This window comes from Plantactinospora solaniradicis, assembly GCF_042658085.1.
Classification (GTDB): Bacteria; Actinomycetota; Actinomycetes; order Mycobacteriales; family Micromonosporaceae; genus Plantactinospora; species Plantactinospora solaniradicis.
This window is the reverse complement of record NZ_JBHSPR010000037.1, coordinates 429,720-486,220: the sequence shown is the minus strand read 5'-3', so window position 1 is coordinate 486,220 and position 56,501 is coordinate 429,720. Positions and strand designations below refer to the sequence as shown.

At 70.7% G+C, this 56,501-nt stretch carries 54 protein-coding genes (1 of these 54 only partly in view); 29 read left to right on the top strand and 25 right to left on the bottom strand.

Annotated features, from left to right (window positions below; genetic code table 11):
• The 4 genes in view from zwf to tkt are tightly spaced (at most 32 nt apart) and all read right to left on the bottom strand, a layout consistent with a single transcriptional unit that may run on beyond the window.
• Window positions 1-161, bottom strand: partial view of a glucose-6-phosphate dehydrogenase gene (gene zwf / locus ACFP2T_RS33555; RefSeq protein ID WP_377428903.1) — the start only. It extends 1,375 nt beyond the left edge of the window; 161 of the gene's 1,536 nt are visible here — the first part of the coding sequence; it begins with the start codon at window positions 159-161; the stop codon falls past the left edge of the window.
• A 32-nt stretch (window positions 162-193) separates the two neighbouring features.
• Window positions 194-1,867 carry a glucose-6-phosphate isomerase gene (locus ACFP2T_RS33550; protein ID WP_377428901.1) on the bottom strand — a complete coding sequence of 558 codons (1,674 nt, stop codon included), beginning with the start codon at window positions 1,865-1,867 and terminating at the stop codon, window positions 194-196.
• Window positions 1,864-3,054 carry a transaldolase gene (gene tal, locus ACFP2T_RS33545; protein ID WP_377428899.1) on the bottom strand — a complete coding sequence of 397 codons (1,191 nt, stop codon included), beginning with the start codon at window positions 3,052-3,054 and terminating at the stop codon, window positions 1,864-1,866. Before tal ends, ACFP2T_RS33550 begins: the two co-directional genes overlap by 4 nt.
• Before the next feature lie 32 nt (window positions 3,055-3,086).
• Window positions 3,087-5,225, bottom strand: a complete 2,139-nt coding sequence (gene tkt / locus ACFP2T_RS33540) for a transketolase (protein ID WP_377428897.1) — start codon at window positions 5,223-5,225, stop codon at window positions 3,087-3,089.
• A 259-nt stretch (window positions 5,226-5,484) separates the two neighbouring features.
• On the opposite strand from tkt, the gene ACFP2T_RS33535 reads away from it, so the two are divergent.
• The 3 genes from ACFP2T_RS33535 to ACFP2T_RS33525 all read left to right on the top strand — a co-directional run bounded on the left by ACFP2T_RS33535 (window position 5,485) and on the right by ACFP2T_RS33525 (window position 7,897).
• Window positions 5,485-6,438, top strand: a complete 954-nt coding sequence (locus tag ACFP2T_RS33535; protein WP_377428895.1) for a heme o synthase — start codon at window positions 5,485-5,487, stop codon at window positions 6,436-6,438.
• Window positions 6,439-6,637: 199 nt separating this feature from the next.
• Entirely contained in the window at window positions 6,638-6,976 is a 339-nt protein-coding gene (locus ACFP2T_RS33530) for a hypothetical protein (RefSeq protein WP_377428893.1), read from the top strand.
• A gap of 6 nt (window positions 6,977-6,982) precedes the next feature.
• Entirely contained in the window at window positions 6,983-7,897 is a 915-nt protein-coding gene (locus ACFP2T_RS33525; RefSeq protein ID WP_377428891.1) for an ATP-grasp domain-containing protein, read from the top strand.
• Window positions 7,898-7,942: 45 nt separating this feature from the next.
• On the opposite strand, the gene ACFP2T_RS33520 is transcribed toward ACFP2T_RS33525, so the two are convergent.
• Window positions 7,943-8,890, bottom strand: coding sequence for a COX15/CtaA family protein (locus tag ACFP2T_RS33520; protein ID WP_377428890.1), 948 nt, complete (start codon window positions 8,888-8,890; stop codon window positions 7,943-7,945).
• A gap of 143 nt (window positions 8,891-9,033) precedes the next feature.
• On the opposite strand from ACFP2T_RS33520, the gene ACFP2T_RS33515 reads away from it, so the two are divergent.
• Genes ACFP2T_RS33515 through ACFP2T_RS33480 form a run of 8 tightly spaced genes read left to right on the top strand, consistent with a single transcriptional unit; the run spans window position 9,034 to window position 15,688 of the window.
• Entirely contained in the window at window positions 9,034-9,759 is a 726-nt protein-coding gene (locus tag ACFP2T_RS33515) for a helix-turn-helix transcriptional regulator (RefSeq protein WP_377428978.1), read from the top strand.
• A 10-nt stretch (window positions 9,760-9,769) separates the two neighbouring features.
• A complete protein-coding gene (gene sufB / locus ACFP2T_RS33510) occupies window positions 9,770-11,200 on the top strand; it encodes a Fe-S cluster assembly protein SufB (RefSeq protein ID WP_377428888.1) in 1,431 nt (476 codons plus the stop codon).
• Between the two features lie 60 nt (window positions 11,201-11,260).
• Window positions 11,261-12,421 (top strand): Fe-S cluster assembly protein SufD, encoded by a 1,161-nt coding sequence (gene sufD / locus ACFP2T_RS33505; RefSeq protein WP_377428886.1) that lies wholly within the window; start codon window positions 11,261-11,263, stop codon window positions 12,419-12,421.
• Window positions 12,421-12,750, top strand: coding sequence for a non-heme iron oxygenase ferredoxin subunit (locus tag ACFP2T_RS33500; RefSeq protein WP_377428884.1), 330 nt, complete (start codon window positions 12,421-12,423; stop codon window positions 12,748-12,750). The genes sufD and ACFP2T_RS33500 overlap by 1 nt, the downstream gene beginning before the upstream one ends.
• On the top strand, window positions 12,747-13,520 hold the full coding sequence (gene sufC / locus ACFP2T_RS33495) for a Fe-S cluster assembly ATPase SufC (protein ID WP_377428882.1): 774 nt from the start codon (window positions 12,747-12,749) through the stop codon (window positions 13,518-13,520). The genes ACFP2T_RS33500 and sufC overlap by 4 nt, the downstream gene beginning before the upstream one ends.
• Before the next feature lie 19 nt (window positions 13,521-13,539).
• Window positions 13,540-14,844 carry a cysteine desulfurase gene (locus tag ACFP2T_RS33490; protein ID WP_377428880.1) on the top strand — a complete coding sequence of 435 codons (1,305 nt, stop codon included), beginning with the start codon at window positions 13,540-13,542 and terminating at the stop codon, window positions 14,842-14,844.
• Window positions 14,844-15,332: a Fe-S cluster assembly sulfur transfer protein SufU gene (gene sufU / locus ACFP2T_RS33485; RefSeq protein ID WP_377428878.1), complete on the top strand. Its 489-nt coding sequence runs from the start codon at window positions 14,844-14,846 to the stop codon at window positions 15,330-15,332. The genes ACFP2T_RS33490 and sufU overlap by 1 nt, the downstream gene beginning before the upstream one ends.
• Window positions 15,329-15,688 (top strand): metal-sulfur cluster assembly factor, encoded by a 360-nt coding sequence (locus ACFP2T_RS33480; RefSeq protein WP_377428876.1) that lies wholly within the window; start codon window positions 15,329-15,331, stop codon window positions 15,686-15,688. Before sufU ends, ACFP2T_RS33480 begins: the two co-directional genes overlap by 4 nt.
• A 67-nt stretch (window positions 15,689-15,755) precedes the next feature.
• Here ACFP2T_RS33480 and ACFP2T_RS33475 read toward each other — a convergent pair whose 3' ends face one another.
• Window positions 15,756-19,028: a penicillin acylase family protein gene (locus ACFP2T_RS33475; RefSeq protein WP_377428874.1), complete on the bottom strand. Its 3,273-nt coding sequence runs from the start codon at window positions 19,026-19,028 to the stop codon at window positions 15,756-15,758.
• Between the two features lie 376 nt (window positions 19,029-19,404).
• Between ACFP2T_RS33475 and ACFP2T_RS33470 the strand changes: the two genes are divergently transcribed.
• On the top strand, window positions 19,405-20,031 hold the full coding sequence (locus ACFP2T_RS33470) for a LysE family transporter (protein ID WP_377428872.1): 627 nt from the start codon (window positions 19,405-19,407) through the stop codon (window positions 20,029-20,031).
• A gap of 30 nt (window positions 20,032-20,061) precedes the next feature.
• Here the strand turns inward: ACFP2T_RS33470 and ACFP2T_RS33465 are convergent, their stop codons facing one another.
• On the bottom strand, window positions 20,062-21,243 hold the full coding sequence (locus ACFP2T_RS33465) for an RNA-guided endonuclease InsQ/TnpB family protein (protein WP_377428870.1): 1,182 nt from the start codon (window positions 21,241-21,243) through the stop codon (window positions 20,062-20,064).
• Here ACFP2T_RS33465 and ACFP2T_RS33460 point away from each other — a divergent pair.
• Window positions 21,161-21,811, top strand: a complete 651-nt coding sequence (locus tag ACFP2T_RS33460) for an acVLRF1 family peptidyl-tRNA hydrolase (protein ID WP_377428868.1) — start codon at window positions 21,161-21,163, stop codon at window positions 21,809-21,811. The two genes, ACFP2T_RS33465 and ACFP2T_RS33460, sit on opposite strands and share 83 nt — an antisense overlap.
• A gap of 69 nt (window positions 21,812-21,880) precedes the next feature.
• Here the strand turns inward: ACFP2T_RS33460 and ypfJ are convergent, their stop codons facing one another.
• Window positions 21,881-22,786: a KPN_02809 family neutral zinc metallopeptidase gene (gene ypfJ, locus ACFP2T_RS33455; RefSeq protein ID WP_377428866.1), complete on the bottom strand. Its 906-nt coding sequence runs from the start codon at window positions 22,784-22,786 to the stop codon at window positions 21,881-21,883.
• A gap of 207 nt (window positions 22,787-22,993) precedes the next feature.
• Between ypfJ and ACFP2T_RS33450 the strand changes: the two genes are divergently transcribed.
• Window positions 22,994-24,601 (top strand): ABC-F family ATP-binding cassette domain-containing protein, encoded by a 1,608-nt coding sequence (locus ACFP2T_RS33450; RefSeq protein WP_377428864.1) that lies wholly within the window; start codon window positions 22,994-22,996, stop codon window positions 24,599-24,601.
• A gap of 50 nt (window positions 24,602-24,651) precedes the next feature.
• Here ACFP2T_RS33450 and ACFP2T_RS33445 read toward each other — a convergent pair whose 3' ends face one another.
• A complete protein-coding gene (locus ACFP2T_RS33445) occupies window positions 24,652-25,254 on the bottom strand; it encodes a cadmium resistance transporter (RefSeq protein ID WP_377428862.1) in 603 nt (200 codons plus the stop codon).
• Window positions 25,255-25,663: 409 nt separating this feature from the next.
• Between ACFP2T_RS33445 and ACFP2T_RS33440 the strand changes: the two genes are divergently transcribed.
• From ACFP2T_RS33440 to ACFP2T_RS33425, 4 genes are all read left to right on the top strand, one after another.
• Window positions 25,664-25,891, top strand: a complete 228-nt coding sequence (locus tag ACFP2T_RS33440) for a helix-turn-helix domain-containing protein (RefSeq protein WP_007462679.1) — start codon at window positions 25,664-25,666, stop codon at window positions 25,889-25,891.
• Between the two features lie 46 nt (window positions 25,892-25,937).
• The gene (locus tag ACFP2T_RS33435; protein ID WP_377428857.1) at window positions 25,938-26,699 is read left to right on the top strand and encodes an enoyl-CoA hydratase/isomerase family protein; all 762 of its coding nucleotides are present in this window, start codon (window positions 25,938-25,940) and stop codon (window positions 26,697-26,699) included.
• Between the two features lie 145 nt (window positions 26,700-26,844).
• Window positions 26,845-28,800, top strand: a complete 1,956-nt coding sequence (locus ACFP2T_RS33430) for an ABC transporter ATP-binding protein (RefSeq protein WP_377428976.1) — start codon at window positions 26,845-26,847, stop codon at window positions 28,798-28,800.
• Window positions 28,801-28,913: 113 nt separating this feature from the next.
• The gene (locus ACFP2T_RS33425) at window positions 28,914-29,300 is read left to right on the top strand and encodes a RidA family protein (RefSeq protein WP_377428855.1); all 387 of its coding nucleotides are present in this window, start codon (window positions 28,914-28,916) and stop codon (window positions 29,298-29,300) included.
• On the opposite strand, the gene mug is transcribed toward ACFP2T_RS33425, so the two are convergent.
• From mug to ACFP2T_RS33390, 7 genes are all read right to left on the bottom strand, one after another.
• On the bottom strand, window positions 29,257-29,913 hold the full coding sequence (gene mug / locus ACFP2T_RS33420; protein WP_377428853.1) for a G/U mismatch-specific DNA glycosylase: 657 nt from the start codon (window positions 29,911-29,913) through the stop codon (window positions 29,257-29,259). The two genes, ACFP2T_RS33425 and mug, sit on opposite strands and share 44 nt — an antisense overlap.
• 148 nt (window positions 29,914-30,061) lie before the next feature.
• Window positions 30,062-30,823, bottom strand: coding sequence for an SDR family oxidoreductase (locus tag ACFP2T_RS33415; protein WP_377428852.1), 762 nt, complete (start codon window positions 30,821-30,823; stop codon window positions 30,062-30,064).
• A gap of 72 nt (window positions 30,824-30,895) precedes the next feature.
• On the bottom strand, window positions 30,896-31,408 hold the full coding sequence (locus ACFP2T_RS33410; protein ID WP_377428850.1) for an SCO6045 C-terminal-like domain-containing protein: 513 nt from the start codon (window positions 31,406-31,408) through the stop codon (window positions 30,896-30,898).
• Window positions 31,405-32,226: an MbnB/TglH/ChrH family RiPP precursor modification enzyme gene (locus ACFP2T_RS33405; RefSeq protein WP_377428848.1), complete on the bottom strand. Its 822-nt coding sequence runs from the start codon at window positions 32,224-32,226 to the stop codon at window positions 31,405-31,407. The genes ACFP2T_RS33410 and ACFP2T_RS33405 overlap by 4 nt, the downstream gene beginning before the upstream one ends.
• Entirely contained in the window at window positions 32,223-33,167 is a 945-nt protein-coding gene (locus ACFP2T_RS33400) for a TIGR04222 domain-containing membrane protein (RefSeq protein ID WP_377428846.1), read from the bottom strand. Before ACFP2T_RS33400 ends, ACFP2T_RS33405 begins: the two co-directional genes overlap by 4 nt.
• A gap of 150 nt (window positions 33,168-33,317) precedes the next feature.
• Window positions 33,318-33,896 carry a TetR/AcrR family transcriptional regulator gene (locus ACFP2T_RS33395; RefSeq protein ID WP_377428844.1) on the bottom strand — a complete coding sequence of 193 codons (579 nt, stop codon included), beginning with the start codon at window positions 33,894-33,896 and terminating at the stop codon, window positions 33,318-33,320.
• Window positions 33,897-33,955: 59 nt separating this feature from the next.
• Window positions 33,956-34,753 (bottom strand): thioesterase family protein, encoded by a 798-nt coding sequence (locus ACFP2T_RS33390; protein WP_377428842.1) that lies wholly within the window; start codon window positions 34,751-34,753, stop codon window positions 33,956-33,958.
• 162 nt (window positions 34,754-34,915) lie between these two features.
• Here ACFP2T_RS33390 and ACFP2T_RS33385 point away from each other — a divergent pair, with 162 nt between their 5' ends.
• The 3 genes from ACFP2T_RS33385 to ACFP2T_RS33375 all read left to right on the top strand — a co-directional run bounded on the left by ACFP2T_RS33385 (window position 34,916) and on the right by ACFP2T_RS33375 (window position 37,665).
• A complete protein-coding gene (locus ACFP2T_RS33385; protein WP_377428840.1) occupies window positions 34,916-35,755 on the top strand; it encodes a carbon-nitrogen hydrolase family protein in 840 nt (279 codons plus the stop codon).
• A gap of 82 nt (window positions 35,756-35,837) precedes the next feature.
• The gene (locus ACFP2T_RS33380; protein ID WP_377428838.1) at window positions 35,838-36,482 is read left to right on the top strand and encodes an HAD family hydrolase; all 645 of its coding nucleotides are present in this window, start codon (window positions 35,838-35,840) and stop codon (window positions 36,480-36,482) included.
• A gap of 226 nt (window positions 36,483-36,708) precedes the next feature.
• The gene (locus tag ACFP2T_RS33375; RefSeq protein ID WP_377428836.1) at window positions 36,709-37,665 is read left to right on the top strand and encodes a serine protein kinase RIO; all 957 of its coding nucleotides are present in this window, start codon (window positions 36,709-36,711) and stop codon (window positions 37,663-37,665) included.
• A gap of 36 nt (window positions 37,666-37,701) precedes the next feature.
• Here the strand turns inward: ACFP2T_RS33375 and ACFP2T_RS33370 are convergent, their stop codons facing one another.
• Window positions 37,702-37,947, bottom strand: coding sequence for a DUF2630 family protein (locus ACFP2T_RS33370; RefSeq protein ID WP_377428834.1), 246 nt, complete (start codon window positions 37,945-37,947; stop codon window positions 37,702-37,704).
• A gap of 289 nt (window positions 37,948-38,236) precedes the next feature.
• On the opposite strand from ACFP2T_RS33370, the gene ACFP2T_RS33365 reads away from it, so the two are divergent.
• The 4 genes from ACFP2T_RS33365 (at window position 38,237) to ACFP2T_RS33350 (ending at window position 42,962) form a co-directional block, all read left to right on the top strand.
• Window positions 38,237-39,943: a pectate lyase family protein gene (locus tag ACFP2T_RS33365; protein WP_377428832.1), complete on the top strand. Its 1,707-nt coding sequence runs from the start codon at window positions 38,237-38,239 to the stop codon at window positions 39,941-39,943.
• A 4-nt stretch (window positions 39,944-39,947) separates the two neighbouring features.
• Complete coding sequence (locus ACFP2T_RS33360; RefSeq protein ID WP_377428831.1) at window positions 39,948-41,033, top strand: pectate lyase family protein; 1,086 nt, start codon at window positions 39,948-39,950, stop codon at window positions 41,031-41,033.
• Between the two features lie 333 nt (window positions 41,034-41,366).
• Entirely contained in the window at window positions 41,367-41,999 is a 633-nt protein-coding gene (locus ACFP2T_RS33355; protein ID WP_377428829.1) for a hypothetical protein, read from the top strand.
• Between the two features lie 6 nt (window positions 42,000-42,005).
• The gene (locus tag ACFP2T_RS33350) at window positions 42,006-42,962 is read left to right on the top strand and encodes a nucleoside-diphosphate kinase (protein WP_377428827.1); all 957 of its coding nucleotides are present in this window, start codon (window positions 42,006-42,008) and stop codon (window positions 42,960-42,962) included.
• A 62-nt stretch (window positions 42,963-43,024) separates the two neighbouring features.
• On the opposite strand, the gene ACFP2T_RS33345 is transcribed toward ACFP2T_RS33350, so the two are convergent.
• The 5 genes from ACFP2T_RS33345 to ACFP2T_RS33325 form a co-directional block, all read right to left on the bottom strand.
• Window positions 43,025-43,936 carry an NADP-dependent oxidoreductase gene (locus ACFP2T_RS33345; RefSeq protein WP_377428825.1) on the bottom strand — a complete coding sequence of 304 codons (912 nt, stop codon included), beginning with the start codon at window positions 43,934-43,936 and terminating at the stop codon, window positions 43,025-43,027.
• 249 nt (window positions 43,937-44,185) lie between these two features.
• A complete protein-coding gene (locus ACFP2T_RS33340; RefSeq protein ID WP_377428974.1) occupies window positions 44,186-46,990 on the bottom strand; it encodes an aconitate hydratase in 2,805 nt (934 codons plus the stop codon).
• A gap of 212 nt (window positions 46,991-47,202) precedes the next feature.
• On the bottom strand, window positions 47,203-48,549 hold the full coding sequence (locus tag ACFP2T_RS33335) for an MFS transporter (RefSeq protein WP_377428823.1): 1,347 nt from the start codon (window positions 48,547-48,549) through the stop codon (window positions 47,203-47,205).
• A 118-nt stretch (window positions 48,550-48,667) separates the two neighbouring features.
• Entirely contained in the window at window positions 48,668-49,261 is a 594-nt protein-coding gene (locus tag ACFP2T_RS33330; protein WP_377428821.1) for a DUF3558 domain-containing protein, read from the bottom strand.
• Between the two features lie 125 nt (window positions 49,262-49,386).
• Complete coding sequence (locus ACFP2T_RS33325) at window positions 49,387-50,376, bottom strand: MBL fold metallo-hydrolase (RefSeq protein WP_377428819.1); 990 nt, start codon at window positions 50,374-50,376, stop codon at window positions 49,387-49,389.
• A gap of 110 nt (window positions 50,377-50,486) precedes the next feature.
• Between ACFP2T_RS33325 and ACFP2T_RS33320 the strand changes: the two genes are divergently transcribed.
• Window positions 50,487-51,455 (top strand): LysR family transcriptional regulator, encoded by a 969-nt coding sequence (locus tag ACFP2T_RS33320; RefSeq protein ID WP_377428817.1) that lies wholly within the window; start codon window positions 50,487-50,489, stop codon window positions 51,453-51,455.
• Here the strand turns inward: ACFP2T_RS33320 and ACFP2T_RS33315 are convergent.
• Together ACFP2T_RS33315 and ACFP2T_RS33310 are read right to left on the bottom strand one after the other, a co-directional pair.
• Window positions 51,441-52,328, bottom strand: coding sequence for a serine hydrolase (locus tag ACFP2T_RS33315; protein WP_377428815.1), 888 nt, complete (start codon window positions 52,326-52,328; stop codon window positions 51,441-51,443). The genes ACFP2T_RS33320 and ACFP2T_RS33315 overlap by 15 nt on opposite strands.
• Window positions 52,329-52,437: 109 nt before the next feature.
• Window positions 52,438-52,605 carry a hypothetical protein gene (locus tag ACFP2T_RS33310; RefSeq protein ID WP_377428813.1) on the bottom strand — a complete coding sequence of 56 codons (168 nt, stop codon included), beginning with the start codon at window positions 52,603-52,605 and terminating at the stop codon, window positions 52,438-52,440.
• Between the two features lie 52 nt (window positions 52,606-52,657).
• Here ACFP2T_RS33310 and ACFP2T_RS33305 point away from each other — a divergent pair, with 52 nt between their 5' ends.
• Both ACFP2T_RS33305 and ACFP2T_RS33300 read left to right on the top strand, forming a co-directional pair.
• Window positions 52,658-53,308 carry a hypothetical protein gene (locus tag ACFP2T_RS33305; protein ID WP_377428811.1) on the top strand — a complete coding sequence of 217 codons (651 nt, stop codon included), beginning with the start codon at window positions 52,658-52,660 and terminating at the stop codon, window positions 53,306-53,308.
• Window positions 53,305-53,988 (top strand): hypothetical protein, encoded by a 684-nt coding sequence (locus tag ACFP2T_RS33300; protein WP_377428809.1) that lies wholly within the window; start codon window positions 53,305-53,307, stop codon window positions 53,986-53,988. Before ACFP2T_RS33305 ends, ACFP2T_RS33300 begins: the two co-directional genes overlap by 4 nt.
• Here ACFP2T_RS33300 and ACFP2T_RS33295 read toward each other — a convergent pair.
• Entirely contained in the window at window positions 53,960-54,436 is a 477-nt protein-coding gene (locus ACFP2T_RS33295; protein WP_377428807.1) for an ankyrin repeat domain-containing protein, read from the bottom strand. The two genes, ACFP2T_RS33300 and ACFP2T_RS33295, sit on opposite strands and share 29 nt — an antisense overlap.
• A 290-nt stretch (window positions 54,437-54,726) precedes the next feature.
• Between ACFP2T_RS33295 and ACFP2T_RS33290 the strand changes: the two genes are divergently transcribed.
• Window positions 54,727-56,501: alpha-amylase family glycosyl hydrolase (locus tag ACFP2T_RS33290; protein ID WP_377428972.1), on the top strand; the 1,775-nt coding region annotated here is incomplete at its 3' end.

The window sequence follows — 56,501 nt, the reverse complement described above, 5'->3', positions numbered from 1 at the left end:
AACCCGCGGTTGGCCAGGTCGTACACCGCAGGCAGCAGCTTCTTACGGGACAGGTCGCCGGTCACGCCGAAGATCACCAGCGCGCACGGCTCCGGGATCCGCGGCAACCGCCGGTCCTGCGGGTCGCGCAGCGGATTCACGGCTTCCCCTCCTTGCTTCATCCGACCTCCACTGTCAGCATGCCGGCTCGCCGTCAACTCCGCAGAGCCCGTACCGCGTCCAGCACGTGCGGCACCCCGGCGGCCCGGTCGGTGAGGTGCAGCCGCAGCACCGGACGACCCCGCTCGGCGAGCGCCTGCCGGTCACCCGCGGCCTGCGCCGCCTGCAACTGCGCGAAGGAGTACGGCTTGCCGGGCACCGGAAGGTCGTCGGTCACGTCACCGGTGATCTGCAGGAACGAGCCGAGCTGCGGACCGCCCTTGTGGTACTGGCCGGTCGAGTGCAGGAAGCGGGGCCCCCAGCCGAAGGTGACCGGCCGACCGGAGGCGGCGGCCAGTCCGGGCCGGACCTGCCCGGCCTTGGCGTCGCCGAACCGGTCCAGGTACGCCATCACGGCCAGGTAGCCGTCGTCGGCCAGCCCGTCGAGCAGCAGTCGCAGCGCGCCGGCCAGATCGCCGGGGAGCGGCGCCTCCCGCTGGCTCTCGCCCGGGAACCAGTACCCCTCGACTCCGGCGTCCACGAACGTCGGCGTCTCCACCGGCAGGCCGGTGCCGAGCAGCCGGTTGGTGTTCTCCTTGGACTCGGTGACGTTCGGCTGGTTGAACGGGTCGATCCCGAGCACCACCCCGGCGACCGCGGTGGCGTACTCCCAGGCCAGGAACTGCGCGCCCAGCGGGCCGTTCACGGCCACCTGTGCGCGGATCCCACCGCCCGGCACCGCCCCGGCCGGCAGCCCGCCGCCGTAGGTCACGGTCAGTACGTCCGGTCCGGTCGCCCCGGGGCTGCTCGGGTCCTCGATCACCACCGGCAGGATCCCGACGCCGTTCTTGCCGGTGGACTCGGCGATCAACTGCTCGGCCCAGTCGCCGAGGCCGTCGATGCCGGTGCCGTCCGAGACCAGCGCGACCTTGTCCCGCCCGTTGGTGGCCGCGGCGCCGAGCGCGGCACCGAGCGCCAGACCCGGGTTGTCCCGGTCGCCGCCGAGCGCGGCGAACAGCTCCTCGGCCTGGTCGAGCAGTTCCGCCACCTCGACCCCGGCCAGGGCCGAGGGCACCAGCCCGAACGCGGTCAGCGCGGAGTACCGCCCGCCCACCTCCGGGTCGGCGAGCACCACGAAGGCACCCATCTCGGCGGCGGTCCCGGCCAGCGGCGAGCCCGGATCGGTGACGACGACGAAGCGCCGCCCGGCCTCCGCCTCGGTCAGTCCGGAGTCGAGGAACGCCTGCCAGTACGCCCGCCGGTGGCTGTCCGTCTCCACCGTCGAACCGGACTTGCTGGCCACGACGACCACGGTCCGGTCCAGCCGGTCGTTCAGCGCCGCCCGGACCTGCCCGGGATCGGTGGTGTCCAGCACGGTCAGCGACTTGCCGAGGGTACGGGTGATCACCTCGGGCGCCAGCGAGGAGCCGCCCATTCCGGCCAGCACCACGTGGTCGAGGTCGGCGAGTTCCGCCTTCAGCTCGGCGAGCTGCGGCAGCAACTCCCGACTGCGCCGGAAGGTGTCCACCCAGCCGAGCCGGACCGCCGCCTCGGCCTGGGCGTCCGGCCCCCACAACGTCGGGTCCTTGCGCGTCAGCCGGGCCGGTACGTCGTCGGCGAGCAGCGCACCCCGGGCCGAGGCCGGAGCCTCCGCGTCGACCGTCTCCGCGCCGTAGACGGCGAGCCCGGCCGCCCCCTCACACCCGCCGTCCAAAAGGTCCTCGCTCATGCATTACCTCCTGCGCGCTGCGCCGCCGCCGCGTTGTCCTGGGCGGCGCGGCCGGGCTTTCCGGCACCCTCGGCCGCCGCCTCGAGCGACTTCCGTACGCCGTCCAGCAGTTCCAGCCAGCTGGCCTCGAACTTCTCCACACCCTCGCGTTCCAGGGTGGCGATCACGTCGTCGAAGTCGATGCCGGCAGCGGTCAGCCCGGTGAACACCTCGCGGGCCTGCGTGTACGCGCCGGTGACGGCGTCCGGGCGTACCTCGCCGTGGTCGGCGTACGCGTCGATCACCGGCTCCGGCATGGTGTTCACGGTGCCCGGCGCGATCAGCTCCTCGACGTAGATCACATCGCGGTACTCGGGGTTCTTGGTGGAGGTCGACGCCCAGAGCGGGCGCTGCGGGTGGGCGCCCGCGTCGGCCAGGGCCTGCCACCGGTCGGAGGAGAACACCTCCGAGTAGCGCTCGTACGCCAGTTGGGCGTTGGCGACCGCCGCCTTGCCCTTCAGCGCGGCGAGGTCCGGCCGGCCGGCACCGCCACCGAGCTTGTCCAGCCGCTTGTCCACCTCCGAGTCGACCCGGGAGACGAAGAAGGACGCCACGGAGGCGATCTTCGTGAGGTCGTGCCCGTTCGCCTTCGCCTGCTCCAGGCCGGCCAGGAAGGCCTCCATCACCTGCGAGTAGCGGTCCAGCCCGAAGATCAGCGTGACGTTCACGCTGATCCCCTCGGCGAGGGTGGCGGTGATGGCCGGCAGCCCGGCCTCGGTCGCCGGGATCTTGATGAACAGGTTCGGCCGGTCGACCAGCCACCACAGGGCCTTCGCCTCGGCCACGGTCTTCTCGGTCTCGTACGCCAGCCTCGGGTCCACCTCGATGGAGACCCGACCGTCGACGCCGGCACTGCTGTCGTACGCCGGGCGCATCACGTCGCAGGCCCAGCGCACGTCGTACGTGGTGAGCATCCGGACCGTCTCCTCGACGGTCACCCCGCGCATGGCGAGGTCACGGAGCTGCCAGTTGTACTCGTCGGCATCACTGAGCGCCTTGGCGAAGATCGTCGGGTTGGTGGTGACCCCGACCAGGTGCTTCTCCCGGCGCAACTGGTCCAGGTTGCCCGAACTCAGCCGTACCCTTGAAAGATCGTCGAGCCAGACCGCCACGCCTGCGGCGGTGAGCTCACCCAACCGGTCCGTCATAGTCGCTACCGCTCCCTTTAGTTGCCGGTGCTTCAGTTGCCGGTGGTCGTACCGGTGATGTCGCCGATCCGGGTCAGCGACGCGTGCGCGGCCGCCATGACCCGGTCCGGGGTGAATCCGAACTGCTCGAAGAGCACGGTGTGCGGCGCGCTCGCGCCGTAGTGCTCCAGGCTCACGGCCTCGCCGGCGTCGCCGATCAGGTCGCGCCAGGACATCGAGATGCCGGCCTCGACGCTGACCCGGGCCTTGACGTCGCGGGGCAGCACCGATTCCTGGTAGGCCGAGTCCTGCTCCCGGAACCACTCCTGGCAGGGCATCGAGACGACCCGGGTCGGGGTGCCCTCGGCCTCCAGCCGGTCCCGGGCGGTGAGGCAGAGCTGCACCTCGGAACCGGTGCCGATGAGGATCACCTGCGGCTGCGCGTTCGACGCCTCGGCCAGCACGTAACCTCCCTTGGCCGTCTGGTCGGCGCTGGCGAGTTCGCTGCGGTCCAGCGTCGGCAGCGGCTGCCGGCTCAGCGCGAGTGCGGCGGGCCGGTCGGTCTGCTCCAGCGCCCGCCGCCAGGCCCAGGCGGTCTCGTTGGCGTCCGCCGGCCGGATCACGTCGAGTCCGGGGATGGCCCGCAGCGCGGTCAGGTGCTCGACCGGCTGGTGGGTCGGACCGTCCTCGCCGAGGCCGATCGAGTCGTGCGTCCAGACGTAGACCACCGGCAGCTTCATCAGCGCGGCGAGCCGTACCGCCGGGCGCATGTAGTCGCTGAACACCAGGAAGGTGCCGCCGTACGGCCGGGTGCCGCCGTGCAGGGCGATACCGTTCAGGATCGCACCCATGGCGTGCTCGCGGATGCCGAAGTGCAGGACCCGGCCGTACTCGTTGCCCGGGAACGCCTTGGTCGCGTACTCGCTGGGGATGAAGGAGGGCTCGCCCTCCATCGTGGTGTTGTTGCTCTCGGCCAGGTCGGCGGAGCCGCCCCAGAGTTCGGGCAGTACCGGGGCGAGGGCCTGGAGCACCTTGCCGGAGGCGGCCCGGGTGGCGATCCCCTTGGCGTCGGCCGGGAACTCCGGCAGCGCGTCGGCCCAGCCGGTCGGCAGCGTACGGCTGGCCAGCCGGTCGTGCAGCGCCTTGCCCTCCGGGTTCGCCCCGGCCCAGGACTGGTACGCGGTCTCCCACTCGGCGTGCGCCGCCTGACCCCGTTCGATCACCTGCCGGGCGTGCGTCAGCACGTCGGAGTCGACCTCGAAGTGCTGCCCGGGGTCGAAGCCGAGCAGCTTCTTGGTCGCGGCCACCTCGTCGGCACCGAGCGCCGAGCCGTGGATCTTGCCGGTGTTCTGCTTCGTCGGTGCCGGCCAGCCGATGATGGTGCGCAGCGCGATGAACGAGGGCCGGCCGGTCTCCGCCTTCGCGGCCAGCAGCGCGGCGTACAACTCCTCGACGTTCTCGTGGTAGTCGCCCTGGTCCGCGTCACCGGTACGCCAGTCCACGGTCTGCACGTGCCAGCCGTACGCGGCGTACCGGGCGGACACGTCCTCGCTCTTGGCGATCCGGGTGTCGTCCTCGATCGAGATCTCGTTGTCGTCGTAGATCAGGATGAGGTTGCCGAGCTGCTGGTGTCCGGCGAGGGCGCTGGCCTCGTGGCTGATCCCCTCCTCGATGTCGCCGTCCGAGGCGATGCACCAGATGTGGTGGTCGAACGGCGAGGTGCCGGCCGGGGCGTCCGGGTCCAGCAGCCCGCGCTCCCGGCGGGCCGCCATCGCCATTCCGACGGCGTTGCCCAGCCCCTGGCCGAGCGGGCCGGTGGTGGTCTCGACTCCCCGGGTGTGACCGTGCTCGGGGTGGCCCGGGGTCAGCGAGCCCCACTGGCGCAACGACTTGAGGTCGGTCAGGCCCAGCCCGTAACCGCTGAGGTAGAGCTGGACGTAGAGGGTGAGGCTGCTATGGCCCGCGGAGAGCACGAACCGGTCCCGGCCGGTCCAGTCGGGATGGGTGGGGTCGTGCCGCATGACCCTGTTGAACAGTAGGTAGGCGGCGGGCGCGAGACTCATCGCCGTACCCGGATGGCCGTTGCCGGATTTCTCCACGGCGTCGATGGCCAGTACGCGGGCGGTGTCGACGGCACGCTGGTCGAGATCGGACCAGCTCAGCGCGTCTTGGGCGGGTCGATTTTCAGCCACGATCGTGTGCGCTCCTCAACAGATGGGCGGAACCCTCACTGATGACCCTAGCGACCCCTTCCGAAACCCAACCCCCGGATGTCGCCACCAGTGCGACGCTTCGTCGGGAGTGTGATCGTTCGCACCGTTGAAGGGTCGCCCGGGCAGCGCAAACGGCGACGCGTAGGCTGTCGGTCGGCGTGCTGGTCCGGCTGGTCGCCCGCCGCCCACGCTGCTACACACCGTTTTCCCCTGTGTCGACGCCGGAAGGTGGCAATCCGTGAGCACGATCACCGAGCGCCCCGCGACCGGCGGTGCCCCGACGGCGGGGACGACGGCCGACCGCGAGGTGTCCCGGCGCGCTGACGTCGCCGCCCGGATCCGGGCGTACGTCGCGCTGACCAAGCCGCGGATCGTGGAGCTGCTGCTCATCACGACCGTGCCGACGATGATGCTGGCCGCCGACGGCCTGCCGTCGCTCTGGCTGGTCGTCGTGGTGCTGCTGGGCGGTTCGCTGGCCGCCGGCGCCGCCAACGCGCTCAACTGCTACATCGACCGGGACATCGACCAGTTGATGCAGCGGACCAAGCGTCGCCCGTTGCCGACGCACACCGTCGCGCCGCGCAGCGCGCTGGTCTTCGGGCTGGTGTTGGCGGTGGTCTCGGTGACCCTGATGGCGGTCTTCACCAACTGGCTGGCCACCGCGCTGACCCTGGCCGCGATCGTCTACTACGACGTGGTCTACACGATGTGGCTCAAGCGGCGGACCTCGCAGAACACCTTCTGGGGCGGCATCTGCGGCTCGGCGCCGGTGCTGATCGGCTGGGCCGCGGTCACCGGGTCGCTGGCGCCGGAGGCGTGGGGCCTGTTCGCGGTGGTCTTCTTCTGGCAGTTGCCGCACTTCTACGCGTTGGCGATCAAGTTCAAGGACGACTACCGCCGGGCCGGGATTCCGATGCTCCCGGTGGTCGCCTCGATCCGCCGGGTCAACCTGGAGATCGTGCTCTACACCTGGCTGACCGTGCTGGTGTCGGTGCTGCTGTGGCCGCTGGGCATGGGCCTCGTCTACGGGGTCACGGCCCTGGCGGTCGGCGGGATGTTCATCGCGGAGTCCCACCGGCTGAGCCAGCGGGCCCGGCGGGGTGAGTCGTTGAAGCCGATGCGGCTGTTCCACTGGTCCATCACGTACCTCACGATCCTCTTCGCCGCGGTCGCGGTGGACGCGCTGCTCTGACCTCCCGTTCTAGGGGGTTATGTCACCGTTCGTCCTGTTTGTCGGCTTCTAACGTGAATTGTGGCTTTAATTTGGTCACTTATAGCCCGAAAAATCGGGCGAAGATGCGCGGGCGGAACGGTAAACCGAGAGTAATTGGCATCACAAAATATCGGTAGCCGCCCCGCACGCCGGTCGAAGTCTGCTTAGGCTTCGCGTTATGGCAGATGGTTCCGATACGACGCCGACGGCCGATCAGACCGCCGTCGCGGGCCAGACCCCCAATGGTCTGGTCTCTGGCATCCAGTCGTTTGCCGCCGGCCACGGCGGCGCGAAGGCGGTCATCGAGTACGTCGGCAAGCGGGGCGCGCGCATTGTCCTCGTGGGGGAGGACGGCGTGTGGGCTGACCAGTTCGCGGACAGCACGGATGTCGCGAGACTGGCCTGCGCCAAGGCGGGGGTCGCCGTTGAGAATGAATGGGAGCGGGAACTGATGGACCAGATGCGTCCGGGTCACGATCTATGGCGGTCGATGGCTCGTCGTACCTTGGCCCGTTGATATCTTTTGTCCGATAGCCACGCGGCCCGGGGGAATCCCCGGGTCGCTCTCATTACCTGCGCCGAACTTCCCGAACTGGATCCGGACGACCGACTCCTGTCGGCTCCACTCGCCGAGCGCGGCATTTCGGTGGAACCGGTGATCTGGGACAGCGCAGAGGTGGACTGGGCCCGGTACCGCCTCGCGGTGCTCCGGTCGCCGTGGGATTACCCGCCGAGGCGGGCCGAGTTCGTCGCCTGGGCCGAGACGGTGCCCGCGCTGGCGAACCCGGCCGATCTGGTGCGCTGGAACACCGACAAGCGGTACCTGCGCGAGCTGGCCGCCGCCGGACTGCCCACCGTGCCGACCACCTGGCTCGACCCGGCCACCGGCTGGGACGCCCCACCGGCCACCGGCGAGTACGTCGTCAAGCCCGCGATCGGGGCCGGCAGCCTCGACACCGGCCGCTACGACCTGGCGGACGTCGAGCACCGGGAACTGGCCCTGGCCCACGTCAAGCGGCTGCACGCGGCCGGGCGGCAGGTCATGGTGCAGCCCTATCTGAGCGCGGTGGACACGGCCGGCGAGACGGCGCTGCTGTTCTTCGCCGGCTCCGGCGGCCTCCGGTTCAGCCACGCGGTCCGGAAGGGGCCGATCCTGGTCGGCCCGGACTACGGCACCGAGGGCCTGTTCCGGGCCGAGCAGATCACCCCGCGTACGCCGGGGGAGGCCGAGCTGGCGGTCGCCGAACGGGTCCTGGCGGCACTGCCCGGCGGACCGGGTCGGCCGCTCTACGCCCGGGTGGACCTGATTCCCGGCCCCGACGGTGCGCCGGTGCTGGTCGAACTCGAACTCACCGAGCCGTCCCTCTTCCTGGCCCACGAGCCGGCTGCGCCGGAACGCCTCGCCGACGCCATCGCCGCCCGGGTGCTGACCGGTTAAGAAGGGGCCCTTCTTCTACAAAAAACGATAAGAAGGGGCCCTTCCTTACACCAAGGAGACGGCGCGCGGCGGGGCGTCGGCGGCGGGGGTGGGGGTGGGCTGGCGTTCCCGGGTTGACCAGAGGACGGCGAGTGCGGCCAGCCAGACCAGGCAGGAGCCGAGCATGTGCGCGCCGACCAGGGCGACCGGCAGGCCGGTGAAGTACTGGACGAAGCCGATCAGGCCCTGGGCGAGGATGGCGAGGAGGAGCAGGTTGGCGGCTCGGAGTGCGCCGGCCGGTGCGTGCACGGCGCGCAGCGCGAACCACAGGGCGATGGCGAGGCCCAGGAGCAGGAACACCAGGTCGGCGTGCACCTGGGAGATCGTCTCCGGGTCCAGGTCGTTGCGGGCCGCGCCCGCGTCGCCGGAATGCGGTCCGCTGCCGGTCACCCAGGTGCCGACGACCAGGACCGCCGCGGTGACCCCGGCCGTGACCCAGGCGAGCGCCCGCAGCGGGGCCGGCACGGTCGGCCGGGCCGGGCCGTCCGGTTCGAGGGTGCGCCGCCAGAAGGCGAAGGCCGCCGCGATGACGGCCATCGAGGCCAGGAAGTGCAGCCCGACCACCCACGGGTTGAGGTTGGTGAGCACCGTCAGGCCGCCGACCACGGCCTGGGCCGGGATGCCGAAGGCGGCGGCGACGGCGAGCAGCCGTAGGGGCCGGCGGCGGGGGCGCTGCCGCCACGCGGCGACCACTCCGGCGATGACCACGGCGGCGAGCGCGAAGGTGAGCAGCCGGTTGCCGAACTCGATCAACCCGTGCACGCCCATCTCGGCGGTCGCCACGTACGACTCGTCCGTGCAGCGGGGCCAGGTCGGGCAGCCGAGACCGGATTTGGTCAGTCGGACCGCACCGCCGGTGCCGACGATCAGGACGTTCCCCACCACGGAGGCGAGGGCCAGCCGCGATAGGGTGGGTTTGCCAGAAAATTCGCCGAATCGGCTCACGCCGGCCATCGTACGTGCAAATGTGATCATGCTGGACGGCAAGCCCGCCGCCCGGTGGTCCGGATCACCGGAGCCCGGGTTTGCGGACCTTGGATGAAATACGTAACGTTGGCGTTGTGAAAAACCTGGCGGCGTACTCCGAGCAGGAGCGGGTGACCGAGCCGGTCGCCGGTCCTGTCGTCGCCGCTGGTATCGCTGGCCCCGGCGGAGTCGCCGGGGCCGACGGGCGGACGACCCGGGACCGGGTGACCCAGCTGCTGCTGGAGCACGGCGCGGCGACCGCCGCCCAGCTCGGCGCGGAACTGGGTCTCGGCTCCGCCGCGATCCGCCGGCACCTCGACGCGATGCTCGCCGACGGCGAGGTCATCGCCCGCGACCAGGTCACCCGTGGCCAGCGCGGTCGCGGGCGGCCAGCCAAGCTGTTCCGGCTCACCGACTCCGGGCGGCGGCGCTGCGGCACGCACACCTACGACGGGATGGCCACCTCCGCGTTGCGGTGGATCTCCCGGCACGGCGGCCCGGACGCGGTCGGCGCGTTCGCCGCCGAGCAGGTTTCGGCGCTGGAGGCCCGCTGCCGGGCGGCCATGGAGGGCGCCGGGGACGATCCGCTGGCCAGGGCCGAGGCACTTGCCGAGGCGCTCACCGCGGAGGGATACGCTGCCAGCGCGTCCACGATCGCCTCCGGCGGCCAGTTGTGCCAGCACCATTGCCCGGTGGCCCACGTGGCCGCGGAGTTTCCCCAGCTGTGCGAGGCCGAGACGGCGGTCATCTCCCGTCTGATCGGCACCCATGTGCAGCGTCTCGCCACCATCGCCCATGGTGACGGAGTGTGCACCACGCACATTCCGGCCCAGTCGATACATCCGTCATCAATGTGAGGACAGATAGATGACCGAGCAGATCGTCCAGCCCCTGACCCAGGAGGAGCAGCTCGCCGCCCTGGGACGCTACGAGTACGGCTGGGCCGACTCCGACGTGGCCGGCACGAGCGCTCAGCGCGGCCTCAGCGAGGCGGTGGTGCGGGACATCTCCGCCAAGAAGAACGAGCCCGCCTGGATGCTCGACCTCCGGCTGAAGGGCCTGCGGCTGTTCGGACGCAAGCCGATGCCGGCCTGGGGTGCCGATCTCGGTGGGATCGACTTCGACAACATCAAGTACTTCGTCCGCTCCACGGAGAAGCAGGCCGCCAGCTGGGAGGACCTGCCCGAGGAGATCAAGAACACCTACGACCGGCTGGGCATCCCGGAGGCCGAGAAGCAGCGGCTGGTCGCCGGTGTCGCGGCCCAGTACGAGTCCGAGGTGGTCTACCACAAGATCCGCGAGGACCTTGAGGAGCAGGGCGTCCTCTTCCTGGACACGGACACCGCGCTCAAGGAGCACGAGGACGTCTTCAAGGAGTACTTCGGCACGGTGATCCCGGTCGGGGACAACAAGTTCGCCGCGCTCAACACCTCCGTGTGGTCCGGTGGATCGTTTATCTACGTGCCGAAGGGCGTGCAGGTGGAGATCCCGCTGCAGGCGTACTTCCGGATCAACACGGAGAACATGGGCCAGTTCGAGCGGACGCTGATCATCGTCGACGAGGGCGCGTACGTGCACTACGTCGAGGGCTGCACCGCGCCGATCTACTCCTCCGACTCGCTGCACAGCGCGGTCGTCGAGATCATCGTGAAGAAGAACGCGCGCTGCCGCTACACGACCATCCAGAACTGGTCGAACAACGTCTACAACCTGGTCACCAAGCGGGCGGTCTGCCACGAGGGCGCGACCATGGAGTGGATCGACGGCAACATCGGCTCCAAGGTGACCATGAAGTACCCGGCGGTCTACATGACCGGCGAGCACGCCAAGGGTGAGGTGCTCTCGGTGGCGATGGCCGGCGAGGGCCAGCACCAGGACGCCGGCGCCAAGATGGTGCACGCCGCCCCGCACACGTCGAGCACGATCGTCTCCAAGTCGATCGCCCGTGGCGGCGGCCGGACCTCCTACCGGGGCCTGGTCCAGGTGCTGGAGGGCTCGCACCACAGCCGGTCGACGGTGAAGTGCGACGCGCTGCTGGTGGACGCGATCTCCCGCTCGGACACCTACCCGTACGTCGACATCCGCGAGGACGACGTGTCGATGGGGCACGAGGCGACCGTCTCCAAGGTCAGCGAGGACCAGCTCTTCTACCTGATGAGCCGGGGCATGACCGAGGACGAGGCGATGGCGATGATCGTGCGCGGCTTCATCGAGCCGATCGCCAAGGAACTCCCGATGGAGTACGCCCTGGAACTCAACCGGCTGATCGAGCTGCAGATGGAGGGCGCGGTCGGCTGACGCCGGTCGCGACGACCCCACCATTCGCCTCGGACCTCGCGCTACAAGACCAAGGAAGAGATGACTACCGAAGCATTCGCGCCCACGGCACCAGGCGGGCCGCAGACCAAGGCGCAGACGCTCCGCTCGTACGACGTCCGCGACTTCCCGGCCCTCACCGGTCTGGAGGAGGAGTGGCGGTTCACGCCGCTCAAGCGGCTGCGTGGGCTGACCGACGACGGGTTCACCCCGGCCGACGGCCGGCTGCGCTACGAGGTGGACGCCCTGCCGGACGGAGTGACGTTCGGCGGCGTGCACGAGGGCGACGCCCGGATCGGCAGCGTGCTGACCCCGTTCGACCGGGTCAGCGCGCTGGCGCACGGTCGGGCGGCCGAGGCGGTGGTCATCGCGGTGGCCCCGGAGACCCGGCCGGCGGAGCCGGTGTCGGTCCGGTTGGTCGGGCAGGGCGCCGACGGCGCCTCGTTCGGGCACACCTTCGTCGACGTCGGCCGGTTCGCCGAGGTGTCCATGGTGCTGGAGCAGACCGGCTCGGTGACCCTGGCCGACAACGTCGAGGTGGCGGTCGCCGAGGGCGCGAGGCTCACCCTGGTCACCGTCGCCGACTGGGCGCCCGACTCGGTCCAGGCCCAGCACCTGAAGGTCAAGCTGGGCCGGGACGCCAAGGTGACGCACGTACAGGTGACCCTCGGCGGGGAGCTGGTCCGGCAGTACACCAGCGTGGAGTACACCGGGCGGGGCGGCGAGGCCGAGCTGTACGGCCTCTACTTCGCGGGCGCCGGGCAGCACCAGGAGCACCGGCAGCTCGTCGACCACAGCGTGCCGGACTGCCGCAGCTACGTCGGCTACCGGGGCGCGTTGCAGGGCGCCAGCGCGCACACCGTCTGGGTCGGCGACGTGCTGATCCGGGCGGCGGCCACCGGCACCGACACCTACGAGATCAACCGCAACCTGGTGCTGACCGAGGGCGCCCGCGCGGACTCGGTACCCAACCTGGAGATCGAGACCGGCGAGGTGGCCGGTGCCGGGCACGCCAGCACCACCGGGCGGTTCGACGACGAGCAGCTGTTCTACCTGATGGCCCGGGGCATCCCGGAGGACGAGGCGCGCAAGCTGGTCGTCCGGGGCTTCTTCGCCGAGCTGCTGAACCGGGTTCCGGTCGAGGCGCTGCGCGACCGGCTCGGCGAGCAGATCGAGGTACGGCTGTCGAAGGCCAGCGCCTGATGATCCGGATCTGTTCGACCGAGGACGTGCCGAAGGGTACCGCCATCCAGGCGGACGTCGAGGGCACCGAGATCGCGATCGTGCACGCCGAGGACGGCAACTTCTACGCCGTACGCGACGAGTGCTCGCACGCCGCCGTCGCGCTCTCCGAGGGCGAGGTCGACGGCTGCACCCTGGAGTGCTGGCTGCACGGCTCCCGCTTCGACCTGCGTACCGGCGAGCCGACCGGGCTGCCCGCGACCGAACCCGTACCCGTGTATCCCGTCGAGGTCCGCGACGGCGACATTTACCTGAATCTCACGCCGAGTAATGGAGTTACCGCACCATGAGCGTTCTGGAGATCCGTGACCTGCAGGTGTCGGTCAAGCTGCCCGAGGGCGAGCTGAAGCCGATCCTGGCCGGGGTAGACCTCACCGTGCGGGCGGGGGAGACCCACGCGATCATGGGCCCTAACGGGTCCGGCAAGTCGACTCTCGCCTACTCGATCGCCGGGCATCCGAAGTACGAGATCACCAGCGGCTCGGTGCTGCTGGACGGTCAGGACGTGCTGGCGATGACCGTCGACGAGCGGGCCCGCGCCGGCCTCTTCCTGGCCATGCAGTACCCGGTCGAGGTGCCCGGCGTGTCGGTGGCGAACTTCCTGCGTACCGCGAAGACCGCGATCGACGGCGAGGCGCCGAAGCTGCGCACCTGGGCCGGCGAGCTGCGCGGCGCGATGGAGAAGTTGCAGATGGACCCGGCGATGGCCCAGCGGAACGTGAACGAGGGCTTCTCCGGCGGCGAGAAGAAGCGGCACGAGATCGTCCAGCTCGAACTGCTCAAGCCGAAGGTGGCGATCCTCGACGAGACCGACTCCGGGCTCGACATCGACGCCCTGCGGGTGGTCAGCGAGGGCGTCAACCGGGTCCGGGACACCGGGCAGACCGGCCTGCTGCTGATCACCCACTACACCCGGATCCTGCGCTACATCAAGCCCGACCACGTGCACGTCTTCGTCGGCGGGCGGATCGTCGAGCAGGGCGGTCCGGAGCTGGCCGAGAAGCTGGAGGCCGAGGGCTACGAGCGGTACATCGCCGGCGCCGGTTCGGCCCGGGCCTGAGCGGAAGGGCACCGTCGAGATGAGCGCGATCGCGATCCCACCGGGGATGCCACAGTACGACGACGTGCCGCGGTTCGACGTGGAAGCGGTACGGGCGGACTTCCCGATCCTGGGTCGCGAGGTCAACGGCCACCCCATGGTCTACCTGGACAGCGCGAACACCTCGCAGAAGCCCCGCCAGGTGCTGGACGCGCTGCGTGAGCACTACGAGCGGCACAACGGCAACGTCTCCCGCTCGGTGCACACGGTCGGCACCGAGGCGACCGAGGCGTACGAGGGAGCCCGGGGCAAGGTCGCGGCGTTCATCAACGCGCCGAGTCCGGACGAGGTGGTGTTCACCAAGAACTCCACCGAGGCGATCAACCTGGTCGCGTACGCCTTCTCGAACGCTTCGGTCGGCACCGGCGGTGACCCCCGGTTCCGGATCGGCCCCGGCGACGAGATCGTGATCTCCGAGATGGAGCACCACTCGAACATCGTGCCGTGGCAGCTCCTCTGCGAGCGGACCGGCGCCACGCTGCGCTGGTTCCCGGTCACCGACGGCGGCCGGCTGGACGAGTCCGGCCTGGAGGAGTTGGTCAACGAGCGGACCAAGCTGGTCTCGTTCGTGCACATGTCCAACATCCTCGGCACGATCAACGCCACCGCGCGGATCACCGAGCGGGTCCGCCAGGTCGGCGCGCTGCTGCTGCTCGACTGCTCGCAGTCGGTGCCGCACCTGCCGATCGACGTGGTCGACCTGGACGCCGACTTCATCGCCTTCACCGGGCACAAGATGTGCGCGCCGAGCGGCATCGGGGTGCTCTGGGGTCGGGGCGAGCTGCTGGCCGCGATGCCGCCGGTGTTCGGCGGTGGTTCGATGATCGAGACGGTCAGCATGGCCGGCTCGACGTACGCGCCGCCGCCGGCCCGGTTCGAGGCGGGCACTCCGCCGATCGCCGAGGCGGTGGCGCTGGGCGCGGCGGTGGACTACCTGTCCGGGATCGGGATGCGGGCGATCCAGTGGCACGAGAAGGAGCTGACCGCGTACGCGCTGGACGCCCTGGACACGGTTCCCGGGCTGCGGATCTTCGGTCCGACGGTGCCGGTCGGCCGGGGCGGCACCATCTCCTTCGCGCTGGACGGCATCCATCCGCACGACGTCGGCCAGGTGCTGGACGCCCAGGGCGTCGAGGTGCGGGTCGGCCATCACTGTGCGCGACCGGTCTGCGTGCGCTTCGGCGTACCGGCGACCACTCGCGCGTCGTTCTACCTGTACACCACGACCAGTGAGGTCGACGCCCTGGTGCGCGGTCTGGAACAGGTACGGAAGGTGTTCGGGTAATGCAGGTCGACCAGCTCTACCAGGAGATCATCCTGGACCACTACAAGCATCCGCACGGGCGTGGGCTGCGGGAGCCGTACGCCGCCGAGGCGCATCACGTCAACCCGACCTGCGGGGACGAGGTGACGGTACGGGTCGCCCTCGACGCGGACACGCTCAGTGACGTCTCGTACGACGGCATGGGCTGCTCGATCAGCCAGGCCTCGGCGAGCGTGCTGCACGAACTGCTGACCGGCCGGGGCGCCGACGAGGCGTTCGCGGTGCACGCGGCGTTCGTCGAGCTGATGTCGGGTCGGGGTCAGGTGACCCCGGACGAGGAACTGCTGGGGGACGCGGTGGCGTTCGCCGGGGTGGCCCGCTATCCGGCCAGGGTGAAGTGCGCGTTGCTGCCGTGGATGGCGTTCAAGGACGCCGCGGCGCGGGCCGGGATCGAATTCGAGGCCGGTAGTGATGACAAGAACGAGCGGAGCGAGGTGAAGACGGCATGACTGATCAGGACATGGCGACCGCGTCGACCGGCAAGGCCGCGGTCGCCGACATCGAAGAGGCGATGAAGGACGTCGTCGACCCCGAGCTGGGCATCAACGTGGTCGACCTCGGTCTGGTGTACGGGGTGCACGTCGACGACGAGAACGTGGCGACCCTGGACATGACGCTCACCTCGGCGGCCTGCCCGCTGACCGACGTGATCGAGGACCAGGCGCGGTCGGCGCTGACCACCGGCCCGGGTGGCGGGCTGGTCTCGGACATCCGGATCAACTGGGTGTGGCTGCCGCCGTGGGGCCCCGACAAGATCACCGACGAGGGCCGCGACCAACTCCGCGCCCTGGGTTTCAACGTATAACTCGTCCGTCGTGGATGTTGACGACCTGTTGTCGTAGTGACGACGACAGGTCGTCGACGTCTCCGGTTCAGTGGGCGTAGACCTGGAACTCCCAGAGGGAGAAGCCCCAGCCGGTGGCTCGGGTCTGGCCGTACATCCGGACGTAGCGGGCCGGGGTGGCGGCGAAGTCGACGTTGTCCGTACCACCGTTGCCGGCGGTGGTCGACCAGACCGGACGCCAGGTGCCGCCGTCGGTGGAGACCTCGATCCGGTACGACCGGGCGTAGGCGGCCTCCCAGCTCAGTACCGCCCGGCCGACGGGCCGGACGGAACCCAGATCCACCGTGATCGACTGGTTGTCCGCCCAGGAACTGGCCCAACGGGTACCGGAGTTTCCGTCCACCGCTCGGGCCGCGTCGTAGCCGAACTGGCTGCTCGACGCGGCCACCGTCCGCCCGGCGGCCAGGTTGGTCAGGTCGTCGCCCCGACGGGCCGGGAACGACACCACCTGCTGGTACGTCGGCCGGTTCTGCCAGGCGATCGTGGCGTGCTTGATCCCGCCCAGCGGTGACTGCACGATGGCGTCGGCGCACCACTGGTCCCCGGCCGCGCAGTGGTCGTCGCCGGGATAGACCTCGGCGGCCGGCTGGGCGGCGGCGGTCCGCAGCGTGTCGAGCAGGATCTGCCGGCAGGCCGGCAGACTTCCGTCGCCGCAGTACGTCCGGCCCAGCCCGCCCGGCACCGGCTCGCCCAGTACGGCCCGCAGGTCGGCGTCGACGTAGCTCCACCAGCCGTACTGGAACGACGAGCCCTTGTGCGTCTGCGCCTCGGCGGCCGAGCCGGGCAGGTCCGAGGTGTCCCCGCGCTGCTGCCCGGACGGCGACTCGTTGATCTGCATGGCGTTGACCATCGCCCGGTAGAGGTCGGCGCCGAGCGGGGCGGCGAACTGGCCCCGGACCAGCAGTGGCCACCAGGCGTCGAAGATCCTGATCGCCTCGGCGTGCTGGTACGTCTTCGAGCCCCGCGCGGTCTCCACCCGCAACGCGCCGGCCTGTCGCCACGCCTTCAGCTTGCCGACGGTCCCGGCCAGGGCGGTGTCGTCGACCGGTTGGCTCTCCAGCACCCGGATCAGCTCGTCCAGCACCTCGATGCCGCGTAGGTCGGTCAGCCCGGCGCGCTCCACCAGCGAGGTCAACGAGGCCCGGTCGAACTTCCGGCCGTCCTCCAGCGCGGCCCGGATCGGCTTGTCCAGCAGGTCGCCCCGGTGCACCGAGCCGAAGCTGAAGTTGCCGTCGGCCGCGCCGAAGTCCTTGGCCTGCTTGTTGTTCCAGGAGACGTAGTAGTCCTGGTCCACCGACTGGGGGTGCGCCGCGAGCGGGGCGTAGTCGGCCGTGTTGGTGTCCGGGTCGTAGCCCTGCCACTCGTACGCCGCCTCGGCCCGGATAGGCAGGTTCGGGTTGGCCCCGGCGGCCCGGACCGGATTTAGCCCGGAGTTGAAGTACGCCGACTCGGTCGCGTTGACGTAGAACCAGTTGAAGGCGTATTCGACCTCGGCCGCCGCCGTGATGAACTGCGCCGCGCTGCCCATCGCGGCCGGATCGTTGAAGAGCTGGAACCCGATCGCGGAGTCCGCCTCGTGCCGGTAGGTGGAGCGGAGCTGGGTGAACGCGTGCGGCGCACCTCCCACGGTGCCCCGCCAGCCCACCAGCCCCAGCTTCGTCCGCCGGGCGACCATGGTGTACGAGCCGGCCGGGGTGCTGTCCGCGAGGGTCGGCCGCCACGAGTTGACGTGGGAGATCTCCTCCATCGCCAGGCACTGTCCCCGGTACCGGTAGTGGTTGCTGGCCAGGGTGGGCGTGCTGCCGTCCACCGTGCACAGCGGCAGTACGTAGGTGTCGGTGATGTCGTGGCTGGACGAGGTGGCGCTCCAGGCGTAGTCCTGGCCCCGGCCGAGCAGCACGTAGAGGTTGACCCCGGCGAAGGCGGCGCCCCGGGCGCTGATCCCCGGCCCCTGCAACTCCTGCATCATCAGCAACTGCGGCGCGAAGTACCCGGTCTGTGGGCCGAAGACGGCGATCGGATGGCCGGTCTCGGAGTGCGCGCCGGAGATGACGGCGGCGTTGGACATGCCCCGGTTGGCCGGGGTGATGGTCAGGCCGGATAGCGCGGCGGCCAGCTCCGAGGGGCCGCCGGCGGAGCCCCGGGCCGATCCGGTGGGATTGGCGGTCACCGCCTCCACCTGGGCGGAACCCGGGTCGGGCAGTACGACGCTCGGCGCGTCCGGGTCCGCGGCGCCGTACGGGAAGCTCTGCCCGTCGTGCAGGGTCAGCACCGCCTCCGGATTGTTCTGCGCCCGGAACGCGGTCCACACCTTGTCGCCCTCGACTGCCCCGTACCGGGCCCGGGCGGCGATCCGGACCAGCGCGGACTGCATCTCGTGGCCACCGCCGCCGCCGAACAGGCCGCCGACCACCCCGGCGATCGCGATCAGGTCGGTCATCTGGAACTGTTCCGGCCCGCCCACGTTGGTGATCGCGTCCAGATGCCCGGTCAGCACGTACTCGCCGGGGCAGTTGCGATTGGCCATGCAGTGCCGGATGTAGGCGTTGATCCCGGCGATGTACTCCTGCACGTCGGCGTAGAGCTGCTCGCCCCGGGCACCCTGGTCGCGTAGCGCGGCGACCTGGGCCTGTAGGTCCGCCTCCCGGTACGGCGAGTTCCGCCAGACGCTCTGCTCCAACGCGCGGTTGCCCGGCGCCCCACCCGCGAACGGGGTGAGCGTGCCCCGGCCGACGTGCCGGAGCAGGTCCATCGTGAACAGTCGGTCCTCCGCACCGGCGTACCCGGCGCCGTACATCGTGCCGCCCCGGGTGGTGCCGGTGACGTGCGGGATCCCGTTCGCCCGGTCCCGCACGATCGTCACGTCGGCGCGCGGGGAGTAGGTGCGTTCGGCCTGGCCCGCCGGCACTCCGAAGGAGGCGTCGTTGAAGAACGCCCCGATCTGGTCCTCCCGCAACCCGGCGTACGAGTAGACCAGGTCGGCGTACGGGCCGAGTTGGTCTCCCGAGTGCGCCGGCAGCACGCCCAGTGCCTGGTTGGCGAGGACGTCGACCAGGGTGGCGTTGCCGTTCTGGCCGGGCGGCAGGATGTCGGCGCACTCACCCAGGCAGTGGTCGCCGGCCGCGAACGCGGTCGTGTCCGCCCTCACGGCCGGCTCGGGGGCGGGCGCGGGCGCGACGACCGCCGGGCCGGTTCCGGTGGGTGCGGCCGGTGCGGGGGTGGCGGTCAACGCGATCGCCGCCACGACGAGCGCGGCGAGGCTGGCGACGGATCCGCGGCGGAAGGTGGCGCGTCGGGGCATGGGGGGATCCTTCCGCCGGCGTCCGGGCATACCTGAAGGACACTCAGGTTCCAAATGGTATCTATTCCACGCTGTCGATAGATAGACCAGCGGCGCCCGATCGCGGTTCCCTCGGGCGGTCCCGTCCGGTCCGGTCCGGTGCGAAGCGGTCCGGTGCGGTGCGAAGCGGTCCGGTGCGGTGCGACGCGGTCCGGCCCCGGATGACGGGACTCGGGTGACGGCCCCCGGATAATCCGTCGCGGGACGGCCGGGCTCTGCGCCAGAATCGGCGCATGATCGCGCCGACCTTCCGCACCAGTGCTTCCGCCGTCGTGGCTTCGGCCGCCCGGCGACAGCAGCGGTGCGCCGGTCCGGTGCCGATCAGCCCTCCGCCGTCGTGACCGACGCGTTCGTCGCCGGCCTGCTGGCCGGGTACGGCGTCGCCGTACCGGTCGGGGCCATCGCGATTCTCGTGATCGGTCTGACCGCGCGTACCTCGATCCGGGTGGGCGCGGCGGCGGCCCTGGGGGTGGCCACCGCCGACGGGCTCTACGCCGCCGTCGCCGTGCTCGGTGGCGCCGCGCTCGCCGGTCTGATCGAACCGGTCGCCGAGCCGCTGCGCTGGATCGCCGTCGCCGTACTGCTGGGGCTGGCGGCCTCCGGTGCGTACGGGGCCCTCCGGCACCGCCGTGATCCGGGTCGACCCGCCGCTACCGACCGCGGCCTGGGCACGCCGGTCCGGGCGTACGGCGGGTTGTTGGCGCTGACCCTGCTGAATCCGTTGACGGTCCTCTACTTCACCGCGCTGGTGCTCGGTCGGCAGGCCGCCGTCGACTGGTCGGCGGGCGGGGAGCTGGTGTTCGTGGCCGCCGCGTTCGGTGCGTCGGCGAGTTGGCAGTTGCTGGTCGCCTCCGGCGGCTCACTGCTCGGCCGCCTGCTGGCCGGGCCCCGGGGTCGGCTGGGCACCGCGCTCGTCTCCAGCGCCCTGGTCGCGGTGCTCGCCGTCGAACTGCTGCTGCGCTGATCCGGCGGTGCCGTGCCGTACGGTCTGGGATTAACGCTTCCCCATGGCTGGCAGCCGGGGGATTTCTGGCTCAGACCGCACCCGAGCACCATCCTGCGAGGAGGTGATTGCATGTCTCACGTCGTCGGCACCAGCACGGTCACGCTCTGCCGTGGCGAGGATCGTCCTCGCGGCGTTCCGGTCGCGGCAGGCGGTGTGTCCGCAGGTGTCGCACCGGAAGACTCTGACACCCAGCCCGAGGCGGTTCTTGGCTCTCGTACCGCACTGCGAGCAGGTCATCGTGGTGTAGGCGGGCGGCACCAGCACCACCTTCCGGCCCGCCCGCGAGCCACGCTCGACCAGTTCCCGCTTCGCCGCCCCGATCGCCGCATCAGCAGCCTTACGCGCCATCCGGGATCCGGCGAGGAATCTCGGTTTGAAGTCCTCCACGGCGATCGTCGCGTGGTTGTCGACGACCTTCTTCGCCCAAACCCGGGCGTCGTGGATGTTCTGCCGAGCCGCCCTCTTCGCCACCTTCGCCGCCTGGCGTTTGGCGCGCAGGTAGCCGTTCGACGGCCGGGCGCCCTTCACCCGACGACGCCGGGCCATCCGACGCTGCGCCTTGGCCAGCTCGGCGGCACACCGTTTCCGATGGCCGAGGTACGGCAGATCGTAGACGGCATCTGTCGTGGTCGCGGTCGTCGCCACACCCCAGTCGACACCGATCGCCCCCTTGACCTCGGGCGCGGGCGTGATCTCGCGGCGCACGACGAAGGACGCGCACCAGTGTCCGAGGCGGTCCTGGTAGACCCGGACACTGGTCGGATCGGACGGCAGCTCGCGGGACCAGACGACGGGAATGCTGACGCCGCCGGGCAGCCGCAGCCGCTGGTCGCGGATCGAGAACCCACGCGTGGTGTATTCGAGGCCGCCACCATCGCCTTCCGCATCGCCGGCGCAGCCCGCGCGGTCGCACCGGGACGCAACCGGTAGGTGTACCGCACCGTCTCGCCCACACCCGCAACCACCCCAGCCACATCCGACAGTTTCGCCCGCACGGAGGAGTCGGCACCATGCCGAGAACCACCACCGCGCTTGACCGCCCTTTCCTCCCCGTGGCTGAAGCCAGGGGTTTCTCGGGCGGCTCTTGATGAACAGCCGACCCGCTGCCGGGGGTGGCCGGTGGGTGGACGTCCCGCCGGCCCGGATGGCGCGCTGGATCGAGGGCTTCACCGAGCGCCACGGCGGGCCGCCGGAGATCGGCCCGGGACCGGACGGGCTCCGGCTCGCCGCCCCGGACGGCACCGCCGCGGTGCTGCATCCGCCACCGGGGATGCCCGGCGCCGACGACCTGGCCGGATTCCTCGCGGCCGTCGGGGCGCCGCGCCGGCTGGGCCTGCTGCTGGCCCGCAAGGGCGCCGTCGCGGTCGGCGTTGCCGACGGCGAGCGGCTCGTGGTGTCCAAGGTGGACACCCGGTACGTCCAGGGGCGTACCGCCGCCGGTGGCTGGTCCCAGCAGCGCTTCGCCCGGCGGCGGGACAACCAGGCGAAGGCGGCCATGGCGGACGCGGCCGAGTTGGCGGTCCGGCTGCTGCTGCCGGAGGCCGACCGGCTCTCGGCGGTGGTGGGCGGTGGCGACCGGCGGGCGGTCGACGGGATTCTCGCCGACCGGCGGCTGGCGCCGCTGGTGCCGCTGCGGGCGGAACGGCTGCTCGACGTGCCCGAGCCCCGGCACGCGGTCCTGGTCGAAGCGGTCACCGCCGCCCGCGCGGTACGCGTACTGGTCCGGGACCCGGAGTGAGTCTCCCGCCGTGCTGCCGCCGCGTCGGCCCGCTCCGGAGAGCCCGGAGAGCCCGGAGAGCGGCCGGGCTCAGCCGGCGGCCTTGAAGGTGTCGCAGGCGGTCGGGTTCCCGTTCTGGTAGCCGGTGTTGAACCACTTCTGCCGATCCGCCGAGCTGCCGTGGGTGAACTGCGACTCGTCGATCCGGCCGCCGGACTTCCGCTGGATCGCGTCGTCACCGATCGCCGCCGCCGTGTCCAGGCCCTCCTGGATGTCCTGCCCGCTGAGGCTCGTGAAGATCTTCACGCCCCGCTCGTCGGCGGTACCGGTGGCGTTCTTCGCCCAGGCGCCGGCATAGCAGTCCGCCTGGAGTTCCAGCAGCACCGACAGCTGGTTGGCGTCGTCCGGACTCTGTTCCCGCTGCTCGCGTACCCGGGCCTCGGTGCCGAGCAGGTCCTGCACGTGGTGGCCGTACTCGTGCGCCAGCACGTACGGCTGGGCGAACTCGCCGGGTGCGCCGAGTTGTTCGGCCAGGACCCGGTAGAAGCTCAGGTCGATGTAGACCTTGTCGTCCAGGGGGCAGTAGAACGGCCCCACGCCCGAGTCGGCCTGGCCGCAGCCGCTGCTCACCGCCTGCTCGAAGAAGACGGTGTCGGACTGCTGGTACGGCCGGTCGAAGTGCTCCGGCAGCGCCCGCTGCCAGTACGCCTGGATGGAGTTGATGAAGAGGTTGTTGCGGCAGTCGAGGTGACGGAGGGCGTCGTCGGCGGCGCACCGCTGTTCGAGCGCGGTGTTGTCGCCCTGGTCGCCACCGTCCCCGGTCAGTTGGTTGATTCCGAAGCCGCCGCCGACCAGCGCGACCACGACGGTGATCACGAGGCCGATCAGGCCACCCCGGCCGGAGATCGGGATGGGTATCCCAGCCAACCCGCCGCCGGACCCGCGCCGGTCCTCCACCTGGCTGGTATCGATGCGTGCGTCCTCGTTGAGTTCCATCACAACCCCGATCGCCCGAATTTTGGTGTTGGCGATACCCGGTGATCTTGATTGGTAATCCGTGGACGGCTCCACCGTGCCGCCCGGTACAATCGGTTCCGTGCTGCTCTGCGAAGGCTGAACGCCCCGCGCCGACGGATCGACAGGTCCGCCGGCTGGTTTGTGTGCCCTGAGTCAGCCTTCGACCCCGAGAGCGAGTTCTCCGACATGATCACTGCGAGCGGCCTGGAACTCCGTGCCGGCGCCCGGATCCTGCTGTCCGACACCACCCTGCGGGTGCAGCCCGGCGACCGGATCGGTCTGGTCGGCCGCAACGGCGCCGGCAAGACCACCACGCTCAAGGTCCTGGCCGGCGAGGGCCAGCCGTACACCGGCCAGATCGACCGGCGCAGCCCGGTGGGCTACCTCCCGCAGGACCCCCGGACCGGCGATCTCGGGGTGACCGCCCGGGACCGGGTGCTCTCCGCGCGTGGCCTGGACGTCCTGATGGCCCAGATGAAGGAGATCGAGGAGCGGCTCGCCGACGAGTCCGGGGACGAACGGCTCGTCCGCCGGTACGGCACCCTGGAGGACCAGTTCGCCTCCCTCGGCGGGTACGCCGCCGAGGCCGAGGCGGCCCGGATCTGCGCCAACCTCGGGCTGCCCGACCGGGTGCTCGGACAGACCATCGGCACCCTCTCCGGTGGCCAGCGCCGCCGGGTCGAGCTGGCCCGGATCCTGTTCCGGGACGCGGCCGCCGGCGGCGGCGGGATCCTGCTGCTCGACGAGCCGACCAACCACCTCGACGCCGACTCGATCACCTGGCTGCGTGGCTTCCTCGCCGGGCACAAGGGCGGGCTGATCGTGATCAGTCACGATGCCTCGCTGCTGGACGCCGTGGTCAACAAGGTCTGGTTCCTGGACGCCACCCGCTCGGTGGTGGACGTCTACAACGTCGGCTGGAAGACCTACCTGGAACAGCGGGAGACCGACGAGCGGCGGCGCCGCCGGGAACGGGCCAACGCCGAGAAGAAGGCCGGGGCGCTGATGGCCCAGGCCGACAAGATGCGGGCCAAGGCGACCAAGACGGTGGCCGCGCAGAACATGGCCCGCCGGGCCGAGAAGCTGCTCTCCGGGCTGGAGGATGCCCGGGTCGCCGACAGGGTGGCCAAGGTGCGCTTCCCCAACCCGGCGTCCTGTGGCAAGACGCCGCTCACCGCGACCGGCCTGTCGAAGTCGTACGGCTCGTTGGAGATCTTCACGGACGTGAACGTCGCGGTCGACCGTGGTTCCCGGGTGGCGATTCTCGGACTCAACGGTGCCGGCAAGACCACCCTGCTGCGCATCCTCGGCGGACTGCTGGAATCCGACACCGGTGAGGTCCGGCCGGGGCACGGGCTGCGGCTGGGTTACTACGCCCAGGAGCACGAGACGCTGGACGTCGACCGGACCGTCCTTGATCACATGCGCAGCGCCGCCTTCGAACAGTCCGACACCGACCTGCGCAAGATCCTGGGCGCCTTCCTCTTCTCCGGCGACGACGTGGACAAGCCGGCCGGGGTGCTCTCCGGCGGTGAGAAGACCCGGCTGGCGCTGGCCACACTGGTCTGCTCGGGCGCCAACGTGCTGCTCCTGGACGAGCCCACCAACAACCTCGACCCGGTGAGCCGGGAGCAGGTGCTCGACGCGATCGCCCGCTATCCCGGCGCGATCGTCCTGGTCACCCACGATCCGGGCGCGGTGCTGGCGCTCAAGCCCGACCGGGCGATCCTGCTGCCGGACGGCGACGAGGACGCCTGGAGCGACGACCTGCTCGAACTCGTCGAGCTGGCCTGACCCCGCGCCGGCCCCGAGCCGGGCCGGGCCGGACCGACCGGCCCCGGTCGTCAGCCGAGGCCGGTGAGCCGGCCCAGCACGCCGGAGCTGACCAGGATGACCAGCCCGATGCCGATGAAGACCACCGGCACCAGCCAGTGGCCCACCCGGTCCACCAGCCGGATCACCCGTGGGTGGCTGCCCAGCCAGGCCGCCGCCGCGCACCAGAGCGCGATCAGGCCGACGAAGACGACCAGGTACGTTTCGACCTCGGCCGGACCGAGCGCCCGGAACACCGGTACGTAGACGGCGATGTTGTCCGCGCCGTTGGCGATCGTCACCCCGGCCACCCCGAGTGCCCCGGTGACCACCCTCGGCGTACCGGTGTCGTCGTCGGTGCGGCGCAGCAGGGCACGTACGCCGAGGGCCACCGGCAGCAACCCGAGGAGACCGGTCCACGGGTCCGGCACCACCAGTAGCCCGGCCGCCCCCGCCACGCTGGCGGTCACCAGTGCGCCGATTCCGGCGTACTGACCGACGACGATCTGCCAGGGTCGCGGCCGACCCGCCGTGCGCGAGGTCACGAAGAGGACGGTCAGTACGACAATGTCGTCGATGTCGGTGGCGGCGAAGATGGCCACCGCGCTCGCCACGATGCCGACTTGATCTGCCACATGCGACACCGTACGGGGGTGGTCACCATTCTGCGGAATCCGTCTGACTGAATCCGAGCGGGAGACGGAAACTCGACCGACGGCGAGCTGAACTTCGCGGGCGGGGATGGAAACTCGATCGGCGGCGAGCGAAACTTGACCGGGTCGGAAGGAAACTCGCGCTACGGGTGCGAAAACTCCGACCGCGCGGGTCGGCAACGCGCCGACCAGGGCACAAACCCACGCTGAGGTGCGGCGGAAACTCCCCGGTGAGGACGGATGGCGAGGTCGGCGCAATCACTCAATCGGGAAACTGACACTGCTGTGCGTGTCGGTTGGCGAAGAGTTGATATCTAGCGCATGATCGTTCGAGGCGGTCTAATAGGTGGGACCGTATCGAACCGCACAGTCTGGGACGTGAGGAATCAACATGGCAGCCACTGGCACAGCCACCAGCACTGAGAAGGGTCGCAGGATCGTCGGAGCCGAGCGTCAGACGCTCGCCAAGGACCTGGTCAAGCGGTATACCTCCGGCGAAAGCATCCGCGCCCTGGCGGCCTCGACCGGCCGTTCCTACGGGTTCATCCACCGGGTGCTCACCGAGTCTGGTGTACAGCTTCGTCAGCGTGGCGGCGCTCGTCGTCGTAAGAAGGCGTGACCGGCTCAGCAGCCTGGTCCGGACCCGAACGCCTGCGGATTCATTCGTGACCGTCGGCGTACGACTGAATTGCGACGGGCCGGTCGCGACAGTGACGTTGTGCCGGCCCGACGTACTCAACGCACAGACGCCCGAGATGTGGCGGGCGATGTATGACTTCTCCCGGGATCTCCCAGGCGACGTACGGGTCGTGGTGGTGCGGGGCGAGGGTCGGGCCTTTTCCGCTGGGCTCGACCTGTCGGTGGTCAACGACCCGGCGGCGGGGAACTCCCTGGCGGCGCTGGCCGCGCTGTCACCGGAGGAGTGCGCCGATCGCATTGCCGGATTCCAGGCCGGATTCACCTGGCTGCACCGCCCCGATCTTCTCTCGATCGCGGCGGTGCAGGGCCATGCGATCGGCGCGGGCTTCCAACTCGCCCTGGCCTGCGACCTTCGGGTGCTGACCGACGACGCCAGGTTCTCGATGGCCGAGGTCGCGCTCGGCCTGGTGCCCGACCTCGCCGGCACGAAGCGTCTGGTGGACCTGGTCGGCTACGCCCGGGCCCTGGAGATCTGCGTCACCGGTCGGCGGGTCGACGCGGTCGAGGCCGAACAGCTCGGCCTGGCCACCGTGGTCGTGCCGCAGGCCGAGCTCGACGCGGCGGTCGAGGATCTCGTCGGCGCGGTCCTGGCCGCCAACCGGAACGCGGTGGTGGAGATCAAAGCCCTGCTTGCCGGCGCGGCTGGCCGCTCTCCGGCGGACCAGCAGCGGGCCGAACGCGAGGCGCAGACCCGCCGCCTCCGTGATCTTGCCGGGGCCGGCGAATAGCCTGTCCTGTCAGAGCCGGCGAATAGCCTGGACGCCGATGGCGCGTCCGATAAATTTGATCATGGAGGAACATTCGGGAAGATTCGGGCCGCCACTCCGGTTGTCGTAGTCGTCGAAGAGTGGGAGGTCGTGCGTGGTGAACGGGATGGGTTCCGGTGGCGGCATGGGCGGCTGGGGCATGCTGCGGTCGTTGCGCAACGGCGACGAGGTCACCGCCCACCGGGTCACCCGGCGCGGGGTCCGACGGGTCGTCGAGTTCGCCCGTCCCTACCGGCGCGACATCGGGGTGTTCCTGGTCACCGTGGTCGTCGCCGCGATCATCGGTGTGGCGACCCCGGTGCTGGCCGGCGACGTCATCAACGCCATCTCCCGGGGCGGCTCGGACGCGGGCAGCCTGGTGGTCCGGCTGGCCCTGGTGATCGCCGGCCTCGCGGTGGTCGACGCGCTGCTCTCGCTGGCCCAGCGGTGGTACTCGGCCCGGATCGGCGAGGGGATCATCCTCGACCTGCGGACCCGGGTCTACGACCACGTGCAGCGGATGCCCCTGCAGTTCTTCACCCGGACCCAGACCGGGGCGCTGGTCAGCCGGATCAACAACGACGTGACGGGCGCCCAGCGGGCCTTCACCAGCACCCTGTCCGGGGTGGTCAGCAACATCATCCAACTGGTGCTCACCGCCGCCGTCATGTTCACCCTCTCCTGGCAGATCACCGCGCTCTCCCTCGTACTGCTGCCGATCTTCATCATTCCGGCCCGGCGGGTCGGCAAGCGCCTGGCGGAGATCACCCGGGAGTCGTACGACCTCGACGCGAAGATGAACGCCACCATGACCGAGCGGTTCGGGGTGGCCGGAGCACTGCTGGTCAAGCTCTTCGGCCGTCCGGACGTCGAGGCGCGGCGGTTCGGGGACCGGGCCGAACGGGTCCGCGACATCGGCATCCAGTCCGCGATGTACTCCCGGACCTTCTTCGTCGCGATGCTGCTGGTCGCCTCGCTGGCCCAGGCGCTGACCTACGGTCTCGGCGGCTGGCTCGCGGTACGCGGCAACGTGAGCGCCGGCACCGTGGTCACCCTCGCCCTGCTGCTGACCCGCCTCTACGGTCCGCTGACCGCGCTGTCGAACGTCCGGGTCGACGTGATGAGCGCGCTGGTCTCCTTCGACCGGGTCTTCGAGGTGCTCGACCTCACCCCGTCCATCGCGGAGAAGCCGAACGCGGTGGCCATCCCGCGTAGCGCCGGGCGGTTGGAGTTCCGGGACGTCCGGTTCCGCTACCCGAGCGCCGCCGAGGTGTCGCTCGCCTCCCTGGAGGACGTCGCCGCCCTGGACCGGACGGTCAACGAGCCGGTGCTGCGCGGAGTCTCGTTCACCGTCGAGCCGGGGCAGATGGTGGCGCTGGTCGGACCCTCCGGCGCCGGCAAGTCCACCACCTCGATGCTGGTCTCCCGGGTCTACGACGTGACCGACGGGGAGGTGCGGGTCGGCGGAGTGGACGTCCGGAACGCCACCGCGGACTCGCTCCGCGACACGATCGGCGTGGTGACCCAGGATTCGCACCTGTTCCACGAGACGATCGCGGAAAATCTCCGGTACGCCAAGCCGGACGCGACGGACGACGAACTCTGGGCGGCGTTGCGCGGCGCCCAGGTCGAGGAACTGGTCCGGGAGTTGCCGGACGGGCTCGACACCATGGTGGGCGAACGCGGCTACCGGTTCTCCGGCGGCGAGAAGCAGCGGATCGCGATCGCCCGGCTGCTGCTGAAGGCCCCGTCGATCGTCATCCTCGACGAGGCCACCGCGCACCTCGACTCCGAGTCCGAGGCGGCGGTGCAGCGGGCGCTCTCGGTCGCGCTGAGCGGTCGTACCGCGCTGGTCATCGCGCACCGGCTGTCGACCGTACGGGAGGCGGACCAGATCCTGGTCATGGATCACGGGCGGATCGTCGAGCGCGGCCGGCACGACGAGCTGGTGGCGGTCGGCGGCCTGTACGCCGAGCTGTACCGGACGCAGTTCGCGGTGGCGGACTCCCCGGCCCCGTACGCCGACGCGGTCGGCCCGGAGCCGGTGATCACCGTGCCGCGTCCCGACTACGACCCGGTCTGACCCGACTCGGGAGTCGCCGCCGGCGACGAAAACCTGGGGCGCCGGACGTGGGGTCGGTGTTACCGTGCTCCGTCAAACGCGAGTCGGCATCAGATTCACGGGGGAAGTGTCGAATGCAGATTGTGCCGCACAGTCCGACCGAGGGGATCTATCCGGCCACCGAGGACTACGTGCACGCGGTCGAGGTTCGCGGTGCCGAGCGCCTGCTGTTCGTCGCCGGGACGATGGGACTGGACGCCCGGGGCGTGGCGGGAAAGAACCTGGACGAGCAGCTGCGGCTCATCTGGTCCAACCTGCGGACGATCCTCGCCGACGCCGACATGACCGTCGACAACATCGTCCGCCTCACCAGCTATCTGCGGGACGCGTCGTACGCCACGGCCAACGCGCAGGCCCGGGTCGCGGCCCTGGGGGGCCGGGCGGTCCCGACCACGGCGATCGTCGCCGAGACGCTGGTCAGTGACTGGCTGGTCGAGATCGAGGTGATCGCCGCCGGCTGACCGGTGCGCCCACCGCCGCCCGCAGGGCCGCGAACTCGGTGGCCAGTCCGGCGGGCGTGTAGTGCGCGTTGAGTCCGCTCGGATTCGGCAGTACCCAGAGCTCGGCGCCACCGAGCGTCCCGTCCTGCCGGCCGAGGACCGCCGACCGCCGGTCGAACGCGACCCGGTACGCCGTGACGCCCAGCACGGCCACCCAGCGCGGCCGGTAGCGCCGGATCTTGTCGACCAACTGGCGACCGCCCTCGGCGAGTTCGTCCCGGGTCAGCTCGTCCGCCCGGGCGCTCGCCCGGTCGGCCAGGTTCGTGATGCCCAGCCCGTACGTCAGCAGCTCCGCCTGGTCGGCCGGATCGACCAGGTGCGGGGTGAACCCACTCCGGTGCAGGGCCGGCCAGAAACGGTTGCCGGGACGGGCGAAGTGGCGCCCGGTCGCGGCCGAGTAGAGACCCGGATTGATCCCGCAGAACAGCACGTCCAGATCCGGGGCGATCAGGTCCGGCAGCAGCAGGTCGGCCGCCGCGGCCAACTCGGCGGGGGTCGGGCGGGGCAGCTTCCGCCCGCCGACCGGGTTCGGCCGGACCGACCCGGTGCCGCCGGGCACGGTCAGCGATGCCATGCCGACGATCCTGCCGCATCGCGCCGACGCCCGCCCGTCGGCGCCCACCCCGGTGACCGGAACCACCGCCCGGCACCCGACAGCCGGTCCGGTCCGGCCTACTGGCGGATCCGGGCCGACGCGTAGGCCGGCATCGTCGGCACTCGGGTCAGAGACCCCGCAGGGCGCCACCGTCGATCGGAATGGAGACCCCGGTCAGGTAGCTGGCGGCGGGGGAGAGGACGAACGCGGCAACCCGGCCGAACTCCGCCGGGTCGCCGATCCGGCGCAACGGGATCTCCGCCTCCGCGTCGGCGCGGGCCCGGTCCGGGTCGCCGGTGGCGGCGAAGAGTTCACGGTTGCGGTCGGTGAGGATCCGCCCCGGGAGCAGGCTGACGACGCGTACGCCGCGTGGGCCGTACTCGTCGGCCATGTCCTTCGCGGCACCGGCGAGCCCTGGGCGCAGGCCGTTCGAGATGCCGAGGCCAGGGATCGGTGCGCGGGCCGAGTTGGACAGCACCAGACCGATCGCGCCGCCGTCGGAGAGCGCCGCCGCGACGGTACGCGCGGTCCGCAGCGTGCCGAGGAAGATCGTCTCGAACGAGTTCCGCCACTGTTCGTCGGTGACCTGGGCGGCGCTGCCCCTGGGCGGCCCGCCGACCGAGACGAGCGCGCCGTCGAGCCGGCCGAACCGTGCCATGGCGGTGTCGACCAGCCGTGCCGCGGTGTCGGGATCGGTCAGGTCGGCGCAGAGGCCCACCGCCCGCTCCTCGTCGCCGAGCTGGCGCGCCGCCTCGGCCACCTGATTGGCGTTCCGGGCCGAGATGACCACCCGGGCGCCGTCGGCCACCAGGGACCGCGCGGTGGCGAAGCCGAGACCTTTCGACGCGCCGGTCAACACGTACACCCGGTCCGCGAGTCCGAGATCCATGCACATCATCCTATGGCGTATGCCCGGAGAACCGGATCTTGGGTTGGCGGGTGGCGGAACGTGCTGGTCGGGTCACCGGTTCCGGCCGGACCAGAGCCGGATCCGGCCGGCGAGTTGCAGCACCGTCACTCCGTCGGCGCGGTGGATCGCCGGCAGCCTCCGCCGCCGGGGTGCCGTTGTCCCGTCGTACCGCCAGAGGGCCTCGCGGACGGCGAGTTCCTCGGCGGCCGGCGCCGGCAGCGGACCCTCGCCGGCCAGTTCGCGGGCCAGGTCCCAGCCGTCGCGCAGCGAGCCCTGGGTGGGGCGGGTGGCCGCCCAGCGGGCGAAGACGGCGGGCCAGCGTTCACCGAGCCCCGCCGCGAGCAGTGGCCAGTACCGGGCGACCTCGCCAGCCCGCTTGCGCAGCAGCGCCGAGCGGGCCGCCCCGACCAGCCGGACGTCGAATCCCGGCGGCACCGGCGCCCCCGCCACCAGCGTCGCCACCAGCGCCGCCTGCCGCTCGGCCAGCGTGCCGGCGACGCCGGTCACCCGCTCGGTCGAGTCTTCCGCCGGGACCGGCCCCGACGCCGGTGTCCGGCCGGTCATGTCACACGGGGGTGGCCGGAGGCGGCGGCGATCGCGTCGAGTTCACCGCGTAGGGCCGCCGCCGGTGGATAGTGCCCGTCCCGCTCCAGCAGCAGCGCCGGCGGCCGGTGCCGGGCGGACAGTTCGGCGACCAGTTCGAGTACCGCGTCCGGCACCGGATCGGTGTGCGTGTCGTGGTAGATCCCGTCGTGTGCGGCACCCCCGGCGACGTGTACGTAGCCGACCCGGTCCAGCGGCAGCCGATCGAGCAGGTCGAGCGGATCATTGCCCCGGTTGTGGGCGTTGGCGTAGACGTTGGCGATGTCGAGCAGCAGCAGCGCGCCGGTCCGGTCGAGGATCTCACCGAGGAAGTGGGCCTCGTCCAGCTCGTCGTCCGGCCAGTCGAACAGCGCGGCGATCGGCTCCAGGGCGAGCGGTACGGTCAGCTCGGCCTGGACCCGGGCGACGTTCGCGACCACCGCGTCGACCGCCTCCCGGGTACGCGGCAGCGGCAGCAGATGACCCGCCTCGACCCCGCCGGCCCGGACGAACGCGATGTGCTCACTGGCCAGGGGCGCGTCCAGCAGTTCGGCGACCCGGGCGAACCGGCTGACCCGCTCCGGGTCGACCGGGTCCGCACCACCGAGGGAGAGCCGTACCCCGTGCGGGACGACGGCCACGCCCCGGTCGCGTAGTGCGGCCAGCGCCGGCGGTGGTGGCCCGGCGACGGGTACCGACTCGGCGACCACCTCGACGAAGCGCAGTCCGGGTAGGTCGGCGACGAATCCGGCGATCTCCGGACGCCAGCCGATGCCCACGCCGTAGCTGTCAGGAATCATCCGCCACAACCTCCGCCTCCACCGCCGCTGTCTCCTCCACCACCACTACCACTGTCCCCGCCGCCGCAACTGCTCGCATAGTTGTGGGTGTTGGCGTTGCTGTCGAAACCGGACCCGGTGGAGAACCCGGTGCCGAGCGTGCGTTCGATGCCTGCCCCGGCCGCGAATTCCGGGTCGAGGGCCCAGAGCGAGGCCGGTCCGAAGATGGCTATTCCCATTGCCACGCCCGCCGCACCGTAGGTGGCGTACGCCGGGGCGTGCCCGGGACCGAGGTGGCGATACGTGCGACGTAGGCTGCGCAGCGCCCTCTTGGCCGCCCGGGTGCGCTTGGGTACGGTGCTGGCCAGAATGATCATGACGATCATGAATACCGTGCAGGCGAGGAAGAGGTTCTGTACCGGCTTGCCGTTACCGGCTCCGGCGATCATCCGGACGCCTCCTACCGCGACCAGCGCCAGCCCGGCCAGCACGGGTACGACCGCCGCGCCCAGCCGGGTCGTCCAGCGCAGGGCGAGCCCGTCCCGGGACAGTTCGGTACGCAGTTCGTGCAGCGCGTACGAGACTCCGTCGTCGACCGGCAGCGTCCGGGCACTGCCCCGGCGGCTGGCCGCGTGGTAGACGGCCTGGTCGAGCGGGGTGGCCAGGGCCGGCAGGGGGCCGGTCAGTACCAGGGTGCGGTCCGGGGCGACCCCGACCGCTCCGGCGGCACGGAGCATGCCGAGTGCGGTGTAGACGGCGAGCCGACCACCGCCGTGGAGATAGGCGGCCCGGATCGGATGCAGCCGGTCGAAGCCCTCCGGTGGACGTCGTCCGGCGAATCGGACCAGCCGGTGCAGCACGGTCGTGAGCACGATCAGTCCGGCGGCCACGAGAAAGATCGTCAAGAAGGTCGGGCCCGGAATGCCCCAGGTGTCACCCTCCGACGGAAGGACTTCCTTCATCGCGTGCTCCGATCTTGGACGGCGGACGGGAGCCCATTGTGGAACCACCGCGCCACCGGTGTCCCGTCTGTGCCCTTCGCCCTGCTCAACGCCCAGATCGCGGCCGGGCCGACCGGCTACGGCTCAGCGGCCGGGCCGACCGGCTACGGCTCAGCGGCCGGGCCGCCGCACCGCCTCCTCGACCAGATCGAGGACGGCGCTGAGGTCACCGGCCGGGCGGGCCATGGCCAACTGGAGCACCAGGCCGTCGTAGGCCAGCTCCAGGAACCGGGCCAGCGTCTCGATGGGTACGTCGTCGCGCAGCACCCCGGCGTCGCGCTGCCGGGCCAGCCGCTCCCGGGTCGCCTCGGCCAGACTTGCCGAGCGTTCCGCCCAGCGCTTGGCGAACGCGGGGTCGGTGCGGAGCCGCCGGGAGACCTCGAGCTGGCTGCCCAGCCAGCCGGTGGTGTCCGGCGAGGTGGCGCCCTCGAGCAGGTCGCGCATGACCTGGACCAGACCGTTGCGGGCCACCGTTTCGACCATGGCGGCGGCGTCGTCCTCGGCAACCGCGAGGAAGAGCGAGTCCTTGTCCCGGAAGTGGTGGAAGATGGCTCCCCGGGAGAGCCCCGTCGCCTCTTCGAGCCGGCGCACGGTGGCGCCCTCGTAGCCGTGTCGGGCGAAGCAGGCCCGTGCCGCGCCGAGAATCTCCTGACGGCGGGCGTCGAGCTGGTCCTGACTTACCCTGGGCACGACCCGATCGTGCCAGGCAGTGACCCGCTATGCAATCCGTACGTACGTCTTGGGTTCGGTCAGTCGTTGCGTCGACCCACCATCAGGGCCTGGGCGCCCCGCCCCACCCGACCGGCGGCATCGAAGAGCACCGTCTCGGCCAGCCCTGACCCCTGCTCGTCCAGTGTCGTCGCGGCCCGGACGAAGATCCAGTCCCCGGCCGGCTGACGGTGCAGGTGCACGGTGAGTTCGGTGTTGATGAACCACCAGTCCGCCATCTCCAGCAGCCGGCTCAGTCCGTTCCCCGAGTCGGCGAGCAGCGCGGTGCGTTGCAGCGGACTCGGCTCCTCGCCGGCCACCAGCGGAACCCGTTGCCGCGCCCACACCGAGGCCGGGCCCGGCCGCTCGAAGTGCCCCTCGACGAACCGCCACTCGATCGCCCGCAGGTACCCGGTCTGCCAGCGGGGCTCGGTGAATTCGGACGACGCCGCCGGCCGGGGTGGTGGTGGCACCGGAGCGGCGACCGCCTCGGCCGGCAGGCCGACCGGGGTGCGGCGGATCCGCCACACCCGGGCCCGCAGCACCGGTCGTCCGGCGGCGGAGAGTTCCGCCTCGACCAGTTCGACCGAACGTCCGGGCCGGGCGAGGGCGGCCCGGACGGTGACCTCGGCGACCGGCACCGCGCCGAGGATCTCCACCGTCAGCCGGGTGACCTGGGCCGGTCCGTCGACGGAGGTGGCGACCTGTTCCACCGCACGGGCGAGCAGGGCGGACGGCGGCCCCGCGTGTTGCAGGTCGGCACCCCACGGGCCCTGCGTGTGCGGGGTGGCGACGAACCGGTCGGGATCGCCGGTCGGCAGATAGAACGCGTCGGACACCCCGGTGATTGTCCTCGGCGCGGCGAAGTTCGCAAGATCGGACAGCGGTCGCCGGCCGATATCATCGCGGCCGTGACGCATGCCACTCCCGCGCCGCCGCACGATCCGTCATCAGCCCACGATCCGTCATCACCTCACGATCCGTCATCAGCCGACGATCCGGTGGTACCGCTGACGGTTGCCGCCGTCCAGGCCGAGGCGGTGCCGGGCGACGTCGCCGGCAACGCGGTCACCGCCGCCCGGTTGGTCGAGCGGGCCGCCCGGGCCGGCGCCCGGGTGGTCGTACTTCCGGAGTTGTTCCTGCCGGCGTACCACCCGCCGGCACTGCGCGACGATCCGGCCGGCACCGACGTGTCCGCCGACGACCGGCAGGTCGTGTCGGACCCCCGGCTCGATCCGCTGGCCGCGGTCGCCCGGGACCGCCGGGCGGTGGTGCTGGTCGGCGCGGCGGTACGGCATCCGGACGGCCGGCGTACCTGCTCGGCGCTGGTGGTGGACCGGTCGGGCCGGGTGAGCGCCGGCTACGCCAAACAGCACCTCTGGGGACCGGACGAGAACGACCTGTTCAGTCCCGGAGAACGCGGCGCGACGCTGCGGGTCGACGGATGGCGGCTCGGCCTCGGCGTCTGTTACGACGGCTGCTTCCCGGAGCACGGTCGGGCGGCGGCAGTGGACGGGGCACACGGTTACCTCTGCCCCAGTGGCTACGTGGTCGGCTCGGAGCACCGCCGGGACCTCTACTACCGGGCCCGCGCCCTCGACAACACCATGTACGTCGTCTTCGCCAACGCCGTCGGCGGAGCGACGCCGTGGCGCTTCAACGGTGGCGCGGCGGTGTACGACCCGGAGGGCCGGTCACTGGGCCGGGCCGGGGACCACGGCGAGGCGGTGGTCGTGGCGCGACTCGACCCGGTGGAACTGCGCCGGGTCCGGGACGCGCACCGGATGCTCGCCGACCGACGGGCCGATCAGGGTGGGGTACGACTGCTGTTGACCGGCTGAGCACCGGTTGTTAGTTCGGGCAAGCCGGTTGTTTACATGGTGGGACTGTTGTCCGACCGGGTGCGTCCCGTACTGTGCGCAAGTGCCGCTGTTGCTCCTAGATCTGGACAACACCCTGCTCGACCGGGCCGGTCCGTTCCGCACCTGGGCGCAGGGCTTCCTGGCCGAGATCGGAGCGCCGGAGAGCGACCTCGACTGGCTGCTCTCCGTGGACGCTGACGGCCTGACCAACCGATGGGACGTGGCCGACGCGATCCGGGACCGGTACGGGCTCCGGATTCCCTCCATCGACCTGGTCGAGGCCCTGCACGAGGGTGTGATGGAGTACATCCGGCTCGATCCGCTGATCGCGTGCGCGCTACGGATCGCCGACGACGCCGGCTGGGTGCCGGTGGCGGTCACCAACGGGGCCGCCCGGCAGCAGGAGTTGAAGATCAGGAACACCGGTCTGGACCGCTATCTCGCGGACTGGGTGATCTCCGAAGAGGTCGGCGTCAGCAAGCCGAACCCGAGGATCTTCGCGCTCGCCGCCGAGCGGGCCCGGATGCGGTTGCGCGGTGCCTGGATGGTGGGGGACAGCCCCGAGGCCGACATCGGCGGCGCCACGGCGGTGGGCCTGCCGAGCGTGTGGCTGCACCGGGGCCGCCGCTGGATGGAGCGCCGGTACGCCCCGACCAAGACCGTGGACGGACTGATCGCGGCGGTCGCCACGGTCCTCGCCGCGTAACACCCGCTGGACACGGCGGGGGGAAATTACCTTGACGGCCGGTACGGCGGCGACGAACATTGCGCGCGTCGGCGCGTACGCCGGTCGGCGGAGGCACCCGTGAGGGTTCCCGTCGTCGTGCAGAAAATCCCGGGCACCGCCCGGTCGAGTGGAAGGAGATCCCGGTGGCTGTCTTTGTGCTCCGCTTCCGCCTGCCTTCTTCCGTCTCGACCAAGGGAATTCCGCTGTGCCAACACGCGATTTCGACGACGATCACCGCACCTCCGCCCGCCCTCGTGGCGGCCGTACCGCTCGCCGCTTCGACGACGACGAGCCGCGACTACTGAAACGATCGCGGCACGCCACGGCGACCGCCTTCGACACCAACGCCGACACCGACCGCCCGGACAGCGGCGACCGCTGGTCGACCTGGGACCAGGCGGTGCACGGGCCGGCTCCGCATCCCGACTGGCTGGTGACCGAACTGGCCGCCACCGACACCGAGTTGGGCGTACTCAAGACCGGCAAGGAAGCCGACGTGCACCTGGTCCGGCGCGGTGTGCCGGGCACCGACCGGACCTGCCTGCTCGCGGCCAAGCGCTACCGCGATCCGGAGCATCGGCTCTTCCACCGGGATGCCGGCTATCTGGAGGGTCGCCGGGTACGCCGGTCCCGGGAGAACCGGGCGATGGAGGGGCGTACGGCGTTCGGCCGGCAGATGATCGCCGGTCAGTGGGCGGCGGCCGAGTTCGCCGCGTTGTCCCGGCTCTGGCAGGTGGGGTCCGAGTTCGGCAGCATCGCCGTGCCGTACCCGGTGCAGTTGCTCGGCACCGAGCTGATGCTGGAGTTCGTCGGGGATCCGGTCGAGGGTCTGGCCGCGCCCCGGCTGGCCCAGCTGCGGCCCGATCCGGTCCCGCTGCGGCAGCTCTGGGATCAGCTCGTCGACGCGCTGGTCGTACTGGCCCGGGCGGGGTTGGCCCACGGTGACCTGTCGCCGTACAACCTGTTGGTTCACGACGGCCGGCTGGTCCTGATCGACCTGCCGCAGGTGGTGGACGTGGTGGCCAACCCGAGCGGGCGGGAGTTCCTGACCCGGGACGTACGGGTGGTCGCCACCTGGTTCGCGGCGCGGGGTCTGCCCGGCGACCTGGTCGACCCGGGCGTGCTGACGGAGCAGTTGCTGCGGGAGGCGGGGATGCGCTGAGGTGTCACCGGTGGCGGCCCGGCGGGCCGCCACCGGTCACTGGAGGTACTTCTCGACCTCGTTGACGCTGCGGGTCCCGGTCGTGTCCGGATCTCCTCCGGCCTGCCGGGCGGCCCGGCGACGGCGGAGCAGGTCCCAGCACTGGTCGAGGGACTCCTCCAGCTCCCGTAGCCGGGTCCGTTCCTCGTCGCTGGAGCCCTCGACCTGCTGGGCGTGGCCGCGCAGCCGGTGCTCCTCGTCGACGAGTTCGGTGATCCGGCTCAGAATCGTGCTGTCGTCCATGCCCAGGATCCTGGCACAGTGCCGACCCTGGCGCCCACCTTCCGGGCAGTGGGTGCGGGGCGGCGCGGTCGGCGGCTCCGTCGGTCCGGCCGGACGACATAGACGAGATTCATTGACATAGCTCCGGTCGGTTTCTATGGTGGCCGTAGGAAAGCGCTTTCCAGCATCGCCCCGCTTCCACCCTCCCGGCAGCTCGAGCCGCCCTCCGGGCGAGTCGCTGCCGTGCTCTCCGCGCAACCGCAACACCGCGCTCCGGTCGTCCCCACCACCCTCGAAAGGCAGAATCCTCGTGACCGCACCGAGCAGCAGAGCCGGGACGGCCGTCCCGGGCAGAACGCGCGGACGGGCCGGACCTCGTTGGCGCCGGCCCACCGCCGTGGCCCTGGCCGCCGCGGTGGCCGCCGCGTTGATCTACGGCACCGGCCCGGCCCAGGCCGCCACCCTGTTCACCGACACCTTCGAAGACGGCAACCACAACGGCTGGAGCAGCTCCGGCGGATCGTGGAGCGTGACCGCCGACGGGAGCCAGGTGCTGCGCCAGGCCAGCACCGGCGCCGACGCCCGGGTCCGTACCGGCCAGGCGAACTGGACCGACTACACGGTCACCGCCCGGGTCAAGCCGACCGCCTGGGGCGGCGCCGGCCGGTTCGCCGGCATCGCGGCCCGGGCCCAGGGCAGCGGCAACTACTACTACCTCGGGGTACGCAACGACAACCTGGCGGTGCTCGGCAAGGTCGTCGGCGGCGTCGACACCACGCTGGCCAGCGCCGCGCTGACCGTCGGCACCGGAACCTGGTACGCGCTCCGGTTGCAGGTCTCCGGCACCAGCCTGACCGCCCAGGTCAACAACGGCACCGCCCTGACGGCCAGCGACGGTCAGTTCGGCACCGGACAGGTCGGCCTGTTCGGCCGGTACGCGGCGGCGCACTTCGACGATGTCAGTGTCGAAACCGCCCCCGGCGGCCCCGCCCCGACCACGCCACCGCCGAGCCCGACCACGCCGGCACCGACCACCCCGCCGGGCCCGACCCCGAGCACTCCCGGCCCGACCGTCCAGCCGCCCGTCCCGGCCGGCACCGCCGACGGCTTCGCCAGCGTCAACGGGCTCGGCCAGAACGGCACCACCGGCGGTGCCGGTGGACCGGTGGTGACGGTGAACAACACGGCGGCGTTCCTCGACTACATCGCCCGACCCGGCCCGTACGTCATCCAGGTCGCCGGCACGATCACGCTGCCGACCGGTACCAGCGACGGCATGCACAACGTGACCTCGGACAAGACGATCGTGGGCGTCGGTGCGAACGCGACGCTGTCCGGGGGCGGCCTCAACATCGGCCTGCCGGTCGACGACGCCGTCACCTCGCCTCCGGCCAACGCCGTACACAACGTGATCATCCGGAACCTGCATCTCACCGGGGCGACGGACGACCTGGTCAACGTCCAGATGTTCTCGCATCACATCTGGATCGACCACAACGAGTTCTCCAACGGGGACGACGGCGCCGTCGACATCAAGCGCGGCTCCGACTTCGTCACGGTCTCGTGGAACAACTTCCACGACCACGACAAGACGCTGCTGCTCTCGCACGACGAGGATGCCGGCGCGCAGGACATCGGGCGGTTGCGGGTGACGTACCACCACAACTACTTCAACGCCTCGGACCAGCGCCATCCCCGGGTGCGCTTCTCCGCCCTCGCGCACGTCTACAACAACTACTACTTCGAGAACAGCTACGGCGTGGCCTCCACCTACGACGCCGCCGTGCTGGTCGAGAACAACTACTTCTTCAGCGTGAACAACCCGGGTCGGGTCGAGTTCAGCGGTGACCTGGGCCGGATCGTCGAGCGCGGCAACATCCTGGTCGACTGCAACCATCCGATCGAAACCCGGGGCACGGTGCCCGAGCCGAGCGGCTTCTACAGCTACCGGTTGGACAACGCGGCTGACATCCCGACCATCGTCCCGGCCGGTGCCGGGGTGGGAAAGCTGGGCTGAACCGATGACCGGAACCTTCTCCGTACGCCGCGGCACGCGTCGGCGTCCACTCGTAGGCATGCTCTCCGGGGCACTGGTGGTGGCGCTGACCGCCGTACTGGCCACCGGCACCGGGCCGGTACAGGCGACGACCCCGTTCACCGACACCCTCTCCGACGGCAACTCCACCGGATGGAGCCCCTCCGGCGGATCCTCGGCGGTGGCGGTCGGCCAGCCGGACGGGTTCGCCAGCGTCAACGCGCTCGGCCAGAACGGCACCACCGGCGGTGTCGGCGGACCGACGGTCACCGCCACCAACGCGAACGACTTCCTGGAGTACATCGACACCATCGGTCCGCTGGTGATCCGGGTACAGGGGACCATCCAGATCAGTAGCAAGCAGGGCGTACGCCCGAACAAGACGATCATCGGGGTGGGGTCGAACGCGACGATCAACGGCGGCGGGCTGGACTTCTACCGGTCGTACAACGTGATCGTGCAGAACATCAACTTCACCAACGCCGAGGACGACGCGGTCAACGTCGGCCAGGAGTCCCACCACATCTGGATCGACCACAACCGGTTCACCGGTGCGGTGGACGGCTCGGTCGACATCGTCCGTGGCGCCGACTACGTGACGGTGTCCTGGAACCACTTCGACCATGCCGACAAGAGCATGCTGATCAGCCACTCCGACGGCGCCGCCTCCACCGACGTCGGTCACCTGAAGGTCAGCATCCACCACAACTTCTTCGACAACAGCCGGCAGCGGCATCCCCGGATCCGGTTCGGCGAGCCGGTGCACGTCTACAACAACTACTTCCTGAACAACGAGCTGTACGGGGTCGCCTCGACGGAGAACGCCGGGGTGGTGGTCGAGGGGAACTACTTCGAGAACGTCCCGTTCCCGCTCTTCTCGGCCAGCGGCTACGCCGACAGCGGGCCCGGCCGGGCGGTGCAGCGCAACAACATCTTCGTCAACTCCGGCGTAGCGGAGACGGCCGGCTCGGTGGTCGAACCGCGCACCTACTACGCGTACCAGCTCGACTCCGCGGCAAGCGTGCCGGGCACGGTCCGGGCCGGGGCCGGCATCGGGAGGATCACCGGCTGATCGAGACGTCGGCTGGCCCGATCCCCTGACTGACCAGGCAGATTGTTGGCCTGTCAGCCGAGGGTCAGCCGAGGCGGATGGTCGGGAGGTGGGTCTCGGCCGGACGTCAGCGAGTGCCCCCGCGCGGGACCCGCGCGGGGGCACTCCGCGTGTGCGGGTACTGGCGCCCGCTGCCATTTGGTCATTTCACTCCCGCCGGGTTGTCCATTTGATATGAACTACCAAACCTGGTGCCGGTGCGCCCGTGGGTCGGGCATTCTCGATGCCAGGGAACAGCCCTGTCCTCAGGGGACGAGACCCGGAACGGAAAGAGCCAGCATCATGGATCAAGCTATGTTGCCGACATCGCTGCGGGAGGCCGTCACGGTCACCACGGCCGGGGCTACCGGAGTGGCCCGGATGGTGATCCAGGGCCTGCTCGAGCTGATCGACGACCCCGCCGCGGCGACCGAGGCGACGGAGTTCCTGACGGCCCGGCTGCCCGGCTACGCACCGATGTGGCACATCGCCAACGCGGTACGTTCCGACGAGCCGGCCGAGGCGCTGCGCCGGATCCGGGCCGAACTGGACCACGCCGTCGAGAACACCGTGAAGGCGGCGGTCACCTGGGTCGGCGAGCGGGGTGGACCGGTCACCTCCGCACCGAGCAGCTCGATCGTCGGCCAGGTGCTGGCCCAACTGCCGGCGGAGATCCGTACCGGCGAACCCGTGATCGCGCTGGCCGGTGCCGACGCGATCGGCCCGACCACGGTGCTCAACATCCGGGGCACCCGGGAGCTGGCGCAGCGGCTGCCGACCCTGGTGGTCACCACCGCGCTCAAACTGGTCCCGGCGCAGGTCTTCGACCGGCTCGGCGCGCCCGTGTTCGAGCACATCCCGCTCGCCAGTTTCGTCGGCGTGGTGCTCGACGGTGAGATCCTGACCCCCGGAGAGGTTGGCCGCCGAGCCGCGGAACTGCGTGAGTGATCCGTCATGGCCACCCCCGGCGACCCGGAGATACCCGCCTTCCTGTCGAAGCTCCCCCGTAAACGGTCCCTGTACGCCGCGGACACCTACTTCCGGGAGAGCTTCGAAGACCTTGCCGCCATCGGCGGTGGACGGGTCGAGCAGTTCTGCCACGACCACGCGCTGCTGCTGCTGAAGCCGGACGCGGTGGTCACCCGCCGGCTCGGCGCGGTGCTGCACTGGGTGCTGGCGTACGGGTTCACCATCGTCTGGGCGGCGACGGTGGCCATCGACCGGCACGGCATCCGGGCGCTGTGGCAGTACGGCCTGAACGCGGCCAGCCGGGACCGGCGGGATGCCGCCGACCTGTACGTGACGGCATGCGAGTGCCTGCTCCTGCTCCTCGCCCTGCCCGGCCGCCCCGAACCGGCGTCGCTGGTGCTCAGCACGGCCAAGGGGCCGGCCGACCCGGTCCGGTGCCGGCCCGGACAGCTCCGGCACGACGTCGGCAGCTTCAACTACCAACTCAACCTGGTCCACGCCGCCGACGAGCCCGCCGACCTGCTGCGGGAACTGGCCGTGCTGTGCAACCACGAAACCCGGGCCGCCATCTACCGGCGGAGCCTCGACTGTGGGGCCGGACCGTCCTCCGACGGTCGATCGGAGGCGTTCGCCCTGGTCGACCGGCTGGAGGCGGTCACTCCCGAGGTCGACCTGGAACTCGACCAGACCCTGCGAGAGCTGGCGGCGGCGGCCGACGCCCGCCGGTACGGCAAGTCGGCGACGGCGGCCCGAGAACTCTCGTCACTGATCGGCCGGGTACGGAGCCGAACCTCACGCGACTGGCGCGCGGTCGTCCGACTCGCCGAGTCCACCGACGTACCGGTCAGCCGCTGGCAACGGATCGTGCTCGCCACCCACCTGCTCGACCCGTACCTGCCCGGCACGACCAGCCTGCTCCCCGATTCGTCCAACGCCCCCTGACCCATGTAAGGAAGGGCCCCTTCTTATCGCATTTTGCATAAGCGGGGGCCCTTCTTAACACCTCAGTCGATGGTGAGCACCAGTTTGCCCCGGCCGTGCCCGGTCTCCACCTCGCGGTGCGCGTCCGCGGCGCGGTGCAGCGGCAGGGTCCGGCGGACGTGGATCCGCAGCCGGCCCTGGGCGTACAGGTCGACGATTTCGGCCAGCCGTCGCGCCGAGCGGAGGTTCGGGGTGACCGAGATGCCGAGTTCCCCGGCCCGGGCGTGCTCGACCAGGGTGAGGATCCGTTTCCGGTCCGCCACGAGATCCAGCGAGACCTGGAGCGCGTCGCCGCCCGCACCGTCGAGGACGGCGTCCACCCCGTTCGGCGTGAGCGCGCGGACCCGGTCCAGCAGCCCGGCCCCGTACGCCACCGGGGTCGCGCCGAGCGACCGCAGGTAGTCGTGGTTCTCCACGCTGGCGGTGCCGAGCACGGTAGCCCCGGCCGCCACGGCGAGCTGCACCGCCACCGTGCCGACCGCGCCGGCCGCGCCGTGGATCAGTAGGGTCTCGCCCCGGTCGATCCGTAGCTCGGCGAGGGCGATGTGTGCGGTCTGGGCTCCGGCGCTGAATCCGCCGGCCACCTCCCAGGGCATGCCCTCGGGCTTGGCGGTGATCTGGTCGGCGGGAATCACCAGGTACTCGGCATAGCAGTCGAGCTGGCCGAAACCGAGCACCTCGGCGCCGACCGCGACGCCTCCGACATCCGGCCCGAGCTGGTCCACGATGCCGGCGAACTCGTTGCCCGGCACCTTCGGCAGCCCCGGCGTGACGCCCGGCGGGGTCCAGCCGCCCCGGACCGCGCAGTCGTACGGCTGCACACCGGCCGCCCTGACCCGGATCCGTACCTGTCCGGCCCCGGCAACCGGGGTCGGCAACTCCAGCAGCCGGAGTACCTCCGGACCGCCGTACTCGGTAAAGCCCGCCACCCGCATGACATCCTCCTCCGCTCGTCGAAGCCGAGTCTTCGCCCTCAACTTCGGTTGAGGTCAACCGCGTGGGCCGGGCCGATGCTTCGGGCGTACCGCAGCACGGTCGGATCACCGGAGGTGCCAGCGGCTGCCAGCGGCTGACGAACGGGCCGGGCCGGCCCCCCGCCTGGGGAGACCGGCCCGGTTCGACATGCCGTTCGGTTCAGTTCAGTTCGGCTCGGCTCGGCTTAGCTCGGCTCGGCTCGGCTCGGCTCAGCTCGCGAGCATCTTGCGCAGGACGTACCGCAGGATGCCGCCGTGCCGGTAGTAGTCGGCCTCACCGGGGGTGTCGATCCGGAGCACCGCGTCGAACTCGACACCGGTGTCCGTGGTCACCCGGACGGTACGCGGGATCTGCCCGTCGTTGAGCGCGGTCACCCCGCTGATCGAGAACGTCTCGGTGCCGGTCAGCCCCAGCGACTCCGCGTCGCTGTCGGCCGGGTACTGCAGCGGAAGCACACCCATTCCGATCAGGTTCGACCGGTGGATCCGCTCGTACGACCGGGCGATGACCGCCCGTACGCCGAGCAGCATCGTTCCCTTGGCCGCCCAGTCCCGCGATGATCCGGAGCCGTACTCCGCACCCGCCAGGATCACCAGCGGAATCCCCGCCTCCTGGTACGCCACCGAGGCGTCGTAGATCGAGGTCTGCTCGCCGGTCAGGTGGTTGACCGTGAACCCGCCCTCGACCCCGGGCACGAGTTGGTTGCGGAGCCGGATGTTGGCGAAGGTGCCCCGGATCATCACCTCGTGGTTGCCGCGCCGGGAGCCGTACGAGTTGAACTCGTGCCGGGCCACGCCGTGGTCCGCCAGGTACTTTCCGGCCGGCGAGTCGGCCTTGATCGAGCCGGCCGGGGAGATGTGGTCGGTGGTCACCGAGTCACCGAGCTTGGCCAGCACCCGGGCGCCTGCGATGTCCACGACCGGCGTCGGCTCCCGGTCCATCCCCTCGAAGTACGGGGGCTTCCGGACGTACGTCGACTCGCCGGCCCAGGCGAAGGTGTCGCCCTCCGGGGTGGGCAGCGCCCGCCACTGGTCGTCCCCGGCGAAGACGTCGGCGTAGTCCTTGGTGAACATCTCGCTGCGCAGCGCGCTCGCGATGACCTCGTCGATCTCGGTCGAGTTCGGCCAGATGTCCCGGAGGTAGACCGGCTGTCCGTCGGCGCCGACGTCGATCGGCTCGTTGGCCAGGTCGATGTCCATCGTGCCGGCCAGCGCGTACGCCACCACCAGCGGCGGGGACGCCAGGTAGTTCATCTTGACGTCCGGGTTGATCCGGCCCTCGAAGTTCCGGTTGCCCGACAGCACCGAGACGACCGACAGGTCGTGCTCGTTCACCGCCGCCGAGACCTCCTCGGGGAGCGGGCCGGAGTTGCCGATGCAGGTGGTGCAGCCGTAGCCGACCAGGTGGAAGCCGAGCTTCTCCAGGTACGGCGTGAGACCGGCGCGCTCGTAGTAGTCCATCACCACCTTGGAGCCCGGGGCCAGGGTGGTCTTCACCCACGGCTTGCGGGACAGCCCCCGGTCGACGGCGTTCCGGGCCAGCAGTGCCGCACCGATCATCACCTGCGGGTTGGAGGTGTTGGTGCAGGAGGTGATGGCGGCGATCACCACCGCGCCGTGGTCGAGCTCGTACTCGACGCCGTCGTCGCCGGTGACCCGGACCGGGTTGCTGGCCCGGCCCTTCGCCCCGGTGGCCGCCGAGACCAGGTCGCGCGGCGCGTCGGCCGGGTCCTCGACCCCATTGGCCGGCGGGTCGCTGGCCGGGAAGGACTCCTCGCTCGCCTCGTCGGCAGGGCCGTGCGCGCCGTCGCCGCCGTCGCCCACGTAGTCGATCAGCGCGCCCCGGAACAGCGTCTTGGCGTTGCCCAGCGGCACCCGGTCCTGCGGGCGCTTTGGCCCGGCCAGCGACGGTTCGATGGTCGAAAGGTCGAGTTCGAGCCGCTCGCTGTAGTTGGGCTCGGCGGCCGGGTCGTGCCACATGCCCTGTTCCTTGGCGTACGCCTCGACGAGCGCGACCTGCTGCTCCGTCCGACCGGTCAGCCGCAGGTAGCGCACCGTCTCCTCGTCGATCGGGAAGATCGCGACGGTGGAGCCGTACTCGGGGGACATGTTGCCGATGGTGGCCCGGTTGGCCAGCGGCACGGCGCTCACGCCGGGGCCGTAGAACTCGACGAACTTGCCGACCACGCCGTGCTTGCGGAGCATTTCGGTGATGGTCAGCACCAGGTCGGTGGCGGTGGTGCCGGCCGGCGCCTCGCCGTGCAGCTTGAAGCCGACCACCCGGGGGATGAGCATGCTGACCGGCTGGCCGAGCATCGCCGCCTCGGCCTCGATGCCGCCGACGCCCCAGCCCAGCACGCCCAGGCCGTTGACCATGGTGGTGTGCGAGTCGGTGCCGACCACGGTGTCCGGGTACGCCTGGCCGTTCCGCTCCATGATCGTCCGAGCCAGGTACTCGATGTTGACCTGGTGCACGATTCCGGTGCCGGGCGGGACGACCTTGAACTCGTTGAACGCCGTCTGCCCCCAACGCAGGAACTGGTAGCGCTCCTTGTTACGCCCGTACTCCAGTTCGACGTTGCGGGCGAAGGCGTCCTGCCGGCCGAACAGGTCGGCGATGACCGAGTGGTCGATGACCAACTCGGCCGGGGCCAGCGGGTTGACCTTGGTGGGGTCGCCGCCAAGGTCGCGGACCGCCTCGCGCATGGTGGCCAGGTCGACCACGCAGGGCACGCCGGTGAAGTCCTGCATCAGGACCCGGGCCGGGGTGAACTGGATCTCCACGCTCGGGTCGGCGGTCGGGTCCCAGTCGCCCAACTGCCGGATGTGTTCGGCGGTGATGTTCGCGCCGTCCTCGGTGCGGAGCAGGTTCTCCAGCAGGATCTTCAGGCTGTACGGCAGGCGTTCGTGCCCGGCCACCGTGCCGATCCGGAAAATCTCGTAGCTCGCGTCTGCGACGCGTAGCTGGCTCTTCGCACCGAAGGTGTCGAGGCTCGCCACGTCGTACTCCTTCACGCTGTCTTCGTTCCGGCCCGCGCTGTCCGGTCCGGGGCTCGTCCGGCCTGCCTCCCGACCGGCGGGCGACCGGGCGTAGCTCTCAGCAGTCTTTCCTACCCAATACCTGGCCGTCAGGCTCAGGTAACCCTTACCAACCTTGCTCATTCAACAAAACCGTACGTCCGTCTTGCTATTTGCGCAACCCTGCGGCGGCACACCCGGCGGACACGTCACCGAGCTGCGCCGGATTGCGCGACGGACACGTTGTCTGGCGATCGTTCCGGGTCAGGGCAACCACCAGGAGCGCCCGACAGGTCGCTCCCTGAACGAGGCCAGGGCAGTGAGCGTCTGTGACGGGCGGGCGGGTCGTGCTCTTGACGGCGAGGTCTTGATGGCGAGGTTTTGATAGCGAGGGCGGCAGAAGTCCCTAAACCGGTCAGTGCCATCACCGTACCGACAGATCCGTGGTCGAACAGCAGGCCGGTGGCCGTCCCGCCGGCCAGCGCGGCCACTCCGGTGACGAAGTTGACCGCGCCGAAGTACACGCCGCTGAGGCCCGGCGGCGCCAGTCGGCGGGTCTGGTGGAACAGGGCCGGTAGCAGGGCCCCCTGGGCTAGGCCGTACAGCGCACCCGCGAGCCCGACGAGCGTGGTCCGCGAGGCGTCCGCCGGCAGGACAGTCGCCGGGATGAGCAACGCGTACGCGGTCGCGAAGGAGCCGAAACCCAGCGACAGCCCGTGCCGGATCAAGGTCGCCCGCCAGAAGGGGAACTGGGCAGCCGCCGCGCAGATGGCGCCGCCGGACAGAAAGAGCGTCGTCAACCGGATGTCGAACACGGCCAGCGGCACCACAACGGCCGCCTGGGTGATCAGCAGCGTGGCGGGGCTGACCGCGAGCGCGAACCGCAGCAGGGCACGGTCGTGGCGTACCGCCCTGACCGCCGAGCGGACAGGTGTCGTCGGTACCGCGCCACGGCCGCGTGCGGCGCTGCCCAGGGATGCCATCAGCATGGCCGCGACAGCCCAGGCGACGGCGGCGAGCCAGGCGAGGCCGGCGAACCCGTCGGGCCCCGCCACCAGAACCAGCCCGACGACGGGCCCGGCCACCGCCGAGAGTTGCCCCGCGGCGGTGTACCAGGCGAACCCGCGGCGTGCCCAGCGGTCGGGCAGGCCAGCCAGAATCGAGTAGCCGGCCGGCGTGTAGACGCAACCACCCACGCCAATGAGGATCATGGCGCCAACCAGGGCGGGAAATCGGGTCGCCGTGGCCAGTGCGGCGAAGCCGGCGGCGCGTAGGGCGCAGGCCAGTGCGGCGGTGCGCGCCGGGCCGAGTCTGTCCGCCAGTACGCCGGCGGGAAGATACAGGCCGTACTGCACGATGGTGCGGATTCCGATCACCACCGAGGCGCCGACCGCCAGCAGCCCCAGGCCGTGGCGCAAATGCATGACCAAGTGCGCGGTCACCGCATAGAAGCCGATTCCCGCCACGAACTGGGTCCCCGCCAGCACAGCGAGTGTTCCGGCCGGCCCCGATTGGATTCCGGACCTTATCCGGGTCGGGGAGCCCAAGGTACGCATCGGGCGCGAAGCTTACCCGCAGACGGACCGGCCTCACGGCTATCGCCCCGGTGCTGCGAGCCTCCACACGGTGCGCATGTCGTGCAGGTCTGATCTGGCCGTCACCTGGCCGACGGCATCACAGGCGAGAAGCCACCTGCCGAGCGAGTTCGGTGTATTTGGTCTGTGGAATTATCGACGGCCCGGTAAGCACCGATACCCGCAGTTCCTTCTCGTAGGGCATGGCGAATGCCAACACCCGGACATCGTCGCTCGTGTAGACCACCGCGTCCGCGCCCACCCCGTCGATTCGGGTTGTCGTGGCCTGGCTGCTCTTGGCAATGGCGTCGATGGTCTCGGCAACGGTGTCGGCACGGTCCGGGTAGGTCGTCGTGACCAGGGAGAGCAACTCCTGGCCCTGGGCGCCGTAGACGCAGTTGTACCTCCGGGCGTCCTCGTCCTGGGGCGGCTGTTCCTTCGCTTCGAGCGTGGTCCCCTTGGAACTGCCGAGGATGGTGACCACCACGTCGGCGGGTAGTAGTTGGCAGGCCGACGTGACCGTCCGGGGCCGTGCCGGTGCACTCGCCGCCTTGGTGGTCGGCGCCGACGCGGCCGGGCTCACGCCACCGCTCGGCGCGACGTCGGAATTGCCGCCGCAGCCGCTGGCGGCCAGTAGGGCCGCTGTCGCAGTGGCCAGGACAATGGAACGGCGCATGTTTTTGAGCGTGGTCACGACAGGAGTTTCCTCGTCTGTTGCTGATTGTCGATGCAATTGGCGACCCGGACCGGTGGGCACGCCGAGCCGGCGCCGGCCCGATGGATGCCTCGTCCCGTCGAGTCGGCGCCGGTGAGATTCCGTCACGGTGTGAACGTCTGCAAATGGTCGAGTTTGACGAATTTGGTGTTCGGGCTGGCCGTCTTGACCGCGTCGCGGAGGGGCTGGAGACCGCCCCAGTCGATCGCCGGTTGGTCCAGCGGGTAGTCGAAGTCGTCCCAGTGCGAGGGCAGAACCCAGGTCGGGTAGTCGAGGGTACGCATCAGCCGGCCGACGTAATCGTGCACGGTACCGCCGCCCGCTGCGACGATCGCCACGTCGGGACGTAGCCCGGCCAACTCACGTTCGACGAAGTTCGCCGTGCTGAGAACGAGGATGCGAAACCGCTCCCCGACGGTGATCTGGTAGGCGAGCGTCTCTCCCTCGACGAGGTCGGCGACGGTTTGCGGCCGGGGCGGAAGTGTCCCGGGCCGGGTGCCGGGGTACGGCACCTGCTTACTGGGGCCGGTCATCGAGTGCAGAGACTGGAAGACCTCGACGGTGTAACCGTCGTACTGGAGGTATTCGCCGCCGCGGACGGTGCAGAACTGGCTGGGGGGTGTGCCGAGGGCACGGAGCATGTTGTGGTGGCTTTCGGTACCGAGCACGGTGGCGCCGGTACGTGCCGCGATGTACGGCACGTCGCTCATGTGGTCGTAGTGCCCGTGGCAGACCAGGATCAGGTTCGCCCGGCTGACATGCGGATCGATCTTCGCCGGGTCGACGGTCAGCGGGGTGTCGTCGCGGATGCCCTCAGGGGTGTAGGTGCCGGTCTTGAAGCGGGTCAGCCACGGATCGATCAGGATGGTGGTGGTGCCGAAGGTGATCTCCCAGGCGTTGTTGCCGAGCCAGCGCAGCCGTACCCCCGAGGAGCCTGCGGCGCCCGTCCAGCGACGGGCGGCCGCGCGGGATCCGGTGGGCGCCGCGTTGGCGGGCCTGGCGGCCCCTCCGGCGATGGCTGCGGTGGCCACTGCGGTGGACGCCCCCAGCAGCCCTCGTCGGGTCAGCGGAAGGCGGCGGTCGTTCGATGTCACGTGTTGCTCCTCCGGTCGTCTCTGCCGGAAAAGAGGCAACCAGATCCATGACCCACCCGTCCAAGTCCAAGATCCTTGGGTGGTGATATCCGAACGGATATCGTTGCAGCGTGAACCTGGTGCTGCACCTGCGCTACTTCCTGGTCGTCGCGGAAGAACTGCACTTCGGCCGGGCTGCCGCCCGGCTGCACATCTCCCAGCCGCCACTGAGCCAGCGCATCCGCCGGCTGGAGGAGGAATACGGCACGCGGCTGTTCGACCGGTCCGGGGGCCGGGTACGCCTGACGCCGGCCGGAGAGGTCCTCGTCACCGAGGCCCGGGAGATCGTGGACCGCGTCGACACCGCCCGGTCACTGGTGCGCCTGGCCGGCGCAGGACGGGCCGGCGTACTGCGGGCGGCCGTCCCGCCGGATACGCCGGGCAGCGTGGTCGCCGCCCTGTCGGCAGCCTTCATGGCCAGCGAGCCGGACATCCACCTGGAGTTGCGGGCCGTCACCACGACCGAACAGCTCCACCTGCTCGACCGCGGCACCCTTGATGTCGGAGTGCTGCAACACCCGGTCGATACCGGCGGCCTGACGCTCGGACCAGCGGTTTCGATCATCCAGGGAGTGGTCCTGTCCCGACGGTCCCCGCTCGCCGAACGCACCGAGGTGGCGCTGGCCGACCTGACTGGGCACGGACTGGTGCTGTTTCCTCGCGAAGCCGCGCCGGGCCTGTACGACGACACCCTGCACACCTGCGAGCGGCACGGCTTCCGGCCGACCGGGATCCGACACGCCGTCAACACCGAGTTCCTGCTCGGAATGGTGGCTGCCGGCCACGACGTGGCCTTTGACCAGGGAACCGTCGCGCAGAAGGAGCCGAGAGTGGTGTGGCGCCCGCTCGCGGACACGCCGATCGTCTGGCGGATGTCCGCGGCCTGGCCGGACGGGCCGGCGGCGCGGGCCGCGACCAGGTTTGGCGAGATCGCCGCGCGGGTCCTCGATGGCGGCCGCAGCTCACTCGGCGCGCCGGCGCCGCCGGGCACCCCGAGGCCGTGGAATGTGGTCTTCCCGCAGCGGCTAACCGGCGCGTAGCCGGTCCACCGCATGTCGCGCTGCCCGCCCGATCGCCGCGTCCACGTCGGGGCGCCGGGCGCCCCAGGCGTCCCTGGCAAACACCGCCAACGCGTACCGCCGTCCGTCCGGGTAGCTCGCCACGCCGATCTCGTTGCGTACGCCGAGCACCGTCCCGGACTTCGCCGCCACCGTCACCTCGTCGCCGAACCCGGCCGCCAACCGGTACCAGGACACCTGCCAGCTCATCAGCTGACGTACCTGGGCACACGCGGCGGCGGGTCCGGCCTCGTCGCGCCAGATAAGTGACAGCAACCGGGTCATGTCCCGGGGCGTGGCCGCGGCGATGGTCCGCAGCGGGTCCAGCACGGTCAGCCGGGCGAGTTGCTCCGTGCCCAGGGTCGGAAAGACCGCGGCGAACTCCGCTTCGTCGGCGGCGCCCAGGTCCGCGAACATCGACTCCACCTGCTGTCGCGGCCCACCGCTGATTCGGGTCGCCGCGAGGCCCAACTGCGCAGCCAGGATCTGCACCGAATCCAGGCCAACCCGGCGCAGGAGCAGATCGGCCGCCGTGTTGTCGCTCAACGACATGGCGAACATCGCGAGGTCCCGCCAGCTGATGTCCACCTCGTCCTGGCAGCCCGCCGTGCCCACTCCACCCAGCCGGTCCGCCGCGTCGACCCGTACCCGCTCCGTCGGGTCCAACTGGCCGGCGACGGCCTGGCGGGCGTATTCAAGTGCGAGCAGGACCTTGAACGTCGAGGCCAGCACCACTGGTTCATCGGCGTCGAGGGCGACCTCGGCGCTGTCATCGTCCACGTCCCGGACATGCACCCGAGCCTGCACGCCGAGCGTCGCGAACTCCCTTGCGATGGGGTCAGCATCTTCCGCCAACCGAATCACCTCCGAGCTGACCGCTCCTCAGCGCCCGACTTCTGCCACAGTTCCCGCCGTGATGCGATCGACTCGGCAACCGGTCCCCTTTGGCGGCCGGAGGCGCGGTTCAGACCGTCGGCCGCGGGTCCGACGCCTCGGCGTGCCGCTCCCGGAGCCGGTCGCGGATCTGTTCCGGGGTGTACGCCCGGCGTCGCCGCTCTGCCCGGGCCAGCACCACCCCGGTGGCCGCGACCCCGACGAAGCTCGCCACACCGATTACCTTCCACCAGCGCATCCGCCTAGGGTAGTCGAGGGCTTGCGACGAGTGGGCGGACGTAGGTGGGGACATGAGCGAGGAGAGCAGCGAACTCAGCCTCGACGAGGCTATCGAGCTGACCCGTACCGGCGATGTCTGGGTCTTCCGGGGGCGGAGTGTGCCGGATCGGGCGATCCAGTTCACCACGAACAGTCCGGTGAACCATGTCGGAATGTCGGTGGTCATCGAGGACCTGCCGCCGTTAATGTGGCACGCCGAGCTCGGCCGGTCACTGCCGGACATGTGGTCGGGCAACCACCACCGGGGCGTGCAGCTGCACGACCTGCGGGACGCGGTCCGGGTGTGGGGAAACCGGTACGGCCAGCGCGGCTGGCTGCGGCAACTCGAACCACCGGCCGATCAGGAGATGGAGAACGGGGTGCTGCGTACCATCGCCCGCCTGGACGGGACGCCTTTTCCGTCCACCGCCCAACTTGCCTGGCGCTGGCTGCGCGGGCGGGCACCGGCCGTCCGTGAACGCCGCCAACCGAGCGAGAGCACCCTGGAGACGGCGTACTGCGCCGAGGTCGTCGCGGTCACCTATCAGGCGATGGGCCTGCTCCCGGCGGGGCGCCGCCCCAGCTGGTACGACCCGGGACGGTTCTGGAGTGGCGACGACCTGGAACTCTCCGCCGGGGCGCGGCTCGGCAGCGAGATCGCGGTCCGGATCCCGACTCGGTGAACACGCCCGAACCGAGCCGACCGCGGTTGCTCGCGTCGGCACCGTGGATCGTCGTCCTGGCCGGTGTCCTGGTGATGACGGTGCTGTTCGTGATCACCACCGGATACCTCTCCGCCGACCGGCGGTCCTCGGGTGCTCCCGAGCCGGTCTGGCCGTTCGAGCCGGGCACGACGACGTCACCGTTGGTCTCGGCGGCTGGCCCGGTCAGTCCCAGCGCGTCTCCGAGCGCCGATGGTCGGTCGCCGGGACCCGACTCCCGGCCGTCACGGGCCGCGACCACGCCGACCCGACCCAACCCGGCCCGGACGACCGCACCGGCCCGACCGACCTCGGCCGCTCCGCCGCCGGCACCGAAGGCCGAGCTGACCGGCCGGTACCGGGTACTGGCCGAATACCGCGACTCGTTCGTCGGTGAGGTGCTGGTCCGCAACGTGTCCGGTACGGCGGGGGTGTGGACGGTCGAGCTGCGGTTTCCCGACGAGATCGACGACCTGCGGGCGTTCTGGGTCGAGGGGGCGCCCGAGCCGACGTTGCAGCGCTCCGACGGTCGGTACATCTTCAAGGGCAGCGCACTGGCCGGCGGCGGCTCCGCGCCACTGCGGTTCCACTTCGAGCGGCGAGGTTACCGGGAGACGCCGAGCAGTTGCGCGGTCAACGGCCGGGCCTGCGAGATCCGCTGACCGGGTTCCCGGAGGTCGTCGTGGCGCTGGCCGCCAACAGGGCGCCGGCCGCCAACAGCAGGTCGGCCGTCTGTCGGTGACCGGCGCGCAGCGCCCAGTCCAGTGGGGACAGGCCGGTCCCGTGGTCCTCCCGGAGATTCGGGTCGGCGCCGTATTCGAGCAGCTCGCGTACGACGTCGGTGTGTCCCCAGGCCGCCGCACCGGTCAGCGGCGTGCCCTCGGCGCCGTGCCCACTCTCGTTGTCCGGTGCCGCGCCCGCGGTCAGCAGCAGTCGCACGATCGGGGCGATGCCCTGTACCGAGGCCGTGTACAGCGGAGTCGTGCCGTCGGAGGTCGTCGCGTTCGGGTCCGCGCCGGCCCGCAGTAACGCGGTCACGGCGCGGGCATCTTCCCGGAGCAGCGCCGCCGCCAGCCGCTTCGGAAGTCTCTTGCGGTGTCGAACCTGCACGCCATGAAGGGTAAGCCGATCAGCTCCGATGTGGTGGCCGCTACTTGCGCAAGATGATGGATGGTGCGGTCCTCTGTTGCAAGGTCTTGCACAATCTTTCCGCAAGGGACTAGCGTGCGGGCGAATCAGCGACCAGAGGAAGGCCGTCGATGAAGCCGCTGCCCGTGCCGCGTACCGCCCTGCTCGCGCTGGTCTCGCTGCTCACGTTCTCGCTGGCCGGCGGGCCGGTCGTCGTACCCGATCTCCGTTCCGACGACCGATCGGGCAGTGGAGCGGGCGCCGGCTCCGGGATGGAGTCCGGAAGCCTGGCCGCCACCGGTTCCGCCCGGTGGCCGACGGAGCCGTCGGCAGACGCGCTGCTCCGGGCGGCCGACGCGGACCGGGGCCGGGCCGAACAGTTCTACTTCGTCCTGCCGGACCGGTTCGCCAACGGCGACCCGGGCAACGACCGGGGCGGGCTGACCGGTGACCGGCTCGGCACCGGGCACGACCCGACGGACAAGGGCTTCTACCACGGGGGCGACCTGCGCGGCCTGCTGAACCGGCTGGACTACGTCCAGGGGCTCGGCACCACCGCGATCTGGCTGGCGCCGGTGTTCAAGAACCGCCCGGTGCAGGGCAGCGGTGCGGACGCCTCCGCCGGGTACCACGGCTACTGGATCACCGACTTCACCCAGGTCGACCCGCACTTCGGCAGCAAGGACGACCTGAAGAAACTGGTCCGGGAGGCGCACCGGCGGGGCATTAAGATCTACCTCGACGTGATCGTCAACCACACCGCCGACGTGCTGAAACACGCCGAGGCGGAGTACTCCTACCGGGACAAGGCGACCACGCCGTACCGGGACGCGCAGGGGCGGCCGTTCGAGGACCGCAACTACGCCGACGGCAGCCGGGGCTTCCCGCCGGTCGACGAGGCGTCCTTTCCGTACACCCCGACCTTCGCCAGCGCCGCGGACCGGCGGGTCAAGGTGCCGGCCTGGCTGAACGACCCGACCATGTACCACAACCGGGGCGACTCGACCTTCGTCGGCGAGAGCAGCGAGTATGGCGACTTCTTCGGCCTGGACGACCTCTGGACCGAACGCCCCGAGGTGGTTCGCGGGATGACGAAGATCTTCGCCGACTGGATCACCGAACTCGGCGTCGACGGCTACCGACTCGACACCGCCAAGCACGTCAACCTGGACTTCTGGCCGCAGTTCCGTCAGGGCATCGACCGGGCCGCCCAGCGGGCCGGCAAACCGGACTTCTTCATGTTCGGCGAGGTCTACGACAGCAACCCGGAGGTCGCCTCGACGTACGTCCGTCGGGGCGGGCTGCCGGGCACCCTGGACTTCACCTTCCAGGATGCGGCCCGGAGTTACGTGGCGGCCGGCGGGTCGGCCCGGGCCCTGGCCGACGGCTTCGCCCGGGACGACCTCTACACCGCCCGGGACACCCATGCCGGCCGGCTACCGACCTTCCTCGGCAACCACGACATGGGCAGAATCGGCTCGTTCATCGCCGGCGGCGGCACCGATCCCGCCAGCCACCTGCGCCGGGACGTCCTCGCACACGAACTGATGTTCCTCACCCGGGGACAGCCGGTGGTCTACTCCGGCGACGAGCAGGGCTTCACCGGGCCCGGCGGTGACAAGGACGCCCGGCAGGACATGTTCGCCTCCCGGACCGCCGACTACCTCGACGACGACCTGCTCGGCACCGACCGGAGCCACGCCGTCGACCAGTTCGACCCGACGCATCCGGTGTACCGCACGATCGCCGAACTCGGCGCCCTTCGCAAGGCGCACCCGGCGCTGCGGGACGGCATCCAGGTCACCCGGTACGCCGCCGACGGGCCCGGCGTCTTCGCCGTGTCCCGGGCCGACCCGACCGACCGGGTCGAGTACGTCGCCGCGGTCAACAACGCCACGACCGCCCAGACCGTCACCGTCGACACCTGGTCGGCCGGCGCCACCTTCACCGGCGTCTACGGAGTGACCGGTGCCAGCCGGGCCGGGCCGGACGGGAAGCTCACCCTGACCGTGCCGGCGTTGTCGGCGCTGGTGCTCCGGGCCGGCGT

Coding starts and splice junctions, on each gene's coding strand:
- ACFP2T_RS33550 (WP_377428901.1), bottom strand. CDS start 1,867: ATGAGCGAGGACCTTTTGGACGGCGGGTGTGAGGGGGCGGCCGGGCTC.
- tal (WP_377428899.1), bottom strand. CDS start 3,054: ATGACGGACCGGTTGGGTGAGCTCACCGCCGCAGGCGTGGCGGTCTGG.
- ACFP2T_RS33530 (WP_377428893.1), top strand. CDS start 6,638: ATGGCAGATGGTTCCGATACGACGCCGACGGCCGATCAGACCGCCGTC.
- ACFP2T_RS33520 (WP_377428890.1), bottom strand. CDS start 8,890: ATGGCCGGCGTGAGCCGATTCGGCGAATTTTCTGGCAAACCCACCCTA.
- sufB (WP_377428888.1), top strand. CDS start 9,770: ATGACCGAGCAGATCGTCCAGCCCCTGACCCAGGAGGAGCAGCTCGCC.
- sufD (WP_377428886.1), top strand. CDS start 11,261: ATGACTACCGAAGCATTCGCGCCCACGGCACCAGGCGGGCCGCAGACC.
- ACFP2T_RS33500 (WP_377428884.1), top strand. CDS start 12,421: ATGATCCGGATCTGTTCGACCGAGGACGTGCCGAAGGGTACCGCCATC.
- sufC (WP_377428882.1), top strand. CDS start 12,747: ATGAGCGTTCTGGAGATCCGTGACCTGCAGGTGTCGGTCAAGCTGCCC.
- ACFP2T_RS33490 (WP_377428880.1), top strand. CDS start 13,540: ATGAGCGCGATCGCGATCCCACCGGGGATGCCACAGTACGACGACGTG.
- sufU (WP_377428878.1), top strand. CDS start 14,844: ATGCAGGTCGACCAGCTCTACCAGGAGATCATCCTGGACCACTACAAG.
- ACFP2T_RS33480 (WP_377428876.1), top strand. CDS start 15,329: ATGACTGATCAGGACATGGCGACCGCGTCGACCGGCAAGGCCGCGGTC.
- ACFP2T_RS33475 (WP_377428874.1), bottom strand. CDS start 19,028: ATGCCCCGACGCGCCACCTTCCGCCGCGGATCCGTCGCCAGCCTCGCC.
- ACFP2T_RS33460 (WP_377428868.1), top strand. CDS start 21,161: ATGAACAGCCGACCCGCTGCCGGGGGTGGCCGGTGGGTGGACGTCCCG.
- ypfJ (WP_377428866.1), bottom strand. CDS start 22,786: ATGGAACTCAACGAGGACGCACGCATCGATACCAGCCAGGTGGAGGAC.
- ACFP2T_RS33450 (WP_377428864.1), top strand. CDS start 22,994: ATGATCACTGCGAGCGGCCTGGAACTCCGTGCCGGCGCCCGGATCCTG.
- ACFP2T_RS33440 (WP_007462679.1), top strand. CDS start 25,664: ATGGCAGCCACTGGCACAGCCACCAGCACTGAGAAGGGTCGCAGGATC.
- ACFP2T_RS33430 (WP_377428976.1), top strand. CDS start 26,845: ATGGGTTCCGGTGGCGGCATGGGCGGCTGGGGCATGCTGCGGTCGTTG.
- ACFP2T_RS33425 (WP_377428855.1), top strand. CDS start 28,914: ATGCAGATTGTGCCGCACAGTCCGACCGAGGGGATCTATCCGGCCACC.
- mug (WP_377428853.1), bottom strand. CDS start 29,913: ATGGCATCGCTGACCGTGCCCGGCGGCACCGGGTCGGTCCGGCCGAAC.
- ACFP2T_RS33415 (WP_377428852.1), bottom strand. CDS start 30,823: ATGGATCTCGGACTCGCGGACCGGGTGTACGTGTTGACCGGCGCGTCG.
- ACFP2T_RS33410 (WP_377428850.1), bottom strand. CDS start 31,408: ATGACCGGCCGGACACCGGCGTCGGGGCCGGTCCCGGCGGAAGACTCG.
- ACFP2T_RS33405 (WP_377428848.1), bottom strand. CDS start 32,226: ATGATTCCTGACAGCTACGGCGTGGGCATCGGCTGGCGTCCGGAGATC.
- ACFP2T_RS33400 (WP_377428846.1), bottom strand. CDS start 33,167: ATGAAGGAAGTCCTTCCGTCGGAGGGTGACACCTGGGGCATTCCGGGC.
- ACFP2T_RS33370 (WP_377428834.1), bottom strand. CDS start 37,947: ATGGACGACAGCACGATTCTGAGCCGGATCACCGAACTCGTCGACGAG.
- ACFP2T_RS33360 (WP_377428831.1), top strand. CDS start 39,948: ATGACCGGAACCTTCTCCGTACGCCGCGGCACGCGTCGGCGTCCACTC.
- ACFP2T_RS33355 (WP_377428829.1), top strand. CDS start 41,367: ATGTTGCCGACATCGCTGCGGGAGGCCGTCACGGTCACCACGGCCGGG.
- ACFP2T_RS33350 (WP_377428827.1), top strand. CDS start 42,006: ATGGCCACCCCCGGCGACCCGGAGATACCCGCCTTCCTGTCGAAGCTC.
- ACFP2T_RS33345 (WP_377428825.1), bottom strand. CDS start 43,936: ATGCGGGTGGCGGGCTTTACCGAGTACGGCGGTCCGGAGGTACTCCGG.
- ACFP2T_RS33335 (WP_377428823.1), bottom strand. CDS start 48,549: ATGCGTACCTTGGGCTCCCCGACCCGGATAAGGTCCGGAATCCAATCG.
- ACFP2T_RS33310 (WP_377428813.1), bottom strand. CDS start 52,605: ATGCGCTGGTGGAAGGTAATCGGTGTGGCGAGCTTCGTCGGGGTCGCG.
- ACFP2T_RS33305 (WP_377428811.1), top strand. CDS start 52,658: ATGAGCGAGGAGAGCAGCGAACTCAGCCTCGACGAGGCTATCGAGCTG.